Here is a 54,621-nt window from a genome sequence, read left to right as displayed (position 1 = left end):
TCGCGGTCCTGGGCCAGCACGATGCGTTGCAGATCGGGATTGACCTTGCGCTGCTCTTCCTCGCGGCGTTCGCCGATCGCCAGCAGCGACAGGTCGTGGTTGCCCAGCACGACCACGCTGTTGGCGCGTAGCGAATGCACCAGGCGCAGCGTCTCCAGCGACTGTCCGCCGCGGTTGACCAGGTCGCCGCAGAACCACAGCGTGTCGCGGGCGGGGTCGAAATTGATCCGCTCCAGCAATCGCTGGGTGGGGTCGTAGCAGCCTTGCAGGTCGCCGATGGCCCAGACGCTCATATCCGATCGTTCCGTGCCGTCAGTGCAGGGTGCGCGGCACGGTCAGGGTGAAGGCCGGGATCGGCGCTTCGAAGCGGGTGCCGTCGTCGGCGACCATCGCATAGCTGCCCTCCATCGTGCCCAGGCTGGTTTCCAGCACCGCACCGGAGGTGTACTCGAAGTCCTCGCCCGGACGCAGCCAGGGTTGCTCGCCGACCACGCCTTCGCCCTCGACCTCCTGGACCTTGCCGTTGGCGTCGGTGATCACCCAGTGGCGCGAGAGCAGGCGCGCGGGCACGCGACCGGCGTTGCGGATGTTGATGGTGTAGGCAAAGACGTAGCGGTCCTGCTCCGGCTCGGACTGATCGTCGAGGTAGCGGGTGGCGACGGCGATGTCGAAAGCGTAGTCGTGGCGGTGTTCCATGCAGGCAGTGTAAGCAAAGCGGGCATGAAGCGGGAATGAGCATTCGCGTACCAGGTCGCGATGCGGGCGCGCCGGCGCGGTCGGAGACCGTATCGACGCCCGTCAGAACCGGTATTCCGGCTCAGTTTTCCGGTGCCAGGCCCTTGAGCGAATTCGCCAGGCGCACGAAATCGGCGACCTCGATCTGCTCGGCGCGCGCATCGGGACGCACGCCGGCGGCTTCGATCGCGGCCGCGTCGCAAATCTGCGACAGCGCGTTGCGCAAGGTCTTGCGGCGTTGGCCGAAGGCGTCGCGCACCACCCGCGCGAAGCGCGCGTGGTCGTCGATGCCGATGCGCTCGGGCGCGCGCGGGATCAGCCGCACCACCGCCGAATCCACCTTCGGCGGCGGCCGGAACGCGGCCGGCGGCACGTCGAACAGGGCGGTGACCTCGCAATAGGCCTGCAGCATCACCCCGAGCCGGCCGTAGACCTTGCTGCCGGGGCCGGCCGCCATGCGGTCGACGACTTCCTTCTGCAGCATGAAGTGCATGTCGACGATCGCCTCGGCGTGTTCCAGGGCATGGAACAGGATCGGCGAGGACAGGTTGTAGGGCAGGTTGCCGACCAGGCGGATCGGCCCGTTGTTGTGGGCCAGCGCGCCGAAATCGACGGTGAGCACGTCGCGGTGTATGACCTCGAGCGTGCCGTGGGCGCGCGCGCCCTCGGTGAGCGGGAAGATCAGGTCGCGGTCGAACTCGATCACGGTCAGCTCGCCGTGGCGGTCCAGCAGCGGGAAGGTGATCGCGCCCTGGCCGGGGCCGATCTCGACCAGGCGGTCGCCGGGCTGCGGATCCACCGCCTGCACGATCATCGCGATGATGTCGCGGTCGTGCAGGAAGTGCTGGCCAAGGTGCTTCTTGGCGTCGGCGGTGAAGCCTTTGGCGTGGGCTTTGGCCGTGCCGGTCATGACGGTGCTCCGTGCTGGCGGGTGCGCGCGATGCGGGCGCAGGTCTCGGCCGCGGCGATCAGGCTGGAAGGGTCGGCCAGGCCGCGACCGGCCAGGTCCAGGGCGGTGCCGTGGTCGACGGCGACGCGCGGGTAGGGCAGGCCCAGGGTCAGGTTCACCGCGCGCTCGAAGCCACTGTACTTGAGTACCGGCAGGCCCTGGTCGTGGTACATGGCCACCACCGCATCGAAGCCGCGCAGCTTGGCCGGCAGGAAGGCGGTGTCGGCCGGCAGCGGGCCGATGAGGTTCAGGCCCTGGGCGCGCAGTTGCGCCAACACCGGTTCGATGACCTCGATCTCCTCGCGCCCCAGATGCCCGGCCTCGCCCGCGTGCGGGTTGAGCCCGAGCACCGCGATGGCCGGTTCGGCGATGCCGAAATCGGCGCGCAGGGCGGCGTGGACGATGCGCAGGGTGCGCGTCAACGGCTCGGCCTGGATCGCGTCGGCGACCGCGCGCAGCGGCAGGTGGGTGGTCGCCAGGGCGACCCGGACCAGGTCGTTGGCCAGCATCATCACCACCTCGCAGCCGGCCTGGGCGGCCAGCAGCTCGGTGGTGCCGGTGTAGGGAATGCCACCCTCGTTGATCGCGGCCTTGTGCACCGGGCCGGTGACCAGGCCGTCGTAGTCGCCGCGCAGGCAGCCCTGGGCCGCCTCGTGCAGGGCCCGGATCACCGCGCCGGCGTTGGCGGGGTCGGGGCTGCCGAACGCGGGCAGGCTGGCCTGTTCGATCTCGACCAGGGACAGCTCGCCCGGCCGCAAGGCCGCCTGTTCGGGCGGCAGCAGCTTCAGGGGCAGGTTCAGGGCTTCGGCCGCGGCGCGCAGGCTGCGCGGGTCGGCGTAGGCGGTCAGGGCGTAGTCGCGCGGGCGCTGGATCAGCCGCAGGCACAGCTCCGGCCCGACGCCGGCCGGCTCGCCCGGCACCAGCGCGAGCCGGGGAGGGTGCACTCAGCCGCCGCTGGCGGGCGCGGTGGGCGCTGCGGGCGCGTCGGTAGCGGCGGCCTTGCCGACGCGGATGTCGATGAAGGCTTCGCCGCGCTTCTCGCGCAGGAAGCGGTTCCACTCATCCTCGAGCTTGCGCCGGCCGATCGTTTCCTGGACCTGGGCGCGGCGGTTGCGGTCGCCGACGTCGGTCTGACGGCTGCCGGTGCGCTCGACGATGTGCCAGCCGGCCGGGGTGCGGATCGGCTGCGAGATCTGGTTGTCCTGCAGACCGGCGACGGCGCCGCCGAACTCGGGGCCGAACTCGTCCTGGGTGAACCAGCCGAGGTCGCCGCCCTTGGCGCGCGAATTCAGGTCTTCGCTGTCCTTGACCACTTCGTCGAAGGCGGCGCCGCCGGCCAGACGCGCGCGCAGGGTCTCGGCCTTGGCCTTGGCCTGCGCTTCGGTGACGGTGTCGGTGACGCGGACCAGGATGTGGCGGGCCTTGTACTGGGTGACCATGGCCGGCGCGGCCTGCGAGGCGTCGCGGGTCTCGACCAGCTTGAGCAGCTGGAAGCCGCTGGGGCCGCGGATCGGCGCGGTCACCTGGCCGGCGCTCATGTTGCGCATCAGCTCGGCGAAGGCGTTCGGGATTTCGTCGGTGCTACGCCAGCCCAGGTCGCCGCCTTCCAGTGCGTTGGGGCTGTCGGAGTAGCGCACCGCGGCCGCGGCGAAGTCCATCTCGCCCTTGTCGATCAGGGCCTTCACGCCCTCGATCTTCTTCTGGGCGGTGGCGATCTGCTCGGCGGTGGCGCCCTCGGGCAGGCCGACAAGGATGTGGGCCAGGTGGTACTGGGTGCCGGAATTGGCCTGCGCGGCCAGGGCGGCGTCGATCTCGGCGTCGCTGACCGATACGCGGGTCTGGGCGAAGCGCTGACGCAGGCGCTGGGTCAGCAGTTCGTCGCGGATCGAGGCGCGGAATTCGTTGTAGCTGCCGCCGTCGCGGGCCAGCTGCTGGCGCAGCTGCTCCAGGCTGATGCGGTTCTGCTGGGCGATGCCGCCGATGGCCTGGTCGACTTCCTGGTCGGTCACGCGCACGCCGCTGTTCTGGGCGTAGGCGACCTGGATCTTGAGCAGGATCAGGCGCTCGAGCACCTGCCGTTCCAGCACGTCGCGCGGCGGCAGCTGGTTCTCGCGGCCGGCGTACTGGGCCAGGATGTTGGTCACGGCGCGGTCGAGTTCGGTGCGCAGGACCACGTCCTCGTCCACCACCGCGGCGATACGATCGATCGGCTGCACTTCCTGGGCGGACGCCGCGCCGATGGGCAGCAGCACCCCGCCGGACAGCACGCCGACGGCCAGCACACAAGCGAGTAGTTTCTTCATAGGGTCGGGTCGGGGGTGGGATCGGTCTGGCCGCGGGTCACGGACGAGGGCGGCACGAGATAAAGATCGTCGCGATCGTAGCCGAGAATAGCACGGCGCAATACCCGCTCCGTGTTCTGTCCGGCCGAGCCTAGGCCCTTGAGTTCGAACTCGACCTGAAGCGAACTATTGAGGTCGCCGGAGCGGTCGCGCAGGTAGCGGCGGGCGACCACGCGCACCGCCAGACAGCAGCTTTCCCACTGTAGGCCGGCGATCTGTTCCAGCGGTTTCTTGTCCAGCAACGAGTAGTAGTAGCGGCCGACCACGCTCCAGTTTTCGTTGATCGGATACAGGAACGACAGGTCGGCCTGCTCCAGCAGATCCTTGCGCGTGACCGGGTTGCGGCGGTAGCGGTAGCCGATGTTGACGATGCCGGCGTCGCCGAACAAATAGCGCGCGCGCAGGCTGGCCAGGTCCTGGCCGCTGAACTTGGGGTTGTACTGGTAGGTGCCGTTGATGGTCCAGCGGTCGCTGGGCGAGACGCTGACGTCGGCGACCCAGGCCGACTTGCCCTGTTCGATCGGGCTTTCGCCGGGCACGGTGACCCGGCTGTCGTCGAAGTACTGGATCTGGCCGATGCTGGCCGACAGCCGCTCGCGGCCGTCGTCCTCGCTGATCAGGCGCGTGGTCAGGGCCACGGTGAGCTGGTTGGCGTCGGTCTGGCGGTCGGCGCCGCTGTAGCGGTTTTCGCGGAACAGCTGGCCCCAGCTGAAGGTCATGGGGTCGGTGTCGAAGATCGGCAGGCCGTCCTGGTTGCGATAGGGCGCGCGCAGGTAGAACAGGCGCGGCTCCAGGGTATGCAGGTAGCGGTCGCCGCGGATTTCGGTGTCGCGGTCGAAGTACAGGCCGGCGTCGACCGAGGTGATCGGCAGGCTGCGGTTGGGCGACTTGTCGTAGAAACGCGCGTCCATGTCCGGCGTGTAGGCAATGCCCTGCTGCTGGGCGTAGGCGCGCGCGTTGGTGGTCGCCAGTTCGCGCGCCTTGGCCGCTTCCAGCTCGTAGGCGGTGTAGCGGAAGGCCAGCTTGGGCCGGATGAACCAGCTCGCGCCTTCCAGTGGCAAGGAGACGTAGGGCTTGACGTCGAAACGGCTGCCGCCGGGCAGGGCCACGTCGCGCGAGACCCGCTTACCGTCGGCCTGGGCGTAGCGCACGATTTCGTCGGTGTGCTGGAAGCGCACCAGCTCGGAGTCGACGCCGGCCTCGAACCAGCGGCCGAACGGCTGCGCCCAGCGGAAGTAGGCGCGCGGCAGGCGGTCGTAGGGCAGGCTGCGTTCGGTCAGGGTGTAGTCGGCGAGCTGGTAGTGGTCGGCCATGACGCCGGCTTCCCAGTGGCGGCCGCGGCCGTACAGGCCGATGTCGCTGCGGATCGAGTACGCGGACACGCCGTACAGGCTGTTGCTGAAGTCCTGCAGGTAGTACTTGTCGCTGACCCAGGCCAGGTTGGTCGAGGCGTACCAGTTGCCATCCAGGCTGTGGCTGGCCTTGAGCGCGAACTGGCCGCGGTTGTCGTCGGGCAGTTCCTCGGGGCGCAGCGCCAGGTCGGCGTAATCGGTATAGCGCGACGGCCGGTCGCCCGGCAGCTTGTCGCTGGGCATGAAGTTGGCGTAGACCTCGCCCTTGCCGTCCGGGTACAGCCAGCGGAACTCGCCGCCGAGCACGCCGCCGCGCTTGGCCATGATGCGCGGGTACAAGGTGGCGTCGTAGTTCGGCGCCAGGTTGAGGTAGATCGGCTGCTTGTAGTCGAAGCCGTTCTTGCCCGACAGCGAGATCGCCGGATACAGCAGGCCGGTCTGGCGGCGTTCGTCGATCGGGAACTTGAACCAGGGCACGTACAGCACCGGCACCTTGCCGATGCGCAGGGTCGCGTTGTGGGCGACGCCGAAGCCGTCCTCGGTATCCAGGTCGATCTGGCGCGAACGCAGCTCCCACACGCGCTGGTTGGGCGGGCAGGTCGAATAGGTCGAGCCGACCAGCTTGCCCTTGGCGCCGGTGAGGTCGATGCGCTCGGCGCCGCCGTTGCCGCGGCGCTGGGTCAGCTGGTACTGCACGTCCTCGATGCGGTGGGTGTCGGCGTTCTGGTCGCCGGACGCGCGCTGCGCGGTCATGCGCATGCCGTTGTCCTGGTAGCGCACGTTGCCGTCGGCGGTGTATTTGCCGGTGTTCTCGTTGTAGGACAGCTTGTCGGTGCCGATGAACTGGTCGCCGCGGCTGAGCTTGACGTTGTCCTGGACGACGATGTTCTCGTCGTCGCCGGCGCGTTCGAGCACGCCGCCGTCGATATCGGTGGGGGTGCTGGTGCGTTGTTCGGCGGTGCCGACCGGGGTGGGCGCGTCGGTGAACGCGGGCACCACATCCTGGATCGGGCACAGGCCCCAGTTCTCCTCGTCGTCGCCGGAGGCGGCCTGGGCGGGCAGCGCGATGGCGATGCACAGCGACAAGGGAAGCAGGCGTAGGGGTTTGTGCACGCGGCCATCCGGCGGACAGAAATCGGCCGTTAGCTTGCCGCATCCCTTGCAGGGGGGCAACGCGAAACGCCGGCCGCGGGCCCGCGTCGTTCATTTTGCGAGCGCGGACGGCCGCCGCGGGGCCCGCGCGGGCGCCCCGCGGGGGCATGGGCGGACGCGGCCCCAACGCCGGATACAGCGCCGCCCGGCCGTGATGCGGCCGGGCGGCGGATGCGGCATGGCACGCGGACTGCGCCGCGTCCCGGCTCAGGGCTGGCCGGTGCGCGGCGGTGCGCCGTCGCCCTTCAGGTAGGTGTCGAGGAAGTTCAGGATCTTGCCGTAGCCCTCGATCTGGTTCTTTTTCTTGCTGAAGCCATGGCCTTCGTCGTCGAACACGACGTACTCCACCGGCACGCCGTTCTTGCGCACGGCGGCGACGATCTCGTCGGACTCGGGTTTGATCACGCGCGGGTCGTTGGCGCCCTGCAGCACCATCAGCGGCTTGTTGATCTTGTCGGCGTGGAACAGCGGCGAGGTGGCGATCAGGAAATCGCGCTGGGTGGCCGGATCGCCGATCTCCTTGTACAGCGCCAGGCGGAAGCTTTCCCAGTACGGCGGGATGCTCTCCAGCGTGCGCAGCCAGTTGGTCACGCCGAAGATGTCGACGCCGACCTTGAACTCGTCGGGATGGAAGGCCAGCGCGGCCACGGTCATGTAGCCGCCGTAGCTGCCGCCGATGATGCCGATGCGGTCCGGGTCGACGTAGTCCAGCGACTGCAGGTACTTCTTGGCCGAGATCGTGTCCTGCAGCGGCTCGCGGCCGTGCTTGCCGTCGTCGGCGGCGAAGAAGGTCTTGCCGTAGCCGGAGCTGCCGCGGTTGTTGATGCCCAGCACCACGTAGCCGTGGTTGGCCAGGTACTGGATCACCGCGCTGTGCGCGCGCGTGGTCTGGCCGCCCGGGCCGCCGTGCACCCACACCAGCGCCGGCGCCTTGGCCTGCGCAGTGGCCTGGTGCGGCTTCCACAGGATGTTCGGGATCGCCATGCCGTCGAAGCTCTTGAAACGCACCACGCTGGAATCGACCAGATCGGTCGCGGCGATGGCGGGATTGAGCGACCGGGTCAGCTGCTTGGGCTGGCCGCCGAAGCTGAGCGTGTACAGGTCGTTGGGCTGGCGGTCGCCGTTGAGGTAGAACGCCATGCGCTTTTCCGAACGCGAGATGCTGACGTTGCGGATCTCCCCGGCCGGCAGCTTGGGCAGCGCGACCGGCTTGCCGCTGGCGTAGTCGAACACCTGAATCGCGGTGCTGCCGTCCTGGTTGATCGCCACCACGCGGTATTTGCCGTCGTGCGAGAAATAGTTGTCGGTGATGTCCCAGTCGGTCTTCTGGACCGGCTCGTGCTTCCAGGTGCCGACCTCGACCCGGCGCAGCTGCGCGAACTCGCTTTGGTCGTTGGCGGTGTAGTACAGCCACTTGGAGTCGGGGCTGAAGTCCTGGCCGGTGAACATGGCTTCGCCGGTGTGCGCGGAGACCTTGGTGGCCTGGCCGCTGCCCAGCTCGGCCACGAACAGGTCGGCGTCGTTGGTGGTGGTGGGCTTGGCCAGGGCGATCCAGCGGCCGTCGGCCGAGATCGGGCCGAGCTGGTAGGCGTCGGCGTTGCGATAGACCAGCTCGCGCGCATAGTCGCCGCTGGCGTAGCGGTACAGGTCGAACACCTTGGGGTCGCGTTCGTTGCTGCTGACGTAGAAGTGCTTGCCGTCGTGGCTGAAGCCTTCGAACGAAGCCTTGAGCTTGTCGCCCGGGGTGAGGTCGCGCTCCTTGCCGTCGGCGCCGATCACGTAGAGGTGATTGAGCTCGTTGCCGCCCTGATCGCGGGTGAACAGCACGCGGTCGTCGTGCGGGAAATAGGCCACCGCATAGGTGCTGTCGACCGTCGAGCGGGTCACCGGCGTCCATTCGCCGCCTTCCACCGGCATCGAATAGGCGTTCCAGATGCCGGACTTGTTGGACGAGAACAGCAGCCGCGATTCGTCGGCCGAGAACGAGGCGCCGGCCACGCCGACGGTGTCGATGAAGTCCTGGATGCGGTACTGCTTGGACGGCAGCGCCGTCGCGGGCGTGGCCGCGGTCGCGGGCGTCGCGGCGGTGGCGGTCGTGACGGGGATCAGCGCGGCCAGCGCCAGGGCCAGGGCGAGCGGGGTGCGGGAGAAACCGGAGCGTGTCATGGAACGGTCCTTGTAGGCAGTCGCGGAAACGGTGGCGCGGCCACGGACCGGGTCCGTCGCCGCGAGGGAAGGCGATTGCGAATATAGGCCGGCCGGCGCCGCCGCGGTTAGCCCGGGCCGGCGGTTGCGATCAGCGCGCAGGCGCCAGCAGCGCGCCCACGTGGGCCACCGCGCATTCGCGCAGGGCGGCCAGGTCGTAACCGCCTTCGAGCATGGAAACCACGCGCCCCAACGCATGTTTGTCGGCGATCGCGACCAGTTCGGCGGTGATCCACCGGTAGTCGTCGCCGTCCAGTTCCAGTTGCGCGAGCGGGTCGCGCCGGTGGGCGTCGAAGCCGGCCGAGATCAGCACCAGCTGCGGCCGGAACGCGTCGATCGCAGGCAGCAGGCGCTCGCGCCAGACCTTGCGAAACGTCTCGCTGCCGGCGCCGGGCGGCAGCGGCGCGTTGATGATGTTGCCGATCCCGCGCTCGTCGGCGTAGCCGGTGTCGGGGTAGAGCGGCATCTGGTGCGAGCTCACGTACAGCACGCGCGGATCGGTGTCGAAGATCGCCTGGGTGCCGTTGCCGTGGTGGACGTCGAAGTCGATCACCGCCACCCGCGCCAGGCCGTGTTTGTCGCAGGCGTGGGCGGCGGCGACGGCGATGTTGTTGAACAGGCAGAAGCCCATCGCGGCCGAGCCGGTGGCGTGGTGGCCGGGCGGGCGCACCGCGCAGAACACGCGCGTCTCCTCGCCCTTGAGCACCGCGTCGACCGCGGCCACGCCGGCGCCGGCCGCGCGCAGGGCGGCTTCGGCCGAGCCCGGCGCGAGCACGGTGTCGGGATCCAGTTGCATCGGCCCGTCCAGCGGCGTGTCCAGCACCAGCGCCAGCAGGGCGTCGTCGTGCGCGCGCAGCAACTGGCCGCGGCTGGCGCTGGGCGCCTCGCGCCAATCCAGCCCGTCGAAGGATTCGCGCAGGGCCTCGGTGACCGCGACCAGACGCAGCGGCCGCTCGGCATGACCCGGACCCGGGTCGTGGCGCGTGCAGGCCGGATGCGTGTAGACGCGCATCGCTAGCCCTTGCGGCGCTCGTGGTTCCACAGCACCTCGCCGTGGCCGCTGGAACGCGCCAGCACGCGGGCCAGCACGAACAACAGGTCGGAGAGGCGGTTGAGATAACGCACGGCCTCGGGGCGCACGTCTTCCAGGCGCGACAGCGCCACCGTCTCGCGCTCGGCGCGGCGGACCACGGTGCGCGCGATGTGGCAGCGCGCCGCGGCTTCGCCGCCGCCGGGCAGGATGAAGTCCTTCAGCGGCGGCAGGTCTTCGTTATGCGCGTCCAGCCACTGCTCGAGGCGATCGATGTCGGCATCGAAGATCGCGGCGTGGCCGGGGATGCACAGCTCGCCGCCGAGGTCGAACATCTGGTGCTGGATCGCGACCAGCTGGCCGCGGATCGCGTCCGGCAGCTCGCTGGCCAGGACCAGGCCGATCGTCGAGTTGGCCTCGTCGACCGTGCCGTAGGCGCCGACCCGCGCCGAATCCTTGGCCACGCGGCTGCCGTCGCCCAGGCCGGTGCTGCCGTCGTCGCCGGTGCGGGTGTAGATCTTGGAGAGACGGTTGCCCATCGCCCGACGCGGATCAGCGCGGCTTGGCGACGTCGGCGTTGGCCGTCGTCGGCTTGACCGCCGCGACGACGATCGCGTGCGCGACCGCGGCGATGCCGACGTAGGTGGCGGCGGTCTGCATGTAGGGCAGCAGCCACTGGACGTAGTTCGCGGCCCAGCCGGCGACGGTCTTCTCGGCCACCGAGGCCGACAGCCAGTAGAAGCTGCCCTGGCTGAGCAACTGGCAGACCAGGGTCGAGGCGACCAGCGCCACCGCGGTCACCGCCAGGGTGCGCCAGCTGCGCGAGTAATGGCGCGCGACGAACAGGCCGCCGGCCCACATCGCGAAGTAGGCCGGCACCAGGAACCAGTACGCGGCCGACACGCAGTAGTGCTGCCAGAAGCTCTGGCCCTGGCCGGTGATGACCGCGTAGTCCACCGCCACCGCCAGCGCCATCAGAGCCGGGAACGCCCAGCGCGTCCACTGGCGCAGGTAGAAGCCGCCGATGAAGAACACCGCCCAGGAGGCGTCCGGGATCGGCGCCCAGTGATTGACGCGCGTGGCGACCATCAACAAGGCCAGCAGGGCGAGGATCAGACTGCGTTGGGTGGTGGGCTTCATGGCTAAGGCTCCCGACGCCGGACTGGCGCGCCAATCCCGCCATTCTAAGGAACCTGCGGCGAAAGTGCCGTATCCGGCCGCTAAGTGCTTGATCGGAGGATGTCGGCGGGGCGCGAAAGCGCGAATGCGCGCGGCGGCCACGGATTCGTCGCGGGCGCGGTCGTATCATGAACGCATGAATCAAGACGCCCACGCGCCCTCCGATCCGGCGCAGACCCTCCACGATGTGCTGATCGTCGGCGGCGGCCTGGTCGGCGCCAGCCTGGCGATCGCCCTGGACCGCAGCGGCCTGCGCGTCGGCCTGATCGAGGCCGCGCCGCCGGGCGCGCTGCCGGCGGTGTTCGACGAGCGCAACCTCAGCTTCGCCGAGGCCACCGTCAACGCCCTGGGCGCGCTGGGCGTGCTGCAGAAGCTGCGCGCGCCCAGCGGCGCGATCCGTCGCATCCACATCAGCCGGCGCGGCGATTTCGGCCGCAGCCTGCTCGACGCGCACCGCTACGGCCGCGAGGAATTCGGCCGGGTGGTGACCGCGCGCGACTTCGGCGAGGCCCTGGAAGCGCGCCTGGCCGAGTTGCCGCGGCTGCTGCGCTACCGTCCGGTGCGCTTCGTGGGCTTGGCCGAGGACGACGGCAGCACCCGCGCGGTGCGGGTCGCCGACGGCGCCGGCGAGCGCGTGCTGCGCGCGCGCCTGCTGGTCGCCGCCGACGGCACCCGCAGCGGCGTGCGCGAGGCGCTAGGGATAGGCGTGGACGAACACGACTACGAGCAGACCCTGTTCGTGACCCGGTTGCGCGCCGAGCGCGCGCCCGACGGCACCGCCTACGAACGTCTGGGCGAAGGCGGGCCGACCGCGCTGCTGCCGCGCGGCGACGGCCACTACGGCCTGGTCCACGGCGTGCGACGCGAGCAGGCCGATGCGGTCGCGGGCCTGGACGAAGCCGGCTTCCTGGCCCAGGCCCAGGACGCGTTCGGCTGGCGGGTCGGCCGCTTCCTCGCCTGCGGCGCGCGCAACGCCTATCCGGCGATCCGCGTGCTCGCCCAGCGCCGGGTCGGCGCGCGCGCGCTGCTGATCGGCAACGCCGCGCAGACCATCCACCCGATCGGCGCGCAAGGCTTCAACCTGGGCCTGCGCGACGCGCTGACCCTGGCCGAACTGATCGAAGCGGCGCGCGCCGCGGCGGGCGAGCCCGACTGCGGCGCACCGGCCCTGCTGGACGCCTACGAGCGCCGCCGCCAGGAGGACCGCGAACGCACCATCGCCTTCTCCGACGGACTGGCCCGGGTCACCGCCAACGCATCGCCGCTGCTGCGGCCGCTGCGCAGCCTGGGCCTGTTCGCGGCCGACCGTCTGCCATCGGTGCAGGCCTATCTGGTCGGCGGCGCGATGGGCTATCGCGGCGACGTGCCCGCGCTGTGCCGCGGAGCGCAGGCATGAGCCGGCGCGGTCCGCTGGACGTGATCGTGGTCGGCGCCGGCGTGGTCGGCGCGGCCGCCGCGCTGGCGTTCGCGCGCGACGGCCTGGAGGTGGCCCTGGTCGAAAGCCGCGAGCCGCCGCGCTGGCGCGAGGACGCGCCCGATCTGCGCGTGTACGCGTTCGCGCCCGACAACGCGGCCCTGCTCGACGATCTTGGTGTGTGGCGCGGCGTGCTAGACGCGCGCGCGCAGCCGTATCGCGCGATGCGGGTCTGGGATGCGGCCGGCGGCGGCGAGCTCGGCTTCGAGGCCGACGCCTTCGGCCGGCGCGAACTGGGTTGGATCGTCGAACACGGCTTGTTGGTCGATCGCCTGTGGGCGGCCCTGCCGGCCGCCGGCGTGCGCCTGCATTGCCCCGAACAAGTCGTCGGCCTGGAACAGACGCCCGAGGGCGATAGCGCCGAACTGCTGCTGGCCAGCGGCAACCGCCTGCGCGCGCGTCTGGTGCTGGGCGCCGATGGCGCCGAATCGCAACTGCGCGGCCTGGCCGGCATCGAGGCGCCAGCGCACGACTACGGCCAGCGCGGCCTGGTCGCCTTCGTCGATCACGAGCTGCCGCATCAGGCGACCTGCTGGCAGCGTTTCCTGCCGACCGGGCCGCTCGCGTTCCTGCCTTACGCCGGGCACGACGGGCGCCGCAGCTCGATCGTCTGGACCCTGCCCGATGCCGAGGCCGAGCACCTGCTTCACATCGACGAAGCCGATTTCCTGCGCGAACTCGGCCATGCCTTCGGCGGTCGCCTGGGCGCGATCGCGGGCGTGTCCAAGCGGGTTGCGTTTCCCTTGCGTCGACAGCTCGCGCAGAAATACGTGAGCGGCCGCGTCGCGATCGCCGGGGACGCCGCGCACGTGGTGCATCCGCTGGCCGGGCAGGGCGTGAACCTGGGCCTGCGCGACATCGCCGCGCTGCGCGGCGTGCTAGCGGGCGCGCAACGTCGCGGTGCCGATCCCGGCGGCGCCACTCGCCTGCAGCGCTGGGAGCGCGAACGCCGCAGCGAGAACGCCTTGGCCGCCTACGGCTTCGACGGCCTCAATCGTCTGTTCTCCAACGACGCGGTCGCCGCGACCTTGTTGCGCGGCCCGCTGCTGGGCCTGGCCGGCAAGCTGCCGCCGGTCACCCACGCATTCTGGCGCCGCGCCGCGGGCGTGTGACTACGCGCGCGGCGCCTCACCCACGTAGGACGGCGGTCGCCTGAGCATCAGGTACAGCGCCACCGCCACGCCGATCGCGGCCACCGCCATCACGTAGTAGGCCGGCGCCATGCCGCCCAGACCGCGCATCCACGGCGAGGCCAACAGCGGCGGCGTGCTGGCGCCGAACACCGCATAGGCGACGTTGTAGGAAAACGACAGTCCCGAGAATCGCACCGGCGCCGGGAACGCGGCCACCATCACTGCCGGGATCACCCCGACCACGCCGACGAAGGTGCCGGCCAGCGCGTACATCAGCAGGAAATGCTGGGCGCCGTGGTTGAGGTCGTAGTAGAGCGCGTAGCTGCTCAGCAGCACGCCCAGCGCGCCGATCAGCAGGGCGCGCGCGCGCCCGATCTTGTCCGCGAGCAGGCCCGCGCCGACCGCGCTCAGGGTCAGGCAGAACGCGGCCAGGCTGTTGCCGAGGAAGGCCTGCGAGGGCGCGATGCCGAAGCGCTGCTGCACGATGGTCGGGGTCATCAGGATGATCACCACGATCGCGGCGGTCAGCAGCCAGGTCACCAGCATCGACAAGGCCACGCCGCCCGCGTGCTCGCGCAGCACCCGTTTCAAGGGCAGTTCCTGCACCAACTGGCGGCTCTCGCGCATGGCCGTGAACACCGGCGTCTCGCTGAGCCAGCGCCGCAGGTAGACGGCGAAGAAACCGAACACGCCGCCGATCAGGAACGGCAGGCGCCAGGCCCAGTCCAGCACTTGCGCCGGCGCGAACCAGGTGTTGACCGCGGCCGAGATCAGCGAGCCGATCAGGATGCCGGCGGTGAGCCCGGCCGAGAGGCTGGCGCAGGCGAAGCCGACCCGGTTCGGCGGCACGTGCTCGGCCACGAAAGTCCAGGCGCCGGGCACTTCGCCGCCGATCGCGATGCCCTGGACGATGCGCAGCGCCAGCAGCAACAGCGGCGCGGCGATCCCGATTTGCGCGTACACCGGCAGCAGGCCGATGCCCAGGGTCGGCAGCGCCATCAGGAACACGCTCAGGGTGAACATGCGCTTGCGCCCGGAGCGGTCGCCGAAGTGGGCCATGACGATGCCGCCGATCGGTCGCACCAGATAACCGGCGGCGAAGATGCCGTAGACCTGCAGGGTCGACAGCCAGCCCGGCATGTCGGGCGGGAAGAACAGCTGGCGCAGGCTCTCGGTCAGGAAGACGAAGATGACGAAATCGTAGAACTCCAGCGCGCCGCCCAATGCGGCCAGCGACAGCGTGCGCAGGTCCTTGCGATCCAGGGCGCGTGCGGCGGGCGCGGGGGACGCGGGGAGATCGGTCATCGGGCGTGGGCGGCGGCGGATGGAACCGGCAATGTACGGCAAAGCCCGCGCGCCGCGTGCGCCCGGGTTTGCGTTTCGCGACCCGCGCTCAGGTGTTGGGGCGGTGCCCGTAGCTGAGCACGCGGGTGATCTGCCAGACCCCGTCCTTCAGCCGCCACACGATCACGAAATCGGCGATGCCGTCGCAGCGGCCGCTGTCGAACTGACAGAAGCGGTGCGAGCCCTGGGCGATCGCGCCGAAGTCCTTGATCGGGAATACCTTGAGGCTGCCGGGTATCAGCTCGCGGCGGAAGTGGCCGCACACGTGTTTCTCGGTGTTGGCGAGCATGTCCTTGCGCGACCAGGTGACGCCGCCGTTGTCGTGATAGAACTCGACGCCTTCGTCGAAGAAGTCGGCGTGCTTCTGCAATTGCCCTGGTTTGTCGCAGGTGTTGAAGGCATCGAACACCGCGGCGTCCAAGGCCGAGACCGTGTCGAACAGCGGATCGGCGGCCGGCTGGGTCGCCGGCGCGGTGGTCGCGGACGCGGCGTATGCCCCCGGCGCCACGACCATGAGCGCGGCGGCGATCAGCGGGATGAGCTGGTTCATGCGGGTCTCGTAAGGGGCGGATAGCTGGCGACCGCCCGACTATACGCAGCCCGCGCGCGGCCGCATCTGACAAATGGCACACGGACCGAGGTCCGCAAGACAATGCGCGACGCCCCGATCGCTCGGGGCGTCGCCATGCCGCGTCGGAGCACGACGGACCGGATCGTTCCGGTCGCGCGCCTGCCCGCTTACATCCGTCCTTCCAGTTCGCGCGGGCTCAGGTAACCGTCGCCGTCGACATCGAGCAGCAGGAAGTCGGCGGTCAGCGCCGCGTGGCCGCCGGCTTCGGCCCGGTTGATACGACCGTCGCGATCGCCGTCCAGGGCCGGGAAGTCGATGCGGTAGCCCACGCTGGCGCGCGATGCCGGCGGCGCGGTGGTGGCCTGAGCGGTGGCGTCGGCGGCGGCCTGCGCGCGCAGGCTGGCATCGGCGGCCGCGCTGCTGGCGTCGCGCGCAGCGAGCGCGGCCTGGCCCGCTTCGGCGGCGGCCGCGACCGGGTTGGCGCCGGTCTGCGCCGCGGTCTGCGCGACTTGCGCTTCCTGCGCCGCGCTCACCGCGCGCTGCGCCGCGGTCTGGGCGTCGATCGAGGATTGCTTGGCTTGATAAGAGGTGGCCGCCGCGGTGGCCGCGCCGTGTTCGGTGACCGCGCCGGCCTTACGCGCCGCGATTGCGGCTTGCGCGGCGGTTTGCGCGGCCGCGGCATCGTCGCGCGCATTGCGCGCATCGTCCACGGCGACCTTGGCGTCGGTGCTCGCATTGATCTGAGCGCCGACCTTGGACTTGGCCTGCTGGGCCGCGGCCTGGGTGCTGATGCCGGTGGCGGCGATCGCCAGAGCCAGCAAGGTGATCCGACTCAGGGACGTGACGCGTTTGTAGGCATGCCTATTCATCGTGACCTTCGTGCGGGTGGGGGAATGGCGACCCTAGACCCCACGCGGTCAATCCGATGTATACGAACGAAACGCCCGCTGAACGCGTCGATGCGCGATGAACGTGCGCCTCAGCGCGGGCGCGCGTACACGGTGATCTCTTCGCGATCGTGATACAGCTGGCGCGCGCGCACGATCAACGGCCGATGGGTCTGATGCTCGAACAGCTCCAGGCACACGCGGGTTTCTTCCCAGCGCTTCTTCATCGGCAGCTTGAGATTGAAGATGGTCTGCCGGCACCAGCCTTCGCGCAGCCAGGTCGCCATGCGTTCGGCGACGCGGCTGGGCTGCTCGACCATGTCGCAGACCATCCAGTCCACGGTGCGGCGCGGCTGCCATTGGAAACCGTCGGCGCGCAGGTGATCGACGCGGCCGCTGTCCAGCAAGGCCTGGCGCAAGGGGCCGTTGTCGACCGAGGTCACCTTCATGCCGTTGCGCATCAGCACCCAGGTCCAGCCGCCGGGCGCCGCACCGAGGTCGGCGGCTTGCATGTTGTCGCGCACCAGGCGCTCGCGCTCTTCGTCGTCCAGCAGGGTCAGCAGCGCTTCTTCCAGCTTCAACGCCGAACGGCTGGGCGCGTCGGGATGCATGCGCAGACGCGGGATGCCCAAGGGCCAGGGCGCGGCGTCGCGGGTATCGGCGACCGCGACCATGGCGTGGTCGCCGTCGAGGAACACGATGTGCAGGCGCGGACGCTGCGTGTCGTCGCTGGCGGTGAGGCGGCCGGCCTTGCGCAGCGCGGGGCGCAGGGCATTGCCGAAGCTGCGCGCGAGGCCGGCCAGCGGCTTGCCGGCGTCGGAATCGGGATGCTCCACCCACAACTCGCCGTACAGCGCGGGCACCGCGCCGGCCGCGATCTGGGCGTCGAGCGCGGCCAGGATCGGGGTGATCCGATCGCGCGGATCCAGGCCGCGCAGGTCGGCGATGCGCAGCAGCTTCTGGCGCGCGAAGATCAGTTGCGACAGCGGCAGCGCGCGCGCCAAGGCGGCCGCGTCCTCGCACAGGAATTCGACGTAGCCGCTGCCGCGCTCGGTGCGCGCATAGCCGGGGTGGCCGGCGATCGCCGCGCGCTCGTTGAGTTCGGCCGCCAGTTCGGGCTCGAAGCCGGCGCGGCACCAGCAGAACAGCGCTTGCTCAGTCATAAGGGCAGGAGTGGGCTTGGAGAAGTGAGGAGTGAGCAACGGCGAACGGGCGATGGAGACGGAGCCCGAGCCAGCATACGGCCTTTACTCACTCCTCACTTCTCTACGCTCACTTCTGGCTTCAATAAGCCACACCGCTCTCGCCATAACGCCGCAGCACGTCGCGGGCGGCGTCGCGGTGCAGGTCGCGGCGCACCGCGATGCCGCGGCGCTCGAGTTCGCCGATCCAGTCCGCCGGCAGCGGGCCTTCGTCGAACTCGGTCAGCGCCATCACGTCTTCGGAGCGCGCGCCGATCAGCAGGGTATCGATGCCGGCCCAGAAGCTGGCGCCGTAGCACATGCAGCAGGGCTGGGCCGAGGTCGCCAGGGTCATGGCGCCGGTCTCGTTGAGGCGGTAGCGGCCCAGCGCGGTCTGCGCGGTCATGAAGGCCATCATCTCGGCGTGCGCGACCGAACAGGTCTGCGGCACCACCCGGTTCACGCCCACGCCGATCACGCGGCCGTCGTGGTCGAACACCGCGGCGCCGAACGGCCCGCCGCTGCCGACCTCTATATTGCGCCGCGACAGTTCCACCGCCAGGGCGACCTTGTCCTCGTCGCCGACATAGCGGCGCTCGCGATCGACCGCGCCATCGATCCAGTCGGGCAGCAGCAGCTCGACGCGGGCCTGCAAAGGGGCGTGGGCGGCGCTCACATCGGCACTCCCTGCTGGGCGGCGACGCCGCGGCATTGGCCCTGGACGCAGGCGCAGCCGGCGATCACCGGCGAGCCGCACATCGACATCTTGCCTTCCTTCGCGCACTGGGCCATCACCGCCGAGGGGTCGGCCGGGCTGCCGCGATTGACGCAGGCGTTGAATTGGCCGCAGCAGTTGCCGACGTTCTTGACCACGCAGTCGTTGTCGCTGGCGCAGCTCAGGTCCATCGCGATCGCCACCGGTTCCAGCGCCTCGGAATGCTGGCCCGGTGCCGGAAACTGCGGCGCGGGCGCCGCCGGTTTGGGCGCGGTCGCCGTTGCCGCGGCGGCGGGCGCGGCGGCGTCGCTTGCGGGCGCGGGAGCGGGCGAGGAGCACGCGGCCAGCAACGACAGCAGCAGCGTGCCCAGCAACAGTGAGAAGAGTCGGCGCGTCATGGTGTCAGGCCTTGCTGGCCCAGATGTCGCGCAGGGTCACGCTGCGGTTGAACACCGGATGCGCGGGGCTGTGGTCGTGGCGGTCGGCGACGAAGTAGCCCACGCGCTCGAACTGGAACGCGGTCTCCGGCGCGGCCTGCGCGGCCGACGGTTCGACGTAGCCGATGGTGGTGCGGCGCGAGTTCGGGTTGAGGTGGTCCTGGTAGGTCTTGCCGTCGCTGTCGTCGTCCGGCGCGGCGACGTCGAACAGACGGTCGTACAGGCGCACTTCGGCGGCGATCGCGTGGCGCGCGCTGACCCAGTGGATGGTGCCCTTGATCTTGCGGTCTGCGCCGGCCATGCCGGGGCGCGACTCGGGATCGAGGCTGCCGCGCAGCTCGACGATCTCGCCGGCGGCGTTCTTGATCACCTCGTCGCAGCGCAGGATGCCGGCGCCGCGCAGGCGCACTTCGCCGCCCGGGATCAGGCGCTTGTAACCCTTGGGCGGCACTTCCTCGAAGTCCTCGCGCTCGATCCACAGCTGGTTGGAGAACGGAATCTGGCGCGCGCCGAAACTTTCGTCCTTCGGGTGGTTGGCGAAGTGCAGGAATTCCTCGTGCGCGTCGTCGAGGTTGGTGATGACCAGCTTGAGCGGGTCGATCACCGCCATGCGCCGCGCCGCGGCCGCGTCGAGGTCCTCGCGCAGGCAGCCTTCCAGCACCGAGTAGTCGATCACCGAATTCTGCTTGCTCACGCCCAGGCGCTCGGCCCACAGGCGCAGCGATGCCGGGGTGTAGCCGCGGCGGCGGATGCCCTGCAGGGTCGGCATGCGCGGATCGTCCCAGCCGTCGACCAGCTTTTCCTGCACCAGCACCATGAGCTTGCGCTTGCTCATCACGGTGTAGTTGAGGTTGGCGCGCGAGAACTCGATCTGGCGCGGGATCGCGGCTTCGTTCGGCAGGCCGCGGGCCAGCAGCGGCGCCAGCAGCTCGGGCGAGTTGGGCAGGTCGACCTTGGCCACGCACCAGTCGTACAGCGGGCGGTGGTCCTCGAACTCCAGCGTGCACAGCGAATGGGTGATGCCTTCGCAGGAGTCGCTGAGCGAGTGGGCGAAGTCGTACATCGGATAGATCGGCCAGGCGTCGCCGGTGTTCTGGTGGGCGACTTTCTTGATCCGGTACAGGGCCGGATCGCGCAGGTTGATGTTGCCCGAGGCCATGTCGATCTTGGCGCGCAGGGTGCGCGCGCCGTCGGCGAACTCGCCCGCGCGCATGCGCCGGTACAGGTCCAGGTTCTCTTCGACGCTGCGCTCGCGATACGGCGAGTTGCGGCCCGGCTCGGTGAGGTTTCCGCGGTAGGCGCGCACTTCCTCGGCGCTGAGGTCGCAGACGAAGGCATCGCCCTGGCGGATCAGCTTCTCGCCGGCCAGGTAGAACACCTCGAAGTAATCCGAGGCGTGGCGCAGCTCGGCCCAGTCGAAGCCCAGCCAGCGCACGTCCTCCTGGATCGCGGCGACGTACTCGGGGTCTTCCTTGGCCGGGTTGGTGTCGTCGAAGCGCAGGTTGCAGCGCCCGCCGAACTCCTGGGCGATGCCGAAGTCCAGGCAGATCGCCTTGGCGTGGCCGATGTGCAGGTAGCCGTTGGGCTCGGGCGGGAAGCGCGTGCGGATGGCCGCGTGCTTGCCCGAGGCCACGTCCTCGCGAACGATTTGCCGGATGAAGTCGTTCTTGACCGGCGCGGCGTCGGGGGCGGAATCGGTGGCGGGGGCGGACTCGACGGACATGCGGCACTTGAAGGCAGGGGAGAACGCCCAGTTTAGCCGCTGGCGGGTTTTCCTGCCCTGACGGGACTGGCGCGGCTGGAACCGTGCCGTGGTTTTGGGTAGGCGCGGCGCGCACGGCGACCGCGTCTGCGGCCGCCATGCGGTCGCCGCTGGCGCTGCGCCTGCCCCGGAGCGGGCAGGGCCGGCGTATGCTGGCGACGGACCCGAATGGCCCGGTGGGCCGAAGGATCGCGACGATGAAGGTCGTCTACGAAGCCGCCAATCTGATCGACGCGCACCTGGTGCGGCACGCCCTGGAAGCGGTCGAGATCCCGGTCTTCCTCAAAGGCGAGGCTCTGCTGGGCGGCGTCGGCGAATTGCCGGTGTTCGGCATGGTCCAGGTCTGCGTGCCGGAGGCGGCCTGGCCGCAGGCGCGCGACGTCGTCGAGCAGTTGTCGCTGGGCCAGGCGGCGCAGGCCGACGCCGCTCAGGACGACGAACCCGACCCCGGCGCGATCGGCTGGCTGCCGGCCTGAGCCGGCCGCGTTCGACGCCCGTTCCCGACTTACTCGGCGCCCGCGCAGGCCGGTGCCGGCATTCCCACGTTTTTTCTTCAGCAGGACCCGCATGCAATCGATTCGCTCCCTGATCCGCGACGTCGCCGATTTCCCCAAGCCGGGCATCGTGTTCCGCGACATCACGCCCCTGCTGGCCGACGCCGGCGGTTTCGCGCGCTGCATCGACGCGCTGGCCGAGCCCTGGCAGGGCAGCGGCGTGCAGGCGGTGTGCGGGATCGAATCGCGCGGCTTCATCTTCGGCGCGGCGCTGGCGCAGAAGCTGCACGCCGGCTTCGTGCCGCTGCGCAAGCCCGGCAAGCTGCCGCCGCCGCTGGTGTCGGTGGACTACCAGCTCGAGTACGGCAGCGACCGCCTGCAGGCACGCAGCGATGCGCTGCGTCCGGGCGAGCGCGCCTTGATCGTCGACGACGTGCTCGCCACCGGCGGCACGCTCGACGCGGCGCGCAGCCTGGTCGAGCGCCTGGGCGGCGAACTGGTGGGCGCGAGCGTGCTGATCGAGCTGGCGGGCCTGGGTGGTCGCGCGCGCTGGCAGAGCCCGGCGCGCCTGCACGCTTTGTTGAGTTATTGATTTCGCCTGCGCCTGCGCCTGCGCCGGCGCTGTGGCGACGCAGCCCGCTGTCGCGACGGTGGGCCTGGGGTACCTGACGACTCGACCGCCCCGATAGGCCGCGACGAGCCGAAAGCGAGCCGCATCGTCGCGATCAGCGCAGAACCGCGACGATGCCGATTCGCGACCGACCGGCTCCCTTTCCCGCTTGCGCGGGATGGGGGAGGGCTGCGCCACCGGCGCGAGTACCTCAAGGCTGGCCGCAGCGGTACTTATCCAGATTCACGAAACTGTTGCTCCGCCCGATCTCTTCGTGACCGACCGGCTCCCTCTCCCGCTTGCGGGAGAGGGTTGGGGTGAGGGCCGCGCCCACAGCGCGAACGTCTCGAGCCCTCAAGGCTGCCCGCAGCGGTACTTGTCCACGTCGACGAAGCCATTGCTCTGACCGATCTCGTGGTCGTAGCACCCCTGGCTGCCGAAACGCTGATGCCGTTGCGTCGAATGGCCCACCGCATGGCGCTGATCGCGCGGCACGCCGTAGTTCCAACCGGCCTCGCCGTCGAAGCGGCTGCGCTTGACCTGCGCCAGCGGCGTCGTGCCCGGCGCCGGCGTCTGCAGGGCGTTGGCATCGTCGTAGATCTTGAGCCGCGTAGTCACCCGATAGTGGTCCTCGACCGGCTCGAAGCTGAGCAGGCCGTCGAAGCCGAAGCTCTGCGAGTTCACCGCCAGCGAGGGCAGGCCGCCGCCGATGCGGGTCACGGTCTCGGTGTCGTCCCAATCGCCCTCGACGCCGTCGTGGTACTCGCCCTCGTCCCACTGGTGCAGATTGCGATTGCCGACGATGCGGTCGACGTGGGTGATCACGCGGCCCTGGGAGGTCTCCAGCCAGCCGCTCGCGCGCAGGCGATGACCACCGCGGGTGTCGACCTGATGGCGACCGTCGGGCAGGGTCGAATAGGCCGGATCGTTGGCCAGCGCGGTGAGTTCGTAGCTGAGCAGGCCGCCACGGGTGACCGCGCGGCGCGGATCGCGCCAGACCTGCAGATTGGGTTGCAGGGTCCAGCCGGACGCACCGTCGGGCAGATTGGCCACGCGGAAGCGCAGCTCGTGCGAACGGCCGTCGTTGACCAGGCCGATGTAGGGCGTGAGGTCGTAGCGGATCGGTTCGATGTTGAACGCGCGCGGCGCCGGCATCACGTACCACAGGAAGGGATTGGACCAGCCGCCGGTGTAGATGTGCGGGTAGGGCATGGCGATGCCGGCGACGCGGCCGTCGATCAGCACCTGCACTTCGCGATACGGCCCGTGCTGCGCCGGACAGGAATAGTCGGCCTGCGGCGGCGCGGTGAAGTACCAGAACTCCTCGCAACCGCCGCCGGAGCCGGTGGCGTACACCTCGGCCAGCCAGCGCTGCGCGTTCGCGGGCAGGGCGATGTCGCCGACCAGATCGGCGCCGTCGCGACGTTCGCCGGTCAGCGCGACGACGCTGTCGGCGGCGGCCACGGCCGGATGGCGGCGGTCGGCGTTGTAGAACGTCACCCGTGCCTTGATGTGGATCACGCCGGTGTAGGTTTCGTTGACCACGTTGCCCAGATACATGCGCACCTGCTGCGGCGAGCGCAGCAGGCTGGCGTAGGCGCTGATGTCCTTCTCCACGTGCCACTGGATGCCTTCGCGCGAAGGCTCCGGGGTGCTGGTGGAGAACACCGTCATGCCGCCGATCTGCAGATAGCCCAGGCGGTCGTACTGCACGCCCTTGACCGCGCCGTCGATCTCCAGCACGACCTTGTTCCAGGGGCCGGGACACGCGGCCGGCGGCGCGATCTGGCCGTAGTGCCAATCGAAGTCGGCGAAATGGGTGTCGAGGATCTCGACCGTGCAATGCGCGGTCGGCGGGCGCGCGACCGCGGGGTCGGCGGTGCGCGGGTCGTCCCAATCGCTGCCGAACTCGTCGGCGGCCAAAGCCGGCGCGGCGCTCAGCAGCAGGCCCGCGGACAGCAGGGTGGTGGCGCACCAGGCGCGCAAGCTCGCGTTCGCATGCATTCGGATCGGTTCCTTCGATGGCGGGAGAATCCTCGCCTCGGTCGCGATACCGCCGGGGCGGCATCCCCCTGCGGACCGGGCGGCGTCCGCCGAGCATCCTGCGATGGCGCGCGACGGACCGCGAACGCGGTCTCGGTTCGGGCGATGGGCGCGCGATCGCCAGCGCGAGTCGCCATTCCGGGTGGGCAAGGCGCGCGCCGGCAGCGCCCGCAAACCCTTGAAATAACGGGCCCGGCGCCGCATTTCTGAGCCACGGATTTCCCCGTGATCGCACCGGAGTCGGACATGCTGGGTATCGGCGCCAACAAACAACGTCTTCCGCAACCGCAGGACGCGCTGCCCGGCCGCAACCAGCCTTTGCCCTTGCACGACGCCCACTACGTGCACGGCCGCCCGCTGCGCGGCGGCCCCGATGCGTTCGCGGGCCTGGCCCAGGTGCAGTTCGGCATGGGCTGCTTCTGGGGCGCCGAGCGCAAGTTCTGGACCTTGCCGGGCGTGGTCACCACCGCGGTCGGCTATTCCGGCGGTTACACGGCCAACCCCAGCTACCGCGAAGTCTGCAGCGGCCAGACCGGCCACACCGAGGCGGTGCTCGTGGTCTACGACCCCGCCCAGGTGTCGTTCGACGCGTTGTTGCAGACCTTCTGGGAGAACCACGACCCGACCCAGGGCATGCGCCAGGGCAACGACGTCGGCACCCAGTACCGTTCGGCGATCTATTGCGGCGACGAGGGCCAGTACCGTGCCGCGCTCGCCAGCCGCGATGCGTTCCAGGCGCGCCTGCGCGAGGCCGGCTACGGCGAGATCAGCACCGAGATCGCGTTTCCGGCGCCGACCTTCTACTACGCCGAAGACGAACACCAGCAGTACCTGGCCAAGAACCCGACGGGTTACTGCGGTTTGGGCGGCACCGGCGTGAGCTGCCCGATCGGCGTGGGCGCCTGAGCCGACGAGGTTCGCTGCGTGGGCCGCGCTAGCGCGCGCAGCCCGCGCGATGCCGGCCTCAGTGGGAGCGCTCCGCGCGTCGGCGCGCCTTGGCCGGCGGCTTGGGCGGTTGCAGCAGCGCCTGCGGCAGCTTGCGCAGTTCGGCGGCGAGTTCGCTGAGGAAGTCCGACATCGCCGAGCTGCGCCGCCACAGCATCGCGATCTGGCGGTGCGGGGCATCGCCGCGGAAACGCAGCAACTGGATGTCGGGCGAGGCCGGCACCGGCGGCTGCACCGCCAGCATCGGCAGCAGGGTGATGCCGACTCCGGCCGCGACCATCTGGCGCAGGGTTTCCAGGCTGGTGGCGCGGAAGCCGTCGCGTTCGTCGGCGCCGGCCAGGCGGCACACGTCCAGGGCCTGATCGCGCAGGCAGTGGCCTTCCTCCAGCAACAGCAGGTGCTGATCGTCCAGATCGTGCAGCTCCAGCGAATCCTGCCCCGCCATCGGATGCTGCTGCGGCACCGCCAGCAGGAAGGGCTCGTCGAACAAGGGCTCGATGTGCAGTTGGTCGTCGTGCACCGGCAGCGCGAGCAGGCCGGCGTCGAGGCGGCCGTCGCGCAGGCGCGCCAGGATCTGATCGGTCTTTTCCTCGACCAGCAGCAGTTCCAGGCGCGGGAAACGCTTGCGCAGGCCCGGCACCACGTGCGGCAACAGGTAAGGGCCGAGGGTAGGGAACAGGCCCAGGCGCACGGTGCCGGCTTCCGGGTCCTGACTGCGCCGCGCGATCTCGCTCATCTGTTCGACGTCGGCGATCACCTTGCGCGCGCGTTCGGCGATATCGCGCCCGACCGGGGTCAGCATCACCCGCCGCGGCGCGCGTTCGACCAGGGACACGCCTAGCTCGTCCTCGAGCTTCTTGATCTGGGTCGAGAGCGTGGGCTGGCTGACGAAGCTGGCGGCGGCGGCGCGACCGAAGTGCTTGTGATCGGCGAGCGCGACCAGATATTTGAGGTCACGAAGATTCATGCGGCGGTCGGCTCAGGGCTTCAGAACGAATGTTCATTGAGATAGGCTATCGCCATCATAGGAACAATTCATTTCTTTAATCAAATGCTGTCCTGCAACATAGCCTCATCGGATGCGGTCCGCGGCATCCAACCCCCTTTCCACCCCCTTCCCATCCGTTAATCAAGGAGTCGTACGCATGCTTTCCATCGGCGAAAAGTTCCCGAAATTCAAGGTCAAGGCCACCGTCGGCATCGAGAGCCTGGACAGCGCCTTCGCCGACATCGACAACGACACCTACAAGGGCAAGTGGCTGCTGGTGTTCTTCTATCCGAAGGACTTCACCTTCGTCTGCCCGACCGAGATCAAGGGCTTCGGCGACCTGAACCAGCAGTTCCTCGACCGCGATTGCCAGGTCCTGGCCGCGTCGACCGACAGCGAGTTCGTGCACCTGGCCTGGCGCAAGGACCACAAGGATCTGCGCGACCTGCCGTTCCCCATGCTGGCCGACATCAAGAAGGACCTCACCTCGGCGCTGGGCATCCTCAGCGAAGACGGCGTGGCCCAGCGCGCGACCTTCCTGGTCGATCCGGAAGGCATCATCCGCTTCGTCTACGTCACCGACGGTTCGGTCGGCCGCAACCCGCAGGAAGTCCTGCGCGTGCTCGACGCGCTGCAGACCGACGAGCTGTGCCCCTGCAACTGGAACTCGGGCGACAACACGCTGAAGGTCGCCTGATCCGTCAGTCGGATCGGCGAGCCAGGCCGCGGATCTCCGTGGGTCGCGGCCGGCTCCCTTAGCGTCGCCCGGTTTCACCTGCGCCGCCTGCGTATGCGGTCGGCGCAGATCTTTTCAGGCAACACCCGCACGCGGGCCGGCTTCACCCCCGGCTCCCCCTCCCTCCCGTGCGGGATGCCCGCAGCCGGGGTTCGCCCCGGCTGCTTTTTATCGCGGCGCCGCCTTCCGCGGCGCCCGCGCCCAGCGCCACCATCGCCCGCCAGCCGCAGGCCGCGCGCCGCATGCCAGCCAGCGTGGGTGCCGCGCCGCGCACCTCCCCCGATTCAGCCGTATCCAGGAGCCCTTCGATGAGCCTTTCCGATCTTCGCAACTCGCTGCCCGACTACGCCAAGGACCTCAAGCTCAACCTCGACAGCGTGCTCAGCGACGCCGGCGCGCAGGGCCTGGACGGCAAGCAGATCCGCACGATCGCGCTGGCCTCGGCGATCGCCTCGCGCTACCAGCCGCTGGTCGCCGCGATCGAAGCCTTCGCCGCCGAGCAGCTCTCGCCCGAAGAGCTGGACGGCACCCGCGCCGCCGCCGCGGTGATGGCGATGAACAACATCTACTACCGCGCGACCCACCTGATCCAGAACCAGGAATACGGCCAGCTGCGCGCCGGCCTGCGCATGAACATCATGGCCAACCCCGGCATCGACAAGATGTCCTTCGAGTTGGCCTCGCTGGCGGTGTCGGCGATCAACGGCTGCGGCGCCTGCATGGATTCGCACGAGCGCGTGCTGCGTAAGCACGAAATTAGTGCTCTCGGTGTGCAGAGCGCACTGAAGATTGGTGCTGTGGTGCACGCTGTGGCGGTGACCCTCGAGCAGAGCGCGGCCTGATCGCCATCCGGTTCCAGCGCGTACGGGCCCGAACGGTCCGCGCGTCCGCCTTACCTCGCGACCGCCGGCCCTGTGCCGGCGGTCGTTTTTGTGCCGCAGGGCGCGGGCGGCGGCCCGCGCTCGCGTAGGATGTGCCGCTGGATTCGGCGGGCGCGGAATCGCCCGCGGCCGATTCCCAACACATCCTGGTGGCGTCGCGCCGCCGGGCGAACTCCAATCAGGGAAGATTGCCCCATGAAGAACACGATGCCCCGTCTGCTGCTCGTGGCAAGCGCCTGCTTGTTCGCGGCCCCGTTCGCCGTCGGCGCCAAAGGGCCGGCGGCCGCCAAGTCGGCCGAGCCCGACGCATTGGCCGAGCGCGTGTTCGATTGCGCGCATCTGGCGGGCGAGGTCGGCTCCGGCGATCCGGAGCGCGAGCAAGAGCTGAGTCAAACCAACGACGAGCTGGATTGCGACTCGGACCTGATTCATGCGCAGATCGCCGCCGCTCGCAAGAAGTACGCCGCCCAGCCCGGCAAGCTGGCCAAGCTCGACAAGGCGATAGAGGACGCGAAGTCCGAATACGGCGTGGAGTTCTGAAAGGACGCCGCCGATGAACCGCATCGATCTGCTGCTGCGCGAAGCCAGGACGCGTCTGGACGACGGTGCCGAGGCCGAACTGCTGCTCGCGCATGCCCTGGGCAAGCCGCGCAGTTGGTTGTTCGCGCACGGCGACGACGTGATCGCCGACGAACTCGCGCGCCGCTACCGCACCCTGGTCGCGCGCCGCGCCGACGGCGAGCCGGTCGCGTATCTGCTCGGGCAGCGCGGCTTCTGGAGCTTCGACCTGCGCGTGACCCCGGCCACCCTGATCCCGCGTCCGGAAACCGAACTGCTGGTCGAGCTGGCGCTGGCGCGCCTGCCCGCCGGCCGGATCGCGCGCATCGCCGACCTCGGCACCGGCAGCGGCGCGATCGCGTTGGCGCTGGCGCGCGAGCGCCCGGCCGCGCGGGTGACTGCCACCGACGCCAGCGACGCGGCGCTGGGCGTGGCCGCCGACAACGCGCGCGCGCTGGGCCTGAACAATGTCGAGTTCCGCAACGGCGACTGGTACGCGCCGCTGCAGGGCGAGCGCTACGAGCTGATCGTCAGCAATCCGCCCTACATCTCCGAAGACGACGCCCATCTCGAACAGGGCGATCTGCGCCACGAACCGCGCAGCGCGCTGGCCTCGGGCGAGGACGGTCTGGACGCGATTCGCGCGCTCGCCGCCGGCGCGCTCGCGCATCTGCAGCGCGGCGGCTGGCTGCTGATCGAACACGGCTGGGAGCAGGGCATGGCCGTGCGCGGCCTGCTGCGCGAGGCCGGCCTGGTCGAAGTGGCGACCGAACGCGACCTCGAAGGCCGCGACCGCGTGACCCTGGGGCGCGCGCCCGCCGACTGAGCGCGCGCTAGGCCTGCATACGGTATCGCCCGCGCGCCGCGCCTGGGTAGACTCGGCGCATTCCGTCAGCGAGATTCCGCGATGCGCACGCTCTATCCCGAGATCGAACCCTACGACGTGGGCACGCTCCAGGTCGACGACCGCCATACCCTGTACTACGAGCAATGCGGCAACCCCGACGGCAAGCCGGTGGTGCTGCTGCACGGCGGCCCCGGCGCCGGCTGCAGCCCGAAGATGCGGCGCTTCCACGACCCGGCCAAGTACCGCATCGTGCTGTTCGATCAGCGCGGCAGCGGGCGCTCCACGCCGCACGCCGACCTGATCGACAACGGCACCTGGGAACTGGTCGCCGACATCGAGCGCCTGCGCACGCGCATGGGCATCGAGCGCTGGCAGGTGTTCGGCGGATCCTGGGGCTCGACCCTGGCCCTGGCCTACGCGGAGACCCATCCGCAGCAGGTGACCGAACTGGTCCTGCGCGGCATCTTCATGCTGCGCCGCTGGGAGCTGGAGTGGTTCTACCAGGAAGGCGCCTCGCGCCTGTTCCCGGACGCCTGGCAGCACTACCTGGCCGCGATCCCGCCGGTCGAGCGCCACGACCTGATCAGCGCCTACCACCGCTGCCTCACCAGCGACGACGAACGCCAGCGCCTGGCCGCCGCGCGCGCCTGGAGCGTCTGGGAAGGCGCCACCAGCTTCCTGCACGTGGACGAGGACTTCGTCAGCGGCCACGAAGACGCCGCGTTCGCGCTCGCGTTCGCGCGCATCGAGAACCACTACTTCGTCAACGGCGGCTTCTTCGAGGTCGAGGACCAGCTGTTGCGCGACGCCCATCGCCTGGCCGGCATCCCCGGCACCATCGTGCACGGCCGCTACGACGTGGTCTGCCCGGTCCAGAACGCCTGGGACCTCAAGCAGGCCTGGCCCGCCGCCGAGCTCAGCATCACCCCCGCCTCCGGCCATTCCGCCTTCGAGGCCGAGAACGTCGACGCCCTGGTCCGCGCCACCGATCGCTACGCCGCCGGCTAAGCGCTCCCGTCTCAGGCAGTGCCCCGAACCGGCCGGTAGCGCGCAGCTACCGGCCGGTTTCGTTTGTGCGGACGCAGATTCCGCGAGCCGGCCTCGGGCTCAATTCTCTACGTGGAAAACGTCCACACATTTAGTGCGTATGGCGCGCGCTGCTTGCGTTGGCTTGTTGCGGGTGTCCGCCTGCGCGAGTGATGCGCGATTTCTCCTTCAAGTTTCAATGAATTGCGTTGCCTGAATGCGCCGGTTACGGACGGATAGGCGCAACTTAGGTGGTCGTAAGTCACATTGATGGCGGGTCGAGTCGATATTCGTTTTGGAAGATCAAGTCCTAATTAGGTTGATATTCTCCAAATAGGATGGAAGGATCGTCGGCGCGATGGGGAGATCTCGGCTTAGTTGCGTTGCGGCGCCCGGATCGACAGGTGCCGGCTTAGCGAGATGCAGCGGCGGGAATGCATGAGGGAAGGGCTTTTGATCTTGAGGCGGGTGTTGCGGGCTATCGCGCGGCGGATTCCAGGTCGCGCGCTGGCGCTGGAGTTGGTGCCGGTCCATCAGCTGCATGTCGATAGGCGCGGCGATGCGTGGGAATGCATCGCCGAAGGCAACGACCCGCGGATCGACCTGCGCGCTCGCCCGGGCTATGCCCTGCCGGCACCGGGCTGGTACCAGCTGCGGGTGGCGTTCGAGCTGGGCGAGGGTGGCATCGTCGCGCCCTGCCTGTACCCGGACTATGGCGAAGGCCAAAGCGAGCACAGCCGGATCGATGTCGCCGAGCCTGCGCGCTCGGGCGAGTACGTGTACACGGTGGTGCTCATCAATGCTCCGGTCAGAGCGTTGCGTTTCGACCCGACCCAGTGCGCTGCCAGGTTCGGCATGCGCGGATTCCGGATGCGGCGCATCTCGCGCCTGCGCGCCGTGCTGGAGATGCTGACAGGCATCCGCCGTTGCGCCGGCGAGTCGCCGCGCGATCGCCTCGGCGCCGACCTGCTCGGCTTTCTGCGCCATGCGCTGCGCGAGGGCGCGGCGGCGGCGGCCGAGTCCTTGAAGCAACGCTATCGCGGCGCCTTGCGCGATCAGGCCCTGTCTTACCAGCAATGGGTGGCACGCTTCGATAGCCGGCCCGCCGTCGAGCAGACGCGCGATCGCGTCGAGCTGCGCACCGGCGCGCCCGACCTCTCCGTGGTCCTCGTCGTGCGCGAGCCTCGTCTGGAGCTGCTCAAACGCAGCATCGACAGCGTGCTGGCGCAAAACTACAGCCGCTGGCAGCTGTGCGTGGTCGCCGACGTCGCCGCCTCGATCGCCACCAAGCGCCTGCTGCGCGAGTACGCGCTATGCGATCGGCGCATCTGCCTGCAATTCAGCGAGCGCTGCGCGCAGGACGAGCAGGCCGCCAACGAGGCGATCGGTCTGGCCAAGGGCGACTACCTCGCCTTCCTCGGGCAGGAAGACGAACTATGCGCCGATGCGCTGCGTGAGCTCGCGCGTGCGGTGGTCGAACGCGCCGACGCGCGTCTGCTGTACTCGGATGAAGACAAGATCGACGCCGCAGGGCTGCGCAGCGATCCCAACTTCAAGCCGGCCTGGAATCCCGACCTGTTGCGGGCGCAGAACTACCTTTGCCATCTCGTGGCGATCCGCGCCGACCTGCTGCGGGAGGTCGGTGGCCTGCACGCAGGCTACCAGGGCGCGCAAGATCACGACCTCGTATTGCGCTGCGTCGAACGCCTGCGCGACGAGCAGATCGTGCACATCCCCAAGATCCTGTATCACGCCAGGCGGCCGTCGCAGGCGACGGCAGCGGAGCCTGCCGTGGCGACTTGCGAGGCGGGGCGGCGCGCGGTCGAAGCGCACCTGGCCAGGATAGGGCGGCCGTCGCGCGTCGAGGTCACCGAGCACGGATATTTCAGGGCGCTGCCGGCGTGCGAGCCGCAGGCGCCCAAGGTGACGGTGATCGTGCCGACCCGCGACCGCGCCGAACTGCTGCGGACCTGCGTCGAAAGCGTGCTGGATCGGACCGCTTATACGAATTTCGAGTTGATGGTCGTCGACAACGGCTCGGTGGAGCCGCAGGCCGTGGACTATCTGGCCGGGCTGCGCGGGCGCGAATGCGTGCGTGTGGTCGACTACCCGTACGAATTCAATTTCTCGGCCATCGTCAATCATGCCGTCGCGCAGAGCTCCGCGCAGGTTCTGTGCCTGCTCAACAACGACACCGAGGTGATCGGCCCGGACTGGCTGGACGAGCTGGTGTCGCATGCGATGCGCGAGGAGGTCGGTGCGGTCGGCTGCATGCTGTATTTCCCGGGCGACACCATCCAGCATGCCGGCGTGATTCTCGGCATCGGCGAGGGTGGGGTCGCCGGGCACGCCCATCTCAACCTGCGTCGCGGCAGCGGCGGCTACGTCGGTCGCGCCCGAGTCGTGCACAACCTCACCGCCGTCACCGGTGCCTGTCTGGCGGTTCGGCGCAGCGTCTACGACGAAGTCGGCGGCATGGACGAAAACCTGGCGGTGGCTTTCAACGACATCGATCTGTGCCTGCGCATCGATGCGAACGGCTATCGCAACGTCTGGACGCCGTTCGCCGAGCTGTACCACCACGAATCGGCCAGTCGCGGCCAGGACAACACGCCGGAGAAGCGCGCCCGCTTCCTCGCCGAGTCCGACACCATGCTGCGCCGCTGGGGCGAACTGCTGCGCAACGACCCGGCCTACAACCCCAATCTGTCCCTGGACAGCCCGAACTTCGAGCTCGCCTTCCCACCCCGCACGACCATCAGCCGAACGAGCCGCGGCGGACGTATGACTGTGCTTCCTAAGGTAGCGTCATGACCTTGTTGTTCTCCCACTTCCTGCAAAGCCTGCGCCGCCCCGATCATTGGGTGTACGGCAGCTGGCTGGACACGGTCACCAAGTATCGCAAGACCCGGCTGGGCGCCCTGTGGACCCTGGTGCCGACCGCGGTCTACGTGTGGGGACTGGGCGGCTTCCTGGCCGCGCTGCAGCCCGGCCTGGACCAGGCGCGTTTCCTGGCCCACATCGGCGTCGGCTTCGTGGTCTTCCGGCTGATGTCCACCGTGCTCAGCGACGCCACGGCCATGTTCTCGACGTACAAGTCGTACATCTACGACGGGCATCTGCGCCTGACCGACTACGTGCTGCGCACCCAGGCGCGAGCCTTCTATTACTTCGTGCTATCGCAACCGATCGTCGCCATCGTCGTGATCGCATCGCCGACGGTGCAGCCGATGGGGATCGCCGGGTCCCTGCTGGGTCTGGTCGTGGTCATGATCAACCTGTTCCTGTATGCGGTGCTGCTCGGCGCGGCCGGCGCGCGGTTCCCCGACATGCACGAGTTCATGTCGAGCGCGATGATGGTGCTGTTCCTGATCACGCCCATCGTCTGGTATCCGGAGTCCGCGCCGGCCGGAACGCCCCACGGCACCCTGATGCGCGCCAACCCTTTCCATCATCTGATGCTCGCGATCCGGGGGCCCTTGCTGGGCGAAGCGATCGAGCCGGCGACCTACGTCTATCTGGGCGCGATGACTTTGCTGGGGCTGATCGGCGCGGCGCTGGTCTATCGAAGCGCGGCCCGACGCATTCCCATTTGGCTTTGAGGATTTGGCAACCATGGTCTATTTGCGCGCACGCGAAGTGTCGCTGGAATTTCCGATGGAGGCGCAGCACGCGTCCCGGGCGGACGCATCCTTTTTCCGCTCGACGATGACGGGCAGCACGCGCCGCTACGTGAAGGTGCTGTCCAGGCTGAGCTTCGCCGCGGAGGAGGGCGACCGGGTCGCGCTGATGGGGCTTAACGGCGCCGGCAAGACCACCCTGTTGCGGGTACTCAACGGCGCCTTTGTGCCCAGCACGGGTACGATCGAGAGCCGCGGCCTCACCCAATCGCTGCTCAACGCGACCCTGGGCTTCGCCGAGTACGCGACCGTGATCGAGAACGTGATGCTGCGCGGCACCGCGATGGGCTTGCGCCTGCGCCAGATCCAGGGCGTGCTCGGGGACATACTGGATTTCGCGGGCCTGACCGACCGCGCCAGCCATCGCTTGCACACCCTGTCGGCCGGTCAGCGCATGCGGCTGGGGTTCGCCATCTCCACCGCGATCCAGCCGGACATCCTGCTGATGGACGAATGGATCGCGACCGGCGACGCGGTGTTCGTCGAACGTGCGCGCAATCGCCTGACCGGGCGCATCAACGGCAGCCGCATCGTGGTGCTGGCCAGTCACAGCGCCGAGCTGCAAAAGCGGCTATGCAACAAGGCGCTGGTGCTGGACCAGGGACGGATGCGCTATTACGGCGATATCGACGAAGGCGTGTCCGTCTATCGCAGCATCGTATCGGCGGCCAGCGCCGAGCTGCGCGCGCAAGTGGCGGCCAACGATCCTCTGCTGTTCGGCAGCTCGTCCGGAATGATCGAGAGGGTCAGGATCGTCGACCGCAGGATCGAGCTGGAAGGCTGGGCGATCGACGAGCGCGGCAGGGAGGTCGCGGTGGTGTGCGTGGAGGCGGGCGGGGCCAAAGGGCCGGCCGCGCCGGAGCGCGTGGACCGCGAGGACGTGCGTCTGTACCTGGCCAAGGGCTCGGGGAGGTTCGGCTTCCGGGTCAGCCTGCCCGCGCCGGAGGATCAGGATGCCGAAGATCTGTTGCGTGGCCTGAGGGTGAGCGCGGGGTCCTCGATGGAGCGGTTGGGCGCGCCCTTGCCGATGGCGAAAGCGGCCGTGGTGGAGGTCTGCTGAATGAAGATCATGGATATCGTGAATAAGACAGTATCGCGCGGCGCTCCGGAGGATCAGGGTGCCGCCGGCGCGATGCTGGACGTGGTCAGCGTCGTCGTTCGCTTCCACGACTGCGGGTCGCTCGGAAAGCTGGAGCGCGCCATACAGAGCTTGCATGCGCAGACCGGCGTCGCCGTCCAGCCCATCGTGGTGACCCAGCGCTTTGCCGAAGCCGACCTGCAGAAGACCGTGCAGGCCGTGCAGCGCCAGTGGTTCTTCAAATGGCTGCCGAAGCCGCTGGTCATCAACTATTCGGATGGGAAATCCGGCGACGCCCGCTCGGCCCTGATGAATGCGGGAATACAGGAGCACCTTAAGCGCAATAACCGCTACCTGGCGTTCCTGGACTACGACGACGTTCTGTACACCCATGCCTACGAAGTGTTGCGCAAGCCGCTGGCGAGCAGCCAGGCGGCGGTGTCCTTCGCCGGCATGGAGCAGGCGCGCGCCGTCGGTCTGCGCGACTACGATTTCATCTACGAGGTGACCAGTCCCTACAGCGGCAAGAACAAGCTGGACTTGATCCGGGACAATTTCTGCCCTCTGCACTCCTACATGATCGATTGCGCGAAGGTCGACAAGGAGCTGCTCTACTTCCACTCCGAGTTGTCGCGGGTGGAGGACTACGACTTCCTGTTGCGCGTGGCCGGGCCCAGTCCCTGCGATTTCTCCGCGTTGGACCGTCGGATCGGTCTCTACATCATCCGTAGCGACAACAGCAACAGCACGCCCAGTCGTAACGGCAGCAAGGAGGACGCCGAGAAGGAGCGAGTGTGGAAGAAGAACCGCGAAAAGCTGGATCAGCTTCGCAGCACGTACCCCATCAAGCTGTTCGCGTCCGACTTCTAGGAACCGCCATGCTGAACGATCGACTGTCCGAAATATCCGTCATGCGCGACTCCGGCTTGCTGGACCTGGACTACCTGGCGCGCACGCTGGGCTTGGACCGGAACGGCGCGGCAGGCGTGCCGCTGGAGTTCCTCTACCTGGAAAACAAGAAGTACTGGACGGCCGCGACATCCGCGCTGTTCGACGGTCGCCACTACCTCGAGGAGAACGTCGACATCCGCGGTGCGGACATGAATCCGCTGCTGCACTACATCCGGCATGGGTTCTTCGAGGGCCGGTCGCCGACGATGCTGCTCGATATCGATTTCGTTCTGGATCAGATAGACCCGGACCGCCAGGCGCGCGAAGCCGACGCGCGCGGCCGCTATCCGATCTTCGAGCGCTATTCGGGTCTGCGCGAACTGCTGCTGACGACCGATGCGAACCCCTCGCCGTTTTTCGAGAACGCGGTGTTCCGCGCGGACATGAAGGGGCGCGCCTGCGAGGCTGCCGGGGTGCCGATCGAGCAATACCTCAACGCAGGCGGCCGCTGGGGCAACGAGTATCTGGAGTGCTCGAGCTTCGCGAGCATGCCGTACTACATGCGCGTCAACGCGGATCTGGAAGCGGCGAACGTGATTCCGTTGATTCACTTCGTCCAGTACGGCCTGTCCGAAAGCAGGCGCTTCTCGCCGGACGAGCGCGTTAGCCAGGCCTTCCTGCGCAACTCCGCGCACCTGTTCGGAAACGAGGGCTACAAGGACCTCAGGGGTTTCCTTGCCGGCACCCGCGGCACCGGCAGCATCGCCGGGCCGGCCTGGCCCACGCCGTATGCGCAGGCCTCGATTCCTTCGTTGCGGCATGAGGCGCGCAAGGAGGCGCGCGCGGCCTTCATCGGCGTGGTGCTGTACGAGAACTCCAACGAGGAGGTCGAACGCCTGAAGGCCTCGATCCAGAACGAGCTGGCGATCAGTAAGGGGTACGACATCGATTGGGCGTGCTACGTCAACGACGCAGCCAACGAATCTCGCTACCGGAGGATCCTGGGCGACAGGCTGATCCTGGACCGCAACCGCGAGAACATCGGTTTTGGCCGTGCCCACAACGCGCTCATGCGGCGTTGCTTCGACCTCGACCGGCTGTACATCGGCGCCAATCCCGACGGCTACTTCACTCCCGGCTGCGTCAAGGCGCTGGTGGATTTCTCGGACCATTACCAAGGGCAGGCGCTGATCGAGGCCGCGACCGCGCCTATCGATCACCCGAAGTGGCACGACCCGGTGCGGTTGGATACGTCCTGGGTCTCCGGCGCCTGCTTCGCGATGTCGCGCAAGATCTGGCAGCAGATCGGTGGCTTCGACGAGAAGATCCACATGTACTGCGAGGACGTCGATCTGTCCTGGCGGGTGAAGCTGATCGGCGGCCTCTTGAAAGTGTGCCCGACCGCTCGCTTCGTCCACGACGTGACACCGCGATTTTCCGCGGCGAAGGACGAGGCCAAGGAGCGCGCTCGCCGCCAGGCGATGCTCACCGGCGGCTACTACCTCGCCCGGAAGTGGAGCAGCGACGAGCATGCGCGTCGCCTGCGCGACGAGTTCGAGGGCGCCGTGGGGCGCGACCAACTGCACCTGCTGCAGGAACCGGCCGTCGCCATCGAGCCGGGGATCGCGCGCAGGGTCGCGGATTTTTCGTTGAGCAGGTTCGCCCCGTCGCGTTTCTGGTTCTGAGGCGAGGTCGGCTTCGGGTAGTCGCGGTTCCGCACGAGTTCCGATTCAAGAATGAAGAAAGTCATCACCTTCGGTACCTTCGATTTGCTTCACGACGGTCACCTCAGAATCCTGGAGCGCGCCAAGGCGTTGGGCGACTACCTGGTCGTGGGTGTGTCCACGGACAGGTTGAACGCCGAGAAGGGCAAGCGTTCTTTCTTCGATCAGCGCCACAGGCTGGAGTGCGTGGCGGCGCTCAAGGCGGTCGACGAGGTGTTCTACGAGGATTCCCTGGCCGAGAAGGACCACTACATCCGCGAACATCAGGCGGATGTGCTGGTCATGGGCGACGATTGGGAGGGCAAGTTCGACTGGGTCAGTTGCGAGGTCGTCTATCTGCCGCGCACGCCCGGGGTGTCGTCGACCGAGGTCAAGGTGGGCATCGAGGACCGGCTCAAGTGCAAGCGGGTGCTGTTCGGCGATACCTACATCGGCAAGCATTACGACTGCGCGCTCAGTCTGGTCAACGAACTGACCGCGGCGAACGTGGCGCCCATCTTTACCACCGCCTCGGAACTTCCCGAAGGGCTGGATTGCGATTGCCTGGTCTACTTCAATCTGCCGGTGAGTCCGCCACGCGGGGCCTATGCGGATAAACCCAGGGTGTTGGTCGACCATGGCGCCAGCAATCTCAAATGGTTTCTGGCCAACCAAGATCGATTCAACTTTTTCGATGTCATCGTGACCGCGGGGCCGGATCATTCCCGATCCCTGCTGACCTTCTTCCCGGATGGAGACGGCCACGCCGACAAGGTCCGCTCGGCGGGCTTCATCAAGGCCAAGCAGTTGTTGTCCGCGCCGACCGCTACGCGAGAGGAAATCGCGAGCCGGTATCGGCTGGATCCCGCCAAGCCGATCATATTGTTCGCGCCCACCTGGCATATCTCCAATAACCTGGATATGGCCAAGGCGATAGACGAGATCGCCGGTCTGGATAACCATGTGACGCTGTTGCATCCGGAGACGGCGCATCTGGACGTGTCCCGGATGAACGTCGCCGCCAACGTCAGCGGCACCATGAGCGAGTTGTTGAAGCACGCCGATTGCCTGATTTCCGACCTGTCCTCGACCATCTTCGAGGCCGCCGCGCTGGGCAAGCCGGTGGTGCAGGTCCTGCTCAGGGAATACTCGGACAACAACGCCACGCTCTACGATTTTCCATACGCGGCCGGCAGCGCCGATCTGTTCTGCGGCGGCTACCCGACCCGGCCCGGCGGCATCCGTGCCGCGGTGGAGGCGGTGATGTCGGACGATCCCCACGTGGCCGACGCATTGCTGCGTATGCGGCGGCGCATCCTGGCCGGGACCGCGATCGGCGAGGACAGCGCCGACTCGATCGTCAGCGAGATCGTCAGGGCCTGCGAACTGGACGACGTGGCCACAAAGCGAGCCTTGCGCGGCGTCTCGCCCGCGGTTCACGCCGACTCTCTGGCGATGGCCAATTTGTTCTTCTCGCGCAACGCCACGATCGCCCATAAGGGAGGCGACTGTCTGGGCTATCACGCCAGCAATTCGGCCGAGGCCGTCGAGCGCGCGATCCGGGTGCTGGATGTGGTGGAACTGGATCTGCTGCGATGCGGCGACGGCGTGATCGTCGCGCGAGAGGGCAACGAGGCCCATTACGGCTTCGATCGACCGTTCGCCGAGGTGTCCGTGCAGGAGTTTTTGGCCGCCCGCTACGATGAGCGCCTGCGCCCGATCGCGCTGGGCGACGCCATCCGGACTTGCGCGCGGCGCGACAAGGCCTTGGTTTGCAGCATCGGATCCGACGCCGACTACGAATACATCGCCCAACAGGTCTACACCGAGGCCGAGAGGCAGGGGCTGGTGGACCGGGTCGTGCTGCAGTGCTACGACCGCGGCGATTTCCATACCGCGCTGCGCCTGGGTTTCCGCCGCGCGATGCTGGCGGTGTGGAAGCATCACTACCGCGATCCGCTCGGCCCGGACGCGCTGGCCTTCGTCGAGGATTGCATGCGCACGGCCGGCCACGCGGTGGTCGGCATCGCCGTGCCCTATCAGAACAAGCACATGCCGGTCGCCTGCGTCGACGACCCGCGCGCCGTCGGCCTGTATTCGTTCTGGAAGCGCGTCTACGTGCACGGCGCTCCGATGAGCGCGTATGGACGGGTATTGAACGCCAACTTCGGCCTGTTCGCCGACGGCTACTCGCAAACCTTGGACTTCGACCGTTGCCCCGACGGATTCCATTGGCGTAGCTATCTGTTCCTCAATCCGGACGTGGCGCTGGCCGGGCACGCGAACCAGATCGGGGCGACCACGCATTATCTGCAGTACGGCCAGCAGGAGGGACGGTTGCACCGGTACAGCGCGCCTAACGATTTCTCGCACGCGGTGTATGTGGACATGAATCCGGTGCTGCGTACGACGGGCGTCTCCGGCGCCGATACCGCCAAGGCGCACTGGACCAAGTTCGGGGCCAAGGAGCAGCGACGCTATAAGCGGTGAGGCCGCTGCGCGCCTGCGCGCGCGGGGCTACGGCTCCGACACGGACGGCGCTTCGATGCGGGTCGGCAGGAAGTCGAACTTCGGCCACGAGCCCGACGCCAGCGCGTCCAGGATGCGCTCCGGGGCTGCAAAGTCCAGCGCGAAGAGCGCGCTCGGATCGAGCTCCCACCAGGCGCTGTCCAGCAATCGCGCCGCCGTTTCTTCGGGCATGCGTAACCGGACCGGCTTGGCCGGATTTCCGGCGACGATCGTGTACGGCGCGACGTCGCGGGTGACGACGCTGTTGGCCGCGACCACGCAGCCCGTACCCAGCCGTATGCCCATCGCCAGGGTCACGTTGGCGCCGATCCAGACGTCGTGGCCCACGGTGGGATAAGGGCGGGTGCCGCCGATCCTGAAGCCGGCGGCGAAATCGCGGACGCGATCGCTCGCGAACTCGGCGTACAGATGGTTGTGCGGACGGAACGTGATCGCCGAGGTCGTCAGCGTATCCAGCGGATGGAACGAATCGATGAAGCGCAGCCCGGTGGATATCGAGGCGTAGCGTCCCACCGTCAATCCGTCCGGAAGTCCCGAATACGAGTAACTGAAAGCCCCCATCGAACACAGACCGCAGGAGGGCAGGCCGCCCACCAAGGGTACGTAGGCGCCGCCGTAGAGGCCGCAATTGCGTTCGATCACGATGGGGTTGTGCAGGCGCAGCGTTTGTCCGCGCTTGAGCCAGCCGTAGACGCCGTCCTTCGGCGCCGGGCTGTTGTAGCCGAGCAGGACCTTGCGCGCGTGGAACGCGAACAGCAGGTCGTCCGATACTTGCAGATCGAATGGCATCGCGGGCTCAGCCCAAGCGCTGCGTGGGACGGCTGCGTCGGCGTCGGAGCGCGGAGGCGTTCGCTTGGCGTTCCGCGTCGACGCGGTTTGCATGCGGCACTGGGCGGCAGCCATCGCCGCGAATCGATAGGTGCATATGCAGGGATGCGCCGATGGGGGTACGCGTCAGCTTAGCGTCGGGCTCCGTGCGGAAATAGACGGAAAAGACGTGGTCTCAAAGTGCCCCTGGCGACGCCCATGCCGCAGGCGTCTGCGGCCGGTCTCGCTCAATCCGCGCGCGACCCATCCGGATTGTGTTCGATCATCCACAAGCCGGCCCAGAGCTTGAGATCGAGCTCGTAGCCTTCGGCGTGCTTGCGCATCAGCCAGGCCGGCGCATCGGCGCGCGGCACTTCGTGGACCACGATGTCCTCGCCGTCGACGCCGCCGCCTTCGCCGACGCGGCGCAGCTGGCGCGCGCGCACGAAGGCGATGCGTTCGCTGCTCATGCCCGAGGAGGTCGGGCCGGTCAGCAGCACTTCGACGCGTTCGGCCTCCCAGCCGGTTTCCTCGATCAGCTCGCGGCGCGCGGCGCTCTCCAGCGTGTCGGCGTCGTGGTCGTCGCCGACCAGGCCGGCCGGCATTTCGATGGTGCGCGCGTTCAAGGGCACGCGGTATTGCTCGACGAACAGCAGCTTATCCTCGGGCGTGATCGCGACGATGATCACCGCCATGCCCTTGCCGTGAGTGCGCTCGGCGTACTCCCAGCGGCCGCGACGCATCATCCGCAGCCATTGGCCGTCGTACAGGGTTTCGACTGGTTCGTTCATCGCGTGTCCGGGCGTTCGTTCGCTGCGATGCTACGACGGAAGCGATGACGTGGCGAAGTCCAGGCCGGCGGCCTCGTGCAGGCGGCGCCGGGTCATGGGGCCGAAACGCAGGGATTCGCACAGGCCTATCAGCTCCGGGGCCAGGCCGGAGCCGCGCAGGAACGGCGCGTCGTCGCCGAGCGGCGCGTCCAGGGCGATCGTGGTCAGGCGCCGGCACAGCAGGGCCTGCTCGCGGTGTTCGCGCAGGCGCGCGGCCGCGCTGGCGGCGCCGCGCACGCGCAGGAACGGGACTTCGTCGACCCGCGCCAGCAGGGCGTCCAGGGTGCCGAAGTGGCCGAGCAGGGCCGCCGCGGTCTTGGCGCCGATGCCGGGCACGCCGGGGATGTTGTCGACCGCGTCGCCGCACAGGGCCAGGTAGTCGGCGATCTGATGGGCTTCGACGCCGTGCCGCGCCGGCACGCCGTCCGCGCGCCAGCGCTGGCCGCGCGCGTAGTCCCATTGTTCGTCGGCGCCGTCCAGCAGCTGCGACAGGTCCTTGTCGGCCGAGACGATCACGCCGCGGTAGCCCTGCACGCGCATCGCGGCCAGGGCGCTGCCGATCAGGTCGTCGGCCTCGTACTCGCTGTGGGCGAGCACCGGCAGGCCCAGCGCGCGGCACAGCGATTTGCAATGCGCGAACTGGCGCTTGAGTTCCTGCGGCGCCGGCTCGCGGTTGGCCTTGTAGGCCGGGTAGAAGGCGTTGCGGAAGCACGAGTCCAGGGCTTCGTCGAAGGCGATCGCGATGTGGCGCGGGCGTTCGCGTTCGATCAGTTCGACCAGGAAGCGCGCGAAACCGTGCACGGCGTTGGTCGGCCAGCCCTCGGCGTCCTCGAACTCGTTGGGCATCGAGTGCCAGGCGCGGAACACGTAGAGGCTGGCGTCGACCAGGTACAGCGGCGGGCGCGCGGCGCTCATTCGGGCGTCCAGGCGGTCAGCAGGGCGAGCGGGTCGGGGCGTTCGCGCTCGGGCGCCTCGAGCTTGGGCGTGCCGATGTGGATGAAGCCGGCCACGCGCTCGTCGGCGCCCAGGCCCAGCCAGGACAGGACCTGAGGGTCGTAGGCCGGCCAGCCGGTCAGCCAGACCGCGCCGTAGCCCAGGGCCTGCGCGGCCTGGAGCAGGGCGAAGCAGACGCTGCCGGCGGTCAGCAGGCGCTCCTGCTCGGGGATCTTCTCGTCCGGGCCCAGCCGCGCGATCACCACCACTATTAAAGGAGCGTGCGAGAACCGCCCGCGGTCCTTCTCCACCGCGGCCTCGCCGGCGCCGGGGTCGCGCTCGCGGCCGCGCGCAGCCAGGCGCTCGCCCAGGGCGTGGCGGGCGTCGCCGCGGATGCTGAGAAAGCGGAACGGCACCCGCTTGCCATGGTCCGGCACCCGCACCGCCGAGCGCAGCATGCGCTCGAGTTCGCGCGGGTCCGGCCCGGGTTCGGTCAGCTGTTTTGCTGGCACCGAGCGCCGAGTGTCCAGAGCCGCTAACGCTTTTTCGGATTCAGGAGGGAAGTCGGTATCGATTCGAGACATCAGTCACAAAAGCCTATTTTGTGTGTGCATGCGCTGTCGTATCTTGCCACTATGCTGCTGCCAACTGCCTAAAAACGGCACGTTCGGTCCACACGATTCAAGCCCTTCACGGGAACAGGGGAACACGCAGTGTCTGCTCATCCGCACGGCGTAGCTCAAGCCACGCGTACCGATCCCTTGCGCATGCTCGAGGAGATCAAGCGCCTGGCATTGGAGCAGCTGGGCGGCCTCCCTGGAACCCTGTACGGCCCGATCGAGGACGCCATGAAGGTGGACTCGCTCAAGGGCGACGGCAAACAGCATCAATACGAAGACCAGGCCGCATTGTGGGTGCTGCGGCAGCATCAGGCTACCCACGTGATGGCGTTCCGCCAGCAGGTGGCCAAGGGTTTCGACGAATTCCGCGCCCTGCGCATCCGCAGCGGCGGCGAGGTGCCGATGCGGCTGGTGGACGAGAACCAGCTCGAATTCGACCTGGCCGGCGAACGCCTGACCGAATCCCTGTGCGGCCGCTATGCGCGCCCCCTGGATATGGTCCAGGGCCGTCTGGCCGCGGTCTCGGAGGTCATGGGCCTGGCGCCCGGCCCCAATCCGATCGGCCCGCAGCGCCTGGTCGCCGCCTTCGTCGAAACCTTCGTCGACGCGCAGCTGCCCGAGGCCCTGCGCGCGCGTCTGTTCCGGCAGTACGAACACGAGCTGGCACGCGTGCTCGGCGATCTGTACGGCCGGGTCAACACCTTGCTGTCCAGCGGCGGCTATGGGGTCGGGCTAGGCCCGGGCCTGGGCGCCAAGCCGGCGCGCGAGCCGGCGCGCGAGCGCGGTTACGGCGACAGTTTCGATCCGAACTATGGCGCGGGCTTTGGGGGGCCTGCGCCGGGCGCCGGCGGTTACGGCGCGTATGGCGGCGTCGCGCCGCCCCACGGCGGCTCGACCGCCCAACACGACCCCCAACGTCCGCCGATGTCGCCCAGCGATATCGCGGCCATGGCCAGCGAGCTCGCCGATTTGCGCAGTCAATTGCATGCCTGGCGCGAAGGACTGATGCGGTCCGACGCGGTTCCCAACGCCCACGCCCCGCAGCGCACGATGGCGCCGCGCCGCGAGCTGCGTATCGATGAAGTGGTCAGCGTGGCTTCGCTGCTGCAACCCGAACCGCCGGACGCGTTCGCGCGCGCCCTGGCCGTGTCCGGGCGCCTGGGCGAGAGCATCCGCGACCATCTGCACGACGGCGCCCGCCGGCTCGGCCTGAACCCCGACCAGACCTGCTTCAGCGCCGAAGAAGACGACGCGATCGATCTGGTCGCTTTGCTGTTCGATTCGCTATTCCGCAATCACGCCCTGCAGGATCGCGCGCGCCGTCTGTACGCGCGCCTGGTGCTGCCCTACGTCAAGGTCGCGCTGACCGACAACGAAGTGTTCGTCAAGCGCGAGCACCCGGCGCGCCGCCTGCTCGACGCGATCACCGAGGCCTGCGAAGGCAACGACGGCGAGACCCCGCAGGACCGCGAACTGCTGGACCGCGCCACCGAGATCTCGCAGCGCGTGGTCGCCGAATACAACGAAGACGTGGCCGTGTTCGAGATGGCGCACGCCGAGCTCGACGCCCTGCTGGCGCAGCAGCGCCGCCGGGTCGAGCTGCAGGAACAGCGCGCGGCCAAGGCCACCTACGGCCGCGAGCGCCTCGGCGCGGCGCGCAACCAGGCCGATCACGCCCTGCGCGAGCGCCTGGCCGAGCCGCCGCTGACCCAGGCCGTGGCCGATTTCCTGGCCATGCCCTGGCGCCATCACCTGGTCCAGGTGCTGCTGCGCGAAGGCGGCGAAGCGCGCCGCGACGAAGCCCTGTCGCTGGGCGACGCCCTGATCGAAGCCGACCGCCTGGCCGCCGAACAACGCGGCCGCGAACTCGCCGACCGCCTGATCTCCCTGCAACCGCTGATCGTGCAGTGCCTGGCCAGTTCCGGCCTGGACGACAGCGCCGCCCAGCACGGCATGGCCGGTCTGGTGCGGGCGCTGGCGACGCCGGATTCGGCGCGCCGCACGCGTCCGGCCTCGCCGCTGCCGGCGGCCGAGGACGAGGCGATCGAGGAAACCCGCCGCTTCCTGCCGCCGGGCAAGGACGTGTCGCAGCACGATCCGGTCCTGGCCGAGCGCATGCGCGGCCTGGATCCGGGCGACTGGCTGCGCGTGACCGACCTGCAGGGCGAGCAGATCGCGGCCAAGGTGGCCTGGGTCAGCCCGCTGACCTCGCGCTACCTGCTGGTCAATCGCCGCGGCCTGCGCGTGTTCGCGGCCTCGGCCGAGGAACTCGCGATCCTGGCCAGCGAAGGCCGCCTCAGCATCGGCGCCGAACGCAACGCCTTCGATGAGGCCATGCGCCAGGTCCGCCGCCATCTCGATCGCGCGGTCGGCCACCGCTGAAAGCCAGGAAAGAGTGGGAGGAGTGAGGAGTGAGCGAAAGCGGCTCCTGCTCCGTGATCGCTGGCGCGCCACAGTGTGACCGCGCCTGTACTGGCTGATTAGCGGCTCACCCCATCCTTAGCGGCGCCGACGGCGCCCAGCGCTCTCTCGCTCATCTGCGCTCGTTCCTCGCCTTATTCGGCTAGGATGCGGCGAGACACCATCACCGGGTACGGAGCGAAGCATGGCGGGCATCACCATAGGCGTTGCGAGCGAAACCGCTGCGGGCGAGCGACGCGTCGCGCTGACCCCGGAAACCTGCAAGAAGCTCGTCGCGCGCGGCGCGCGCGTACGCGTGCAGCGCGGCGCCGGCCGTGCCGCCAGCTTCGGCGACGAGGCCTATGCGCAGGCCGGCGCCGAACTCGCCGACGATGCCGCCGCCGCGCTCGCCGACGCCGATCTGGTGCTGTGCGTGCAGCCGCCGGATGCGGCCGGTCTGGGCCGCCTGCGCGAAGGCGCGGTGCTGGTCGGCTCGCTGGCGCCGCAGGCCGACCCGGCGCGCGGCGAAGCGATCGTCGCGCGCGGGCTGATCGCGTTCCCGCTGGAGCGCCTGCCGCGCACTACCCGTGCCCAGGCCATGGACGTGCTGAGTTCGCAGGCCGGTATGGCCGGCTACAAGGCGGTGCTGATCGCCGCGCAACTGGCGCCGCGCTTCTTCCCGATGCTGACCACCGCGGCCGGCACCATCCGTCCGTCCAAGGTGCTGATCGTCGGCGCCGGCGTCGCCGGCCTGCAGGCCGTCGCCACCGCCAAGCGCCTGGGCGCGCAGGTCGAAGGCTTCGACGTGCGCCCGGAGACGCGCGAGCAGATCGAATCGCTGGGCGGCAAGTTCCTCGACCTGGGCGTGAGCGCCGCGGGCGAGGGCGGCTACGCGCGCCAGCTCACCGAGGAGGAGCGCGCCGAACAGCAGCGTCGCCTGGGCGAGCACCTGAAGAACATCGACGTGATCGTCTGCACCGCCGCGGTGCCGGGCCGCCCGGCGCCGAAGATCGTGAGCGCGGCGATGATCGCCGGCATGAAGCCGGGCAGCGTGCTGGTCGACCTGGCCGCGGAAACCGGCGGCAACTGCGAGCTCACCCGTCCCGGCGAAACCGTGGACGTGGAAGGCGTGACCATCGCCGGCCCGCTCAATCTGGCCAGCAGCGGCGCCGTGCACGCCAGCGAGATGTATGCGCGCAACGTGTTCAATTTCGTCAGCCTGTTCGTCGACAACGGCGAGCTCAAGTTCGATTGGAACGATGAACTGCTGGCCAAGACGGTGTGGCCGGAGCGCGCGGCGGCGGCATGAGTTCGTCGGCGCCGGATCAGTCCGAGATCGAGGTTCGGTTCCGCTACAGCTATTGGGATCGGCTCCGCTCGGCCCTGGTGATGTCGTGGCAGACCCCGGTAGGCATCCTGGGGATACTGGCGGCGCCGTTGATCGTATCGGTGCTGCTGCTGGTGCAACTCTATCGGGGCTTTTCGATCGATGCGGAAGGCCCCGCACTGGCGGCGCTGGTGCTGGCGTTGGCATTCCCGTTGTTGATGCAGGCTGTCTTGACCGCCACGGTGCACTTCTCCCGGACCCACAAAGGACGGATCTACCGATACCGCTTCGGCGACTTCGGCTTGCGCGCCTTCAGCGAGACCGAGGAATGGACGCAGTCTTGGAAAGCGATCTTGCAGGTGAAGCAACAAGGCGGTTTCCTGTTGCTGTTTTTCTCGCGAAATTGCGCGCACTGCTTACCCTCCCGCCAAGTGCAGGAGGCCTTGGGGCCGATTCTGTCCCTAGCCCGCGCGCACGGTGTTCGCGTTAGCGAAAGCTGATCAAGGCTCAGCTCATTGCTATTTGGCGTTCGGTTGCATGCGCTCAACCTGAGTGCGCGCAAGCTGCACGGGGCCCTGAGCGGAGCCCTGGCATGGACGACGATCTCAATGCAATGACGATCGAATTACTGCGCTCGGACCGGCGGCAATCGTCGGAATGTCCGCTTGTCCTCCCCTTCGAAACTTGTCCTCCCCCTTTGAAAAAGGGGGATTGAGGGGGATTTGCTTTTGGGCTTTATAGAAGCTCAGGAGCAACAGCAAATCCCCCCTAGCCCCCCTTTTTCAAAGGGGGGAACCGCATAGGGCATAAAAAAAAACGCAGGAGGGCTCCTGCTCAACGCACTGCCTACGCTCGGACCGGCGGCAATCGTCGGAATGTCCGCCTGTCCTCCCCCTTCGAAACTTGTCCTCCCCCTTTGAAAAAGGGGGATTGAGGGGGATTTGCTCTTGGGCTGTTAGAAGCTCAGGAGCAACAGCAAATCCCCCCTGGCCCCCCTTTTTCAAAGGGGGGAACCGAACGGGTCAACGCTGCTGGCGCGGCGCGTCCTTCGGGCCGCGGCGCTCGCGGTCGTCGTCGCGATCGCGCGGCTTGGGCGCGTTGTTCTGCATCCACTCGCGCCGCTGCTCCGGCGTCATCGCACGCCAGCGTTCGCGCAGGGCTTCGCGATCGGCCTCGCTGAGATTGCGCATGCGCCCGAACAACGCGCGCGCTTCTTCGCGCTGCTCCGGATTCATGCCTTCCCAGCGGCGCATGCCGTGACGGGCGCGCTTGCGCTCGTCGGGCGTCATCTGCTGCCAGCGGCGGGCGTGGTCGAGCATGCGTTGACGCTCGTCGGGCTCGGCGTTCCAGCGGTCGCGCACCGGCGCGATCAGTTGTTCGCGCTGTTGCGGGCTGAGCTGTTCCCAGGCCGGAGGCGGGGGGGCCTTGGACGCGGCCGCTTGCGGCCCGGCGGCGAACGCCGCGGGCGCGAGCAGGCACAACCCGAGCAGGGCGGCCCATGCGGTGCGATGCGGAAGGCGGATCATGCGGGCTTACTCCGTTGCGGGCAGGTCGTCGGCGGACGCCAGCCACAGATAGAAATCGGGATTCTCGTCCAGCGAGGCCAGCGCGGTGCTGCTGTCGTAGGCGGCCGCTTCGGGGGCGGGCAGGCCTGCGACCGCGGGCGCGGCGACCGGCAGCGCCGCTGGCTGCGGCGTGCGCTGCAACTGCAGGCCGATCGCGAGCGCGAACACCGCCGCGCAGCCGCTGGCCAGGGCCCAGCCCATACCGCGGCGCGGCGCGCGCACGTCGGCGTTCGCGGCGTGTCGGGCCAGGCGCAATCGGGCACGGGTGGGCGCCGAGAGCTCGCCCAGCGCGCGCCGGTGCAGGGCGCGTGCGGCCTCGTCGAAGGCGCGGTCGCCGTCGGCCGTGGGGTCGGCGCCGTAGCGCGGGTCGTTGTGGTTCATCGCCAGTCCTCCAATTGCCGCTGCAGCGCTTCGCGCGCGCGCGACAGATGCGTCTTCACCGCGCCTTCGCTACAGCCCATCGCCTGCGCGGTCGTGGCGACGTCGAGTTCTTCCAGTATTCGCAAGCTGAAGGCCTCGCGCTGTCGGCGCGGCAGCTTGCCCAGGGCGTCGGCCAGACGCGCATAAGCCTCGCGTCCGTCGTGGGTGCGGGCCGGATCGGGGCCGTCGTCGGCCCAGTCGATCGGCGCTTCGTCCTCGCGCGCGCCCGGCATCAGCCAGCGCAGGCGGAATGCGCGCCGGCGCTGCACATCGACGATGCGGCTGCGCAGGATGCTCCAGAACAGCGGGGTCCATTCCGCGGCCGGGCGCTCGCGATAGCCGAGCATCTTCATCATCGCGTCCTGCACCGCGTCCAGGGCGTCGTCGCGCTGGCGCAGGCCGAGTTCGGCGAAACGGAACGCGCGCGTGCCGATGCCGGCGAGGAATTCCTCCAGCGTCGCGGGGCTGCGCTCGGCCGCGCCCAGGACGGGCGCGACCAGGGCCAGGTCGTCGGCTTCGGCGGACACGAGTTGCAGCATACGGCTCAAGACTTAATGCCGGCGGTCCCAGCGGCGGTCGTAACGCTCGCCGCGACGCTCCCAGTGCGCCTGGGCGAGGTCGCCGCGCCGGTCCAGGCGCGCCTCGACGCGCTCGCCGTGGCGGTCGACGCGGGCGGCGGCGCGCGCGTGGCCATGCGCCGCCAGGGCGTCCGCGCGGCGGTCGCTGCGGGCCTCGATGCGGTCGCCGCGCCGGTCCAGGCGCTGGTCGATGCGCTCGCCATGGCGCTCCATGCGGTGCTCGACCCGGTCGCCGCGGTCGCCGGCGACGGCGGTGCCGGCCAGTCCCAAGGCGGCCAGACAGGCCAGGACGGCCAGATAAGGTGTGGTTTTCATGCGGCTCTCCTCGTCGTGGATGCGTTTGAACCCTTGCGAGGAGACAAACGCCCGATCGCCGTCACGGTTGACAGCGCTGGCGCCGGGTTCATGGAACGTTATGATGCGGGAGACATCGCAAGGGGAAGGCAAAGATGGGCGACGGGTTCGTGGCGCTGTACATCTTCATGCTGGCGGCGATCGCCGGCCACGTGATCATCTCGCGGGTGCCGGTGATCCTGCACACGCCGCTGATGTCCGGCTCCAACTTCATCCACGGCATCGTCCTGATCGGCGCGATGGTGGTCCTGGGCCACGCCGACACCACCCTGGAGAAGGCGATCGGCTTCGTCGCCGTGCTGCTGGGCGCGGGCAACGCGGCCGGCGGCTACGTGGTCACCGAGCGCATGCTGGAGATGTTCAAGGCCAGCAAGAAGCCCGACGCCAAGTCCGGGGGCCAGGCATGAGCGCGCAGGTGCTGCTGGCGTCGGCCAGCTATTTCGTCGCCGCCACCCTGTTCCTGCTGGGCCTGCAACGCATGGCCTCGCCGGTGACCGCGCGCAGCGGCATCCGCTGGGCCGGCATGGGCATGGTGATCGCGACCGCCGCCACCTTCCTGCTGCCCGACCTGCATAACCTGGTGTTGATCGTGCTGGCGCTGGCGATCGGCACCGGTCTGGCCTGGATCTCGGGCAAGAAGGTCGCGATCACCGACATGCCGCAGATGGTCGCGCTGTACAACGGCATGGGCGGCGGTTCGGCGGCGGCGATCGGCGCGGTCGAGCTGCTGCGCTTCGCCAGCCTGCAGACCAGCGATCCGCTGCTGGCGCAGCTGCAGTCCGGCCACGTCGACATGCAGCAGCCCACCGTCACCGTGGTGCTGGCGGTGATCGGCGCGGCGATCGGCGCGGTTTCGCTGTCGGGTTCGATCATCGCCTGGGCCAAGCTCGACGGCCGCCTCGACCGGCGCGTGGTGTTCCCGGGCCAGCAGATCTTCAACGCCGCGGTGGCGCTGGCGCTGGTGGCGCTGGGCGCGATCGTGGTGCTGACCTTGAACGTGCCGGCGATCATCGCTTTCTTCGTGCTCGCCCTGGCCCTGGGCGTGTTGATGACGCTGCCGATCGGCGGCGCCGACATGCCGGTGGTGATCTCGCTGTACAACGCCCTGACCGGTCTGGCGGTGGCCTTCGAAGGCTATGTGCTCGGCAACGAGGCCCTGATCATCGCCGGCACCATGGTCGGCGCGGCCGGCATGCTGCTCACGCGCCTGATGGCCAAGGCCATGAACCGGCCGATCACCGGCGTGCTGTTCTCCAACTTCGGCGGCGGCGGCCAGGCCCAGGAAATCAGCGGCAGCCAGAAGCCGATCGAGGCCGGCGATGTGGCCGCGATGATGGCCTTCGCCGAGCGCGTGGTGATCGTGCCCGGCTACGGCCTGGCGGTGGCGCAGGCCCAGCACAAGATCTGGGAGCTGACCCAGAAGCTCACCGAGCGCGGGGTCAAGGTGAAGTTCGCGATCCATCCGGTCGCCGGACGCATGCCGGGCCACATGAACGTGCTGCTGGCCGAGGCCGGCGTGCCCTACGACATGATCGTCGACATGGACGACATCAACCCGGAGTTCCCCAACACCGACGTGTCGCTGGTGATCGGCGCCAACGACGTGGTCAATCCGGTGGCCAAGACCGATCCGGCTTCGCCGATCTACGGCATGCCGATCCTGGACGTGGTCAATTCCAAGAACACGGTGGTCATCAAGCGCGGCAAGGGCACCGGCTTCGCCGGCATCGAGAATGCCCTGTTCTACGCCGACAACACGCGCATGCTGTTCGGCGACGGCGCCGAGATGGCCAGCGCGCTGGTGTCGGAGTTGAAGGCGCTGGACGGCGGGCACTAGCCGCCGTTTCCGTCGCACGCTAGGAATGGAGCGCGCCATGTGGCCGTTCAAGAAGAAGTCGCCGCCGCCCGCGGATGGCGACGCCAAGTTGGCGGCGTTCGCGCCGCTGGTGCTGGCCTCGGACCAGGTGATGGGGCCGCAGCGGCTGCCGGTGTGCTACGCCTATCGCTCGAAACCCAACAATCCGCACGACTCGGGTTGGATATTCCAAAGCGGTAGCGAAACTCAAGCGTGGCTGGACGCGAATCCGCCGAAGATCTGCCCGATGGAAAGCTTCATCCGCATGGACGAAAGCTTGCTGGACATCGTCCGTGCCGAAGTGGGCAGCGCCTGGGAGCGCGATTCGGCGCAATCGCCGTGGCGGCGCATCGAAGGCTTCCGGCGCCGGGACTGATGCGCGGCGCGCGGATCAGGACGGGCGGCGCACGCGCAGCGTCAGCCCCTTGAGGAAGTTGCGCAGCAGCTGATCGCCGCAGGCGCGGTAGTTCTTGTGATCGGGCTGGCGGAACAGCGCGCTCAGTTCCGGCTTGGAGACCGGGAAGCCGGCGTCGGCGAAGGCCTGGTGCATGTCGACGTCCTTGAGCTCGAAGGCCACGCGCAGCTTCTTCAGCACCAGGTTGTTGCTGACGCGTTTTTCGAACGGGCGCGGCGGCAGGCTCTCGTCGCGGCCGCGGTAGTGATAGACCAGTCCGTCCAGGAAGCGCGCGAGCACCGCGTCGCTGCATTCGGCGTAGCCCTCGTCCTCGTCCTTCTTGAGGAAGGCCTGGACCTGCGCCTTGTCGAGCGCGAAATCCGGGTCCGCCTGCTGGACCAGTTCCACGACCTTGTTGTCGCTGAGGTCGAGCATGTAGCGGATGCTGCGCAATACGTCGTTGGTGATCATCGCCTGTCCTGCCTGGGCGGGCCGGTCGTACCGGTTCCGCGAAGCGGCGATTTTCGCACGCGCGCGCGTACGGGCGCGTCGCTATCGGTCGGCAACGCCCGCACGGGCCTCAGGAAGCGGCAGCCGTCCCTGGCCGCCGTCGGGGAAGGCGAGGGGCAGGCCTCAGTCCTGGAGCTCGCTGAAAACGTAACCCTGGGCCTTGCGGTGCTCGTGGCAGGCCGCGCAGCCGGCGCGCTGGGGCTGGCTGAGGCGATCCTGGGATGCGCCGGCCGCGAACTCGGCATAGCCCCAGCCGCCGGTGGCGGCGTAGCGGCGCGCGTCCTTGACCATCACATCGACGTGGCGGCGCGGGCCCTGGTCGATGCTGCCGTCGGGCGTGGTGCGGGTTTCGAACAGGTCGTAGGCCAGCACCGAGCCGTCGGCGAACTCGCCCTTGCGGTAGCCGGCCAGCGCGGTCTCGTTGGCGTAGATGTGGTGCAGGCCGCCGTAGCTGGCGAAGGCGGGGTGGCCGGCGGGGATCAGGCCGCTTTTGACATGGGTCCAGCGCGTATAGCCCTGCGGAAGGCCGATCGGCGCCTGCGCCTCGGGTTCGGGCGCGGCGTGGCCGGCCGGCATCGCCAGCATCGAGGCGAATGCGCCGACGCAGGCCAGGACGGCGGCGATCGCCAGGCGCGGGCGCAGGGTCGGGGTCTCAGCGCGCATCGGCGGCGTAGCCCGAGGGGTGCGCGCGATCGCCGGCGACGAAGCCGCGGCGCAGGATCAGCGCGATCGGCAAGCCGACCAGCACGGCGTGGGCGACGATGCTGCACCCGATCCACAAAGCGCCGCCGCCACCGCCGCCGCCGGGCACCGCCGACAGCGGCACCACCACGTAGGTCATCAGGGCGTACAGCAGCAGGCCGTAGAGCAGGCCGTAGCGCACGGGGTGCGCGATCAGCGCCGGCCAGCGCCGCGCGACCAGGGCGTAGGCGGCGGCCATGCCGGTGGCGATCACGTAGTGCAGGAACAGCCCCAGCGCGGCCGCGCCGTTGCCGCCCGCGAAGGCGTCCTTGCCGAGCACGCCGGCGGCGATGCTCTGGCCGATGCGCTGCGGCGGCACGCCCTTCAGGCCCCAGAAGCTGGTCGCGTAGACGATGTCCAGGGTGCCGGCGACCAGGCCCGCGGCGAGGACGTAGAGCAGCAGGGTGCGGGCGGTGGGGAAGGCGGAGCGGGGCATGCGGTGGTCCTCGTCGGTGCGGTAGGGGCGGTACGGGGCTGGCGATGCTAAGCGGGGGGCTAAGCCGGGTCAGGCCGCCTGCGATTGCGCGCATTCGAGCCGGCGCGCTTCGGTCGCGGTCAGGCCGAAGGAGTGCTTGAAGGCGCGGCAGAATGCGCTCTGGCTTTCGAAGCCCAGGGCCTCGGTGATCTCGCACACCGGCATGCGGGTTTCGCGGACCATGCGCCAGGCGCGGTCCGAGCGTAGGCGCGCGGCGTACTCGGTCGGGGTCTCGTCGAACACGTCGCGATAGATACGGATCAGGTGGCAGGGCGAGTAGCTGGCGCTGCGCGCGAGTCGCGCCAGGTCCAGGCGCGCATCGGGGTGGCGGCGGATCAGGTGCTGCACGCGCAGCAGCCGCAGCAGGGTCTGCTGGCGCCGGCGCAGGGTGCGCCCGCTGCAGCGCTGCAGGCGCTGGTGCAGATCGCGCTGCTGGTCGACCAGCGCCGCGCACAGCGCTTCCAGCAGCGGCTCGATATCGACCTCGACGTCGCGCGTGCGGCGCGCCAGGCGCACGGTCAGGCGGCGCAGGTCGCGGCCGGCCGGGCCTTCCCAGGGAAACAAGTCCGCGCCGCCGGCGTCGCCGCCGACCTCGTCGCCGTGCTGGTTGCGCAGGTAGCGCGCCCAGGCGGCGTGCGAGCCGGCCAGGGCCAGCCAACCGCAGGGCTGACGCGCGCTGCAGCGCAGCGGGCCTTCGCGCCAGACCTGGGCGTGGCCGGCGTCGATCTCCCACGCGCTGTCCTGGGCCTCGCAGCGCAGGCGGCCCGACAACGGCAGGCAGAACGAAATCCATTGCCCGGGCAGCTCCACCTGCGCGCCGCGCGCGGAGGCGCGGATCAGGTGCAGTTCGTCGCCGCCGCGGGCGCTGAGATCGAGATTCTCGGCGAATCGTAGGGGGTGATAGCGCAGGTTCACGGGGGGCTCTCGCGATTCGATGGCGCGTCCGGCGCCGTTGTGCCCACCCTACCCAGCGTCGCGCGCGGACTGGAGGACCAATTGTTTCGAATGCGATGGAGCCAATCGGGCCCGCATGCGTGGGTCCGAAAAAAGAGCCCGGGAAGATCCCGGGCATGCCTGCGGACGGTGGGTGCGCTGTGCCGTGGTTTCCTGCGTGCCGGACGAGCGTCGACCTTGCTTCGGAGAGAGAGATGAGGCACCGCTGACGCCGCAAATATTGGTCCGCCCACCGCGTCGACGCTGTTCCGCGCGCGCAGGCCAGAATCGACGCGCGTAGGCGTTCGGCTATGCACAAGACGCGAAAAAAAGCGGCCCCTCGCGGGGCCGCCTGGGTTACGCATCGATTACGCGGATCAGAACTTCTGGGTGTAGCGGAAGTAGATGAAGCGCCCCGGCAC

At 68.9% G+C, this 54,621-nt stretch carries 54 protein-coding genes (2 of these 54 running past the window's edge); 22 read left to right on the top strand and 32 right to left on the bottom strand.

Annotated features, from left to right (window positions below; genetic code table 11):
• From ASE43_RS12745 to ASE43_RS12700, 10 genes are all read right to left on the bottom strand, one after another.
• Window positions 1–293: the 5' end (the start) of a symmetrical bis(5'-nucleosyl)-tetraphosphatase gene (locus tag ASE43_RS12745; RefSeq protein ID WP_082576641.1), read on the bottom strand. Its footprint begins 568 nt before the window's first position; only the first 293 of its 861 coding nucleotides appear in the window; its start codon is at window positions 291–293; its stop codon lies beyond the left edge, outside the window.
• Window positions 294–312: 19 nt separating this feature from the next.
• A complete protein-coding gene (gene apaG, locus ASE43_RS12740) occupies window positions 313–696 on the bottom strand; it encodes a Co2+/Mg2+ efflux protein ApaG (RefSeq protein ID WP_055900614.1) in 384 nt (127 codons plus the stop codon).
• Window positions 697–817: 121 nt separating this feature from the next.
• Window positions 818–1,645: a 16S rRNA (adenine(1518)-N(6)/adenine(1519)-N(6))-dimethyltransferase RsmA gene (gene rsmA, locus ASE43_RS12735; RefSeq protein ID WP_056182180.1), complete on the bottom strand. Its 828-nt coding sequence runs from the start codon at window positions 1,643–1,645 to the stop codon at window positions 818–820.
• Window positions 1,642–2,628 carry a 4-hydroxythreonine-4-phosphate dehydrogenase PdxA gene (gene pdxA, locus ASE43_RS12730; protein WP_057160725.1) on the bottom strand — a complete coding sequence of 329 codons (987 nt, stop codon included), beginning with the start codon at window positions 2,626–2,628 and terminating at the stop codon, window positions 1,642–1,644. Before pdxA ends, rsmA begins: the two co-directional genes overlap by 4 nt.
• A complete protein-coding gene (locus tag ASE43_RS12725) occupies window positions 2,629–3,987 on the bottom strand; it encodes a peptidylprolyl isomerase (protein WP_056182170.1) in 1,359 nt (452 codons plus the stop codon). It abuts the gene before it with no gap.
• Entirely contained in the window at window positions 3,984–6,491 is a 2,508-nt protein-coding gene (lptD, locus tag ASE43_RS12720; protein WP_057160724.1) for an LPS-assembly protein LptD, read from the bottom strand. The genes ASE43_RS12725 and lptD overlap by 4 nt, the downstream gene beginning before the upstream one ends.
• A 246-nt stretch (window positions 6,492–6,737) precedes the next feature.
• A complete protein-coding gene (locus ASE43_RS12715; RefSeq protein ID WP_082607274.1) occupies window positions 6,738–8,696 on the bottom strand; it encodes an alpha/beta fold hydrolase in 1,959 nt (652 codons plus the stop codon).
• Window positions 8,697–8,826: 130 nt separating this feature from the next.
• On the bottom strand, window positions 8,827–9,747 hold the full coding sequence (locus ASE43_RS12710; RefSeq protein WP_056182161.1) for a histone deacetylase family protein: 921 nt from the start codon (window positions 9,745–9,747) through the stop codon (window positions 8,827–8,829).
• Between the two features lie 2 nt (window positions 9,748–9,749).
• Window positions 9,750–10,304 carry a cob(I)yrinic acid a,c-diamide adenosyltransferase gene (locus tag ASE43_RS12705; protein WP_056182157.1) on the bottom strand — a complete coding sequence of 185 codons (555 nt, stop codon included), beginning with the start codon at window positions 10,302–10,304 and terminating at the stop codon, window positions 9,750–9,752.
• 13 nt (window positions 10,305–10,317) lie between these two features.
• Window positions 10,318–10,905, bottom strand: coding sequence for a hypothetical protein (locus ASE43_RS12700; RefSeq protein WP_057160723.1), 588 nt, complete (start codon window positions 10,903–10,905; stop codon window positions 10,318–10,320).
• A 175-nt stretch (window positions 10,906–11,080) separates the two neighbouring features.
• Here ASE43_RS12700 and ubiH point away from each other — a divergent pair, with 175 nt between their 5' ends.
• Both ubiH and ASE43_RS12690 read left to right on the top strand, forming a co-directional pair.
• The gene (gene ubiH / locus ASE43_RS12695; protein WP_057160722.1) at window positions 11,081–12,340 is read left to right on the top strand and encodes a 2-octaprenyl-6-methoxyphenyl hydroxylase; all 1,260 of its coding nucleotides are present in this window, start codon (window positions 11,081–11,083) and stop codon (window positions 12,338–12,340) included.
• A complete protein-coding gene (locus ASE43_RS12690) occupies window positions 12,337–13,530 on the top strand; it encodes an FAD-dependent oxidoreductase (protein ID WP_057160721.1) in 1,194 nt (397 codons plus the stop codon). The genes ubiH and ASE43_RS12690 overlap by 4 nt, the downstream gene beginning before the upstream one ends.
• On the opposite strand, the gene ASE43_RS12685 is transcribed toward ASE43_RS12690, so the two are convergent.
• The 7 genes from ASE43_RS12685 to ASE43_RS12655 all read right to left on the bottom strand — a co-directional run bounded on the left by ASE43_RS12685 (window position 13,531) and on the right by ASE43_RS12655 (window position 20,409).
• The gene (locus ASE43_RS12685) at window positions 13,531–14,856 is read right to left on the bottom strand and encodes an MFS transporter (RefSeq protein WP_057160720.1); all 1,326 of its coding nucleotides are present in this window, start codon (window positions 14,854–14,856) and stop codon (window positions 13,531–13,533) included.
• A gap of 88 nt (window positions 14,857–14,944) precedes the next feature.
• Complete coding sequence (locus ASE43_RS12680; protein ID WP_057160719.1) at window positions 14,945–15,445, bottom strand: nuclear transport factor 2 family protein; 501 nt, start codon at window positions 15,443–15,445, stop codon at window positions 14,945–14,947.
• A gap of 188 nt (window positions 15,446–15,633) precedes the next feature.
• Window positions 15,634–16,335 (bottom strand): hypothetical protein, encoded by a 702-nt coding sequence (locus tag ASE43_RS21865; protein ID WP_157499910.1) that lies wholly within the window; start codon window positions 16,333–16,335, stop codon window positions 15,634–15,636.
• Window positions 16,336–16,445: 110 nt separating this feature from the next.
• Complete coding sequence (gene rlmM / locus ASE43_RS12670) at window positions 16,446–17,516, bottom strand: 23S rRNA (cytidine(2498)-2'-O)-methyltransferase RlmM (RefSeq protein ID WP_056182136.1); 1,071 nt, start codon at window positions 17,514–17,516, stop codon at window positions 16,446–16,448.
• Between the two features lie 121 nt (window positions 17,517–17,637).
• On the bottom strand, window positions 17,638–18,189 hold the full coding sequence (locus tag ASE43_RS12665) for a nucleoside deaminase (protein ID WP_235567275.1): 552 nt from the start codon (window positions 18,187–18,189) through the stop codon (window positions 17,638–17,640).
• 17 nt (window positions 18,190–18,206) lie between these two features.
• Window positions 18,207–18,647: a hypothetical protein gene (locus tag ASE43_RS12660; RefSeq protein WP_082607273.1), complete on the bottom strand. Its 441-nt coding sequence runs from the start codon at window positions 18,645–18,647 to the stop codon at window positions 18,207–18,209.
• Between the two features lie 4 nt (window positions 18,648–18,651).
• Window positions 18,652–20,409 carry a glutamine--tRNA ligase/YqeY domain fusion protein gene (locus ASE43_RS12655; RefSeq protein WP_057160716.1) on the bottom strand — a complete coding sequence of 586 codons (1,758 nt, stop codon included), beginning with the start codon at window positions 20,407–20,409 and terminating at the stop codon, window positions 18,652–18,654.
• A 236-nt stretch (window positions 20,410–20,645) separates the two neighbouring features.
• On the opposite strand from ASE43_RS12655, the gene ASE43_RS12650 reads away from it, so the two are divergent.
• Both ASE43_RS12650 and ASE43_RS12645 read left to right on the top strand, forming a co-directional pair.
• Window positions 20,646–20,924: a DUF2007 domain-containing protein gene (locus ASE43_RS12650; protein ID WP_056182123.1), complete on the top strand. Its 279-nt coding sequence runs from the start codon at window positions 20,646–20,648 to the stop codon at window positions 20,922–20,924.
• 91 nt (window positions 20,925–21,015) lie between these two features.
• Window positions 21,016–21,534: an adenine phosphoribosyltransferase gene (locus ASE43_RS12645; RefSeq protein ID WP_057160715.1), complete on the top strand. Its 519-nt coding sequence runs from the start codon at window positions 21,016–21,018 to the stop codon at window positions 21,532–21,534.
• A gap of 372 nt (window positions 21,535–21,906) precedes the next feature.
• Here the strand turns inward: ASE43_RS12645 and ASE43_RS12640 are convergent, their stop codons facing one another.
• Complete coding sequence (locus ASE43_RS12640; protein WP_057160714.1) at window positions 21,907–23,556, bottom strand: peptide-N4-asparagine amidase; 1,650 nt, start codon at window positions 23,554–23,556, stop codon at window positions 21,907–21,909.
• A gap of 285 nt (window positions 23,557–23,841) precedes the next feature.
• Between ASE43_RS12640 and msrA the strand changes: the two genes are divergently transcribed.
• Window positions 23,842–24,501, top strand: a complete 660-nt coding sequence (gene msrA / locus ASE43_RS12635; RefSeq protein ID WP_057160713.1) for a peptide-methionine (S)-S-oxide reductase MsrA — start codon at window positions 23,842–23,844, stop codon at window positions 24,499–24,501.
• Between the two features lie 58 nt (window positions 24,502–24,559).
• On the opposite strand, the gene ASE43_RS12630 is transcribed toward msrA, so the two are convergent.
• The gene (locus tag ASE43_RS12630; RefSeq protein ID WP_057160712.1) at window positions 24,560–25,507 is read right to left on the bottom strand and encodes a LysR substrate-binding domain-containing protein; all 948 of its coding nucleotides are present in this window, start codon (window positions 25,505–25,507) and stop codon (window positions 24,560–24,562) included.
• A gap of 178 nt (window positions 25,508–25,685) precedes the next feature.
• Here ASE43_RS12630 and ASE43_RS12625 point away from each other — a divergent pair, with 178 nt between their 5' ends.
• The 11 genes from ASE43_RS12625 (at window position 25,686) to ASE43_RS21320 (ending at window position 39,418) form a co-directional block, all read left to right on the top strand.
• Window positions 25,686–26,225, top strand: coding sequence for a peroxiredoxin (locus ASE43_RS12625; RefSeq protein WP_055900689.1), 540 nt, complete (start codon window positions 25,686–25,688; stop codon window positions 26,223–26,225).
• A 347-nt stretch (window positions 26,226–26,572) separates the two neighbouring features.
• Complete coding sequence (locus tag ASE43_RS12620; RefSeq protein ID WP_057160711.1) at window positions 26,573–27,106, top strand: carboxymuconolactone decarboxylase family protein; 534 nt, start codon at window positions 26,573–26,575, stop codon at window positions 27,104–27,106.
• Between the two features lie 234 nt (window positions 27,107–27,340).
• Window positions 27,341–27,685 (top strand): hypothetical protein, encoded by a 345-nt coding sequence (locus tag ASE43_RS12615; RefSeq protein WP_056182101.1) that lies wholly within the window; start codon window positions 27,341–27,343, stop codon window positions 27,683–27,685.
• Window positions 27,686–27,698: 13 nt separating this feature from the next.
• Window positions 27,699–28,529 carry a peptide chain release factor N(5)-glutamine methyltransferase gene (gene prmC, locus ASE43_RS12610; protein ID WP_056182099.1) on the top strand — a complete coding sequence of 277 codons (831 nt, stop codon included), beginning with the start codon at window positions 27,699–27,701 and terminating at the stop codon, window positions 28,527–28,529.
• Between the two features lie 81 nt (window positions 28,530–28,610).
• Window positions 28,611–29,558 carry a prolyl aminopeptidase gene (gene pip, locus ASE43_RS12605; protein WP_057160710.1) on the top strand — a complete coding sequence of 316 codons (948 nt, stop codon included), beginning with the start codon at window positions 28,611–28,613 and terminating at the stop codon, window positions 29,556–29,558.
• Window positions 29,559–30,014: 456 nt separating this feature from the next.
• Window positions 30,015–32,390 carry a glycosyltransferase family 2 protein gene (locus ASE43_RS12600; RefSeq protein ID WP_162258791.1) on the top strand — a complete coding sequence of 792 codons (2,376 nt, stop codon included), beginning with the start codon at window positions 30,015–30,017 and terminating at the stop codon, window positions 32,388–32,390.
• Window positions 32,387–33,178, top strand: coding sequence for a hypothetical protein (locus ASE43_RS12595; protein ID WP_056182091.1), 792 nt, complete (start codon window positions 32,387–32,389; stop codon window positions 33,176–33,178). Before ASE43_RS12600 ends, ASE43_RS12595 begins: the two co-directional genes overlap by 4 nt.
• A gap of 13 nt (window positions 33,179–33,191) precedes the next feature.
• Window positions 33,192–34,316, top strand: a complete 1,125-nt coding sequence (locus tag ASE43_RS12590) for an ABC transporter ATP-binding protein (protein WP_056182087.1) — start codon at window positions 33,192–33,194, stop codon at window positions 34,314–34,316.
• Window positions 34,317–35,204, top strand: coding sequence for a glycosyltransferase family A protein (locus ASE43_RS12585; protein ID WP_057160708.1), 888 nt, complete (start codon window positions 34,317–34,319; stop codon window positions 35,202–35,204).
• A gap of 8 nt (window positions 35,205–35,212) precedes the next feature.
• Window positions 35,213–36,910 carry a hypothetical protein gene (locus ASE43_RS12580; protein ID WP_057160707.1) on the top strand — a complete coding sequence of 566 codons (1,698 nt, stop codon included), beginning with the start codon at window positions 35,213–35,215 and terminating at the stop codon, window positions 36,908–36,910.
• A 51-nt stretch (window positions 36,911–36,961) separates the two neighbouring features.
• The gene (locus tag ASE43_RS21320) at window positions 36,962–39,418 is read left to right on the top strand and encodes an adenylyltransferase/cytidyltransferase family protein (RefSeq protein WP_082607271.1); all 2,457 of its coding nucleotides are present in this window, start codon (window positions 36,962–36,964) and stop codon (window positions 39,416–39,418) included.
• 27 nt (window positions 39,419–39,445) lie between these two features.
• Here the strand turns inward: ASE43_RS21320 and ASE43_RS12570 are convergent, their stop codons facing one another.
• From ASE43_RS12570 to ASE43_RS12555, 4 genes are all read right to left on the bottom strand, one after another.
• Window positions 39,446–40,246 (bottom strand): CatB-related O-acetyltransferase, encoded by an 801-nt coding sequence (locus ASE43_RS12570; protein WP_057160706.1) that lies wholly within the window; start codon window positions 40,244–40,246, stop codon window positions 39,446–39,448.
• 266 nt (window positions 40,247–40,512) lie between these two features.
• The gene (locus ASE43_RS12565; RefSeq protein ID WP_057160705.1) at window positions 40,513–41,055 is read right to left on the bottom strand and encodes an NUDIX hydrolase; all 543 of its coding nucleotides are present in this window, start codon (window positions 41,053–41,055) and stop codon (window positions 40,513–40,515) included.
• A 30-nt stretch (window positions 41,056–41,085) separates the two neighbouring features.
• Window positions 41,086–42,009 (bottom strand): 5'-3' exonuclease H3TH domain-containing protein, encoded by a 924-nt coding sequence (locus tag ASE43_RS12560; RefSeq protein WP_057160704.1) that lies wholly within the window; start codon window positions 42,007–42,009, stop codon window positions 41,086–41,088.
• A complete protein-coding gene (locus tag ASE43_RS12555; RefSeq protein WP_056182065.1) occupies window positions 42,006–42,611 on the bottom strand; it encodes a nitroreductase in 606 nt (201 codons plus the stop codon). The genes ASE43_RS12560 and ASE43_RS12555 overlap by 4 nt, the downstream gene beginning before the upstream one ends.
• 129 nt (window positions 42,612–42,740) lie before the next feature.
• On the opposite strand from ASE43_RS12555, the gene ASE43_RS12550 reads away from it, so the two are divergent.
• The 3 genes from ASE43_RS12550 (at window position 42,741) to ASE43_RS12540 (ending at window position 46,874) form a co-directional block, all read left to right on the top strand.
• Entirely contained in the window at window positions 42,741–45,029 is a 2,289-nt protein-coding gene (locus ASE43_RS12550) for a DUF1631 family protein (protein WP_157499331.1), read from the top strand.
• A 223-nt stretch (window positions 45,030–45,252) separates the two neighbouring features.
• Window positions 45,253–46,356 (top strand): NAD(P) transhydrogenase subunit alpha, encoded by a 1,104-nt coding sequence (locus ASE43_RS12545; protein ID WP_057160703.1) that lies wholly within the window; start codon window positions 45,253–45,255, stop codon window positions 46,354–46,356.
• Window positions 46,353–46,874: a YcxB family protein gene (locus ASE43_RS12540; RefSeq protein ID WP_157489576.1), complete on the top strand. Its 522-nt coding sequence runs from the start codon at window positions 46,353–46,355 to the stop codon at window positions 46,872–46,874. Before ASE43_RS12545 ends, ASE43_RS12540 begins: the two co-directional genes overlap by 4 nt.
• Window positions 46,875–47,396: 522 nt before the next feature.
• Here the strand turns inward: ASE43_RS12540 and ASE43_RS12535 are convergent.
• Genes ASE43_RS12535 through ASE43_RS12520 form a run of 4 tightly spaced genes read right to left on the bottom strand, consistent with a single transcriptional unit; the run spans window position 47,397 to window position 49,252 of the window.
• Window positions 47,397–47,900 (bottom strand): DUF3106 domain-containing protein, encoded by a 504-nt coding sequence (locus ASE43_RS12535; RefSeq protein ID WP_057160702.1) that lies wholly within the window; start codon window positions 47,898–47,900, stop codon window positions 47,397–47,399.
• A gap of 6 nt (window positions 47,901–47,906) precedes the next feature.
• Window positions 47,907–48,320: a hypothetical protein gene (locus tag ASE43_RS12530; RefSeq protein WP_057160701.1), complete on the bottom strand. Its 414-nt coding sequence runs from the start codon at window positions 48,318–48,320 to the stop codon at window positions 47,907–47,909.
• A complete protein-coding gene (locus ASE43_RS12525; RefSeq protein ID WP_082607269.1) occupies window positions 48,317–48,898 on the bottom strand; it encodes an RNA polymerase sigma factor in 582 nt (193 codons plus the stop codon). The genes ASE43_RS12530 and ASE43_RS12525 overlap by 4 nt, the downstream gene beginning before the upstream one ends.
• A 12-nt stretch (window positions 48,899–48,910) precedes the next feature.
• Entirely contained in the window at window positions 48,911–49,252 is a 342-nt protein-coding gene (locus ASE43_RS12520) for a hypothetical protein (RefSeq protein WP_057160700.1), read from the bottom strand.
• 134 nt (window positions 49,253–49,386) lie between these two features.
• Here ASE43_RS12520 and ASE43_RS12515 point away from each other — a divergent pair, with 134 nt between their 5' ends.
• The 3 genes from ASE43_RS12515 to ASE43_RS12505 are packed head-to-tail and all read left to right on the top strand — an operon-like array spanning window position 49,387 to window position 51,522.
• Window positions 49,387–49,698, top strand: coding sequence for an NAD(P) transhydrogenase subunit alpha (locus ASE43_RS12515; protein WP_056182038.1), 312 nt, complete (start codon window positions 49,387–49,389; stop codon window positions 49,696–49,698).
• Window positions 49,695–51,128, top strand: coding sequence for an NAD(P)(+) transhydrogenase (Re/Si-specific) subunit beta (locus ASE43_RS12510; protein ID WP_057160699.1), 1,434 nt, complete (start codon window positions 49,695–49,697; stop codon window positions 51,126–51,128). The genes ASE43_RS12515 and ASE43_RS12510 overlap by 4 nt, the downstream gene beginning before the upstream one ends.
• Window positions 51,129–51,165: 37 nt before the next feature.
• Window positions 51,166–51,522: a DUF2185 domain-containing protein gene (locus ASE43_RS12505; RefSeq protein ID WP_162250677.1), complete on the top strand. Its 357-nt coding sequence runs from the start codon at window positions 51,166–51,168 to the stop codon at window positions 51,520–51,522.
• A gap of 15 nt (window positions 51,523–51,537) precedes the next feature.
• Here ASE43_RS12505 and ASE43_RS12500 read toward each other — a convergent pair whose 3' ends face one another.
• The 5 genes from ASE43_RS12500 to ASE43_RS12480 all read right to left on the bottom strand — a co-directional run.
• Window positions 51,538–52,011: a DUF1456 family protein gene (locus tag ASE43_RS12500; RefSeq protein ID WP_056182027.1), complete on the bottom strand. Its 474-nt coding sequence runs from the start codon at window positions 52,009–52,011 to the stop codon at window positions 51,538–51,540.
• Window positions 52,012–52,173: 162 nt separating this feature from the next.
• Entirely contained in the window at window positions 52,174–52,713 is a 540-nt protein-coding gene (locus ASE43_RS12495) for a cytochrome P460 family protein (protein WP_056182022.1), read from the bottom strand.
• A complete protein-coding gene (locus ASE43_RS12490) occupies window positions 52,703–53,227 on the bottom strand; it encodes a hypothetical protein (protein ID WP_057160698.1) in 525 nt (174 codons plus the stop codon). The genes ASE43_RS12495 and ASE43_RS12490 overlap by 11 nt, the downstream gene beginning before the upstream one ends.
• Before the next feature lie 69 nt (window positions 53,228–53,296).
• Window positions 53,297–54,181 (bottom strand): AraC family transcriptional regulator, encoded by an 885-nt coding sequence (locus tag ASE43_RS12485; protein ID WP_057160697.1) that lies wholly within the window; start codon window positions 54,179–54,181, stop codon window positions 53,297–53,299.
• A gap of 395 nt (window positions 54,182–54,576) precedes the next feature.
• A protein-coding gene (locus tag ASE43_RS12480) for a TonB-dependent receptor (RefSeq protein ID WP_057160696.1) crosses the window boundary here: on the bottom strand, window positions 54,577–54,621 show its 3' end. It continues 2,979 nt past the right edge of the window; 45 of the gene's 3,024 nt are visible here — the last part of the coding sequence; the start codon falls outside the window, past its right edge — the gene reads right to left on this strand; its stop codon occupies window positions 54,577–54,579.

The organism is Lysobacter sp. Root983 (assembly GCF_001429345.1).
In the GTDB taxonomy this organism is placed as follows: domain Bacteria; phylum Pseudomonadota; class Gammaproteobacteria; order Xanthomonadales; family Xanthomonadaceae; genus Lysobacter.
Note: the sequence above shows the minus strand (reverse complement) of the source record. Positions and strands in the feature narration are given on the sequence as shown.

What these genes read in the sequence shown, in the direction of transcription:
- apaG (WP_055900614.1), bottom strand. Translation starts at nt 696, where the DNA reads ATGGAACACCGCCACGACTACGCTTTCGACATCGCCGTCGCCACCCGC.
- rsmA (WP_056182180.1), bottom strand. Translation starts at nt 1,645, where the DNA reads ATGACCGGCACGGCCAAAGCCCACGCCAAAGGCTTCACCGCCGACGCC.
- ASE43_RS12725 (WP_056182170.1), bottom strand. Translation starts at nt 3,987, where the DNA reads ATGAAGAAACTACTCGCTTGTGTGCTGGCCGTCGGCGTGCTGTCCGGC.
- ASE43_RS12715 (WP_082607274.1), bottom strand. Translation starts at nt 8,696, where the DNA reads ATGACACGCTCCGGTTTCTCCCGCACCCCGCTCGCCCTGGCCCTGGCG.
- ASE43_RS12710 (WP_056182161.1), bottom strand. Translation starts at nt 9,747, where the DNA reads ATGCGCGTCTACACGCATCCGGCCTGCACGCGCCACGACCCGGGTCCG.
- ASE43_RS12705 (WP_056182157.1), bottom strand. Translation starts at nt 10,304, where the DNA reads ATGGGCAACCGTCTCTCCAAGATCTACACCCGCACCGGCGACGACGGC.
- ASE43_RS12700 (WP_057160723.1), bottom strand. Translation starts at nt 10,905, where the DNA reads ATGAAGCCCACCACCCAACGCAGTCTGATCCTCGCCCTGCTGGCCTTG.
- ubiH (WP_057160722.1), top strand. Translation starts at nt 11,081, where the DNA reads ATGAATCAAGACGCCCACGCGCCCTCCGATCCGGCGCAGACCCTCCAC.
- ASE43_RS12690 (WP_057160721.1), top strand. Translation starts at nt 12,337, where the DNA reads ATGAGCCGGCGCGGTCCGCTGGACGTGATCGTGGTCGGCGCCGGCGTG.
- ASE43_RS12685 (WP_057160720.1), bottom strand. Translation starts at nt 14,856, where the DNA reads ATGACCGATCTCCCCGCGTCCCCCGCGCCCGCCGCACGCGCCCTGGAT.
- ASE43_RS12680 (WP_057160719.1), bottom strand. Translation starts at nt 15,445, where the DNA reads ATGAACCAGCTCATCCCGCTGATCGCCGCCGCGCTCATGGTCGTGGCG.
- ASE43_RS21865 (WP_157499910.1), bottom strand. Translation starts at nt 16,335, where the DNA reads ATGAATAGGCATGCCTACAAACGCGTCACGTCCCTGAGTCGGATCACC.
- rlmM (WP_056182136.1), bottom strand. Translation starts at nt 17,516, where the DNA reads ATGACTGAGCAAGCGCTGTTCTGCTGGTGCCGCGCCGGCTTCGAGCCC.
- ASE43_RS12660 (WP_082607273.1), bottom strand. Translation starts at nt 18,647, where the DNA reads ATGACGCGCCGACTCTTCTCACTGTTGCTGGGCACGCTGCTGCTGTCG.
- ASE43_RS12655 (WP_057160716.1), bottom strand. Translation starts at nt 20,409, where the DNA reads ATGTCCGTCGAGTCCGCCCCCGCCACCGATTCCGCCCCCGACGCCGCG.
- ASE43_RS12650 (WP_056182123.1), top strand. Translation starts at nt 20,646, where the DNA reads ATGAAGGTCGTCTACGAAGCCGCCAATCTGATCGACGCGCACCTGGTG.
- ASE43_RS12645 (WP_057160715.1), top strand. Translation starts at nt 21,016, where the DNA reads ATGCAATCGATTCGCTCCCTGATCCGCGACGTCGCCGATTTCCCCAAG.
- ASE43_RS12640 (WP_057160714.1), bottom strand. Translation starts at nt 23,556, where the DNA reads ATGCATGCGAACGCGAGCTTGCGCGCCTGGTGCGCCACCACCCTGCTG.
- msrA (WP_057160713.1), top strand. Translation starts at nt 23,842, where the DNA reads ATGCTGGGTATCGGCGCCAACAAACAACGTCTTCCGCAACCGCAGGAC.
- ASE43_RS12630 (WP_057160712.1), bottom strand. Translation starts at nt 25,507, where the DNA reads ATGAATCTTCGTGACCTCAAATATCTGGTCGCGCTCGCCGATCACAAG.
- ASE43_RS12625 (WP_055900689.1), top strand. Translation starts at nt 25,686, where the DNA reads ATGCTTTCCATCGGCGAAAAGTTCCCGAAATTCAAGGTCAAGGCCACC.
- ASE43_RS12620 (WP_057160711.1), top strand. Translation starts at nt 26,573, where the DNA reads ATGAGCCTTTCCGATCTTCGCAACTCGCTGCCCGACTACGCCAAGGAC.
- ASE43_RS12615 (WP_056182101.1), top strand. Translation starts at nt 27,341, where the DNA reads ATGAAGAACACGATGCCCCGTCTGCTGCTCGTGGCAAGCGCCTGCTTG.
- prmC (WP_056182099.1), top strand. Translation starts at nt 27,699, where the DNA reads ATGAACCGCATCGATCTGCTGCTGCGCGAAGCCAGGACGCGTCTGGAC.
- pip (WP_057160710.1), top strand. Translation starts at nt 28,611, where the DNA reads ATGCGCACGCTCTATCCCGAGATCGAACCCTACGACGTGGGCACGCTC.
- ASE43_RS12600 (WP_162258791.1), top strand. Translation starts at nt 30,015, where the DNA reads ATGAGGGAAGGGCTTTTGATCTTGAGGCGGGTGTTGCGGGCTATCGCG.
- ASE43_RS12595 (WP_056182091.1), top strand. Translation starts at nt 32,387, where the DNA reads ATGACCTTGTTGTTCTCCCACTTCCTGCAAAGCCTGCGCCGCCCCGAT.
- ASE43_RS12590 (WP_056182087.1), top strand. Translation starts at nt 33,192, where the DNA reads ATGGTCTATTTGCGCGCACGCGAAGTGTCGCTGGAATTTCCGATGGAG.
- ASE43_RS12585 (WP_057160708.1), top strand. Translation starts at nt 34,317, where the DNA reads ATGAAGATCATGGATATCGTGAATAAGACAGTATCGCGCGGCGCTCCG.
- ASE43_RS12580 (WP_057160707.1), top strand. Translation starts at nt 35,213, where the DNA reads ATGCTGAACGATCGACTGTCCGAAATATCCGTCATGCGCGACTCCGGC.
- ASE43_RS21320 (WP_082607271.1), top strand. Translation starts at nt 36,962, where the DNA reads ATGAAGAAAGTCATCACCTTCGGTACCTTCGATTTGCTTCACGACGGT.
- ASE43_RS12570 (WP_057160706.1), bottom strand. Translation starts at nt 40,246, where the DNA reads ATGCCATTCGATCTGCAAGTATCGGACGACCTGCTGTTCGCGTTCCAC.
- ASE43_RS12565 (WP_057160705.1), bottom strand. Translation starts at nt 41,055, where the DNA reads ATGAACGAACCAGTCGAAACCCTGTACGACGGCCAATGGCTGCGGATG.
- ASE43_RS12560 (WP_057160704.1), bottom strand. Translation starts at nt 42,009, where the DNA reads ATGAGCGCCGCGCGCCCGCCGCTGTACCTGGTCGACGCCAGCCTCTAC.
- ASE43_RS12555 (WP_056182065.1), bottom strand. Translation starts at nt 42,611, where the DNA reads ATGTCTCGAATCGATACCGACTTCCCTCCTGAATCCGAAAAAGCGTTA.
- ASE43_RS12545 (WP_057160703.1), top strand. Translation starts at nt 45,253, where the DNA reads ATGGCGGGCATCACCATAGGCGTTGCGAGCGAAACCGCTGCGGGCGAG.
- ASE43_RS12540 (WP_157489576.1), top strand. Translation starts at nt 46,353, where the DNA reads ATGAGTTCGTCGGCGCCGGATCAGTCCGAGATCGAGGTTCGGTTCCGC.
- ASE43_RS12535 (WP_057160702.1), bottom strand. Translation starts at nt 47,900, where the DNA reads ATGATCCGCCTTCCGCATCGCACCGCATGGGCCGCCCTGCTCGGGTTG.
- ASE43_RS12530 (WP_057160701.1), bottom strand. Translation starts at nt 48,320, where the DNA reads ATGAACCACAACGACCCGCGCTACGGCGCCGACCCCACGGCCGACGGC.
- ASE43_RS12525 (WP_082607269.1), bottom strand. Translation starts at nt 48,898, where the DNA reads ATGCTGCAACTCGTGTCCGCCGAAGCCGACGACCTGGCCCTGGTCGCG.
- ASE43_RS12520 (WP_057160700.1), bottom strand. Translation starts at nt 49,252, where the DNA reads ATGAAAACCACACCTTATCTGGCCGTCCTGGCCTGTCTGGCCGCCTTG.
- ASE43_RS12515 (WP_056182038.1), top strand. Translation starts at nt 49,387, where the DNA reads ATGGGCGACGGGTTCGTGGCGCTGTACATCTTCATGCTGGCGGCGATC.
- ASE43_RS12510 (WP_057160699.1), top strand. Translation starts at nt 49,695, where the DNA reads ATGAGCGCGCAGGTGCTGCTGGCGTCGGCCAGCTATTTCGTCGCCGCC.
- ASE43_RS12505 (WP_162250677.1), top strand. Translation starts at nt 51,166, where the DNA reads ATGTGGCCGTTCAAGAAGAAGTCGCCGCCGCCCGCGGATGGCGACGCC.
- ASE43_RS12500 (WP_056182027.1), bottom strand. Translation starts at nt 52,011, where the DNA reads ATGATCACCAACGACGTATTGCGCAGCATCCGCTACATGCTCGACCTC.
- ASE43_RS12495 (WP_056182022.1), bottom strand. Translation starts at nt 52,713, where the DNA reads ATGCGCGCTGAGACCCCGACCCTGCGCCCGCGCCTGGCGATCGCCGCC.
- ASE43_RS12490 (WP_057160698.1), bottom strand. Translation starts at nt 53,227, where the DNA reads ATGCCCCGCTCCGCCTTCCCCACCGCCCGCACCCTGCTGCTCTACGTC.